Genomic DNA, 56,976 nt, shown 5'->3' with positions numbered 1-56,976 from the left:
TCAAGGCGTACATCATGAATTTGCTGCCGGGGCAGTACCTGCAGCCGTTCATCGACGCCGCGTTCCAAGAACAGGGCATCAATCCCGGCACTCTGAACGGGCAGAACACCTTCCCGGTGACCTGCGGAGACAACAGCGCACCGGGCGCCGTTCCCCCCGGCAGCACGACACCGCTGCCGAACCCGAGCAATTGCCCGGTCCAACCGGGTGAGCTACCAGTCGCGAACTCGACCCAAACACCCGCGGCGCCCGCTCTGCCGGCGCTGCCGCAGATCTCGATTCCCGGACTGCCCCCACTACCCGGATTGGGCGGATAGGACATGTCGACCATGTTGCACGCACTCCGAGGCTCACGCCGAGTCTGGATCTCCGCGCTCGTCGTGGTGGCCGTCGCCGTCGTCGCGGCCACCGGGTGGAGTTTCTACCGCACGAGTTCCACGACGACAGTGACGGCGTACTTCACGAACACCAACGGAATCTACGTCGGCGATCAGGTGAAGATCCTCGGAGTCGACGTCGGCAAGATCGATGCGATCGAACCCGACGGCGAACGGATGAAGGTCACCTTCCACTACGACTCGCAGTATCAGGTCCCGCAGGACGCCAAGGCCGCGATTCTCTCCCCGAGCCTGGTCACCTCACGGGCAATCCAGTTGACCCCCGCCTACACCGGAAGTCCCGCCCTCGCCGATCAGGACGAGATTCCGCTCGAGCGCACCGCGGTGCCGATCGAGTGGGACGACTTCCGCGCACAGCTCCAGCACCTGTCCGAGTCGCTCGGCCCCACCCAGGACAGCGCCAACGGCCCGCTCGGTCAGTTCGTCAACGATGCCGCGGATTCACTCGGCGGCAAGGGAACCGACATCAACACCACCCTGACCAAGCTCTCCGAGGCGATGTCGACACTGTCCGACGGTCGGGACGACGTGTTCGCCACCGTCCGCAATCTGCAGGTGTTCGTCTCGGCGCTCGCCGCGAGTGACCAGCAGATCGTCCAACTCAACCAGAATCTCGCGTCGGTCTCCGGCGTACTCACCAACTCCGATCAGGAACTCGCCACGTCGCTCGACAGCGTGGACGCCCTCGTCCACCGCATCGGCCAGTTCATCGGCGACAACAGGGAAGGGCTCGGCAAGTCCGTCGACGACCTCGCCGCGGTGACAACAATGCTGAACGAATCACGGCCCGACATCGAGCAACTTCTCCACGTCCTGCCGAACACACTGCAGAACTTCTACAACATCTACCAACCCGCGCAGGGGTCGATGACCGGTGCGTTGGCGGTGACACAGATGCAGAACCCCATCCAGTTCATCTGCGGCGCAATCCAGGCCGCGAGCCAGAAGGGCGCCGCGGAGTCCGCCAAACTCTGCGTCCAACACCTCGCCCCGGTCCTGAACCTGATCCAGATGAATTACCCGCCCGCAGGCGCCAATCCGATCACCAGCGTCCAGGTGCGCCCCGACCAAATCGACTACAGCCAGGACTCGCTGCGCGGGACGGTGCCGACGACCCCGCCGGTGCGCACCGTCGACGCCCGCGCCGGTATCCCGGGCCTACTCGGGCTGGCCGTACCCATCACTATTGGAGGCCGATGATGCTCAGGTACAGACCCCTACGACGGTCGATCGGTCTCACGTTGGCCGGGCTGTCGGCGGCACTGCTCACCAGCTGCGGCTGGGAAGGCGCCAACTCACTGCCGCTCCCCGGCACCGAAGGATCGGGAGACGGTTCGTACACCGTGACAATCGAGATGCCGAACGTGACATCGATCCAGCGCAACAGCCGGGTCCGGGTACACGACGTGACCGTCGGGAACGTCACCGACGTGCAATTGCAGGACTGGCACGCCCTGGTCACCGTGCGGCTCGACGGCGGTGTCGCGCTGCCGAAGAACGCGACCGCGAAGATCGGGCAGACCAGTCTGCTCGGCTCTCTCCACGTCGAGCTCGCCGAACCGCTCGACGAGGAACCGAGCGGGTCGCTCGGCGACGGTGACACGATTCCGCTCGATCACGCGGGGCAGTACCCCACCACCGAGCAAACCCTGGCGGCCGTGTCGGTGGTGCTCAACGGCGGCGGTCTGGGCCAGTTACAGGAGATCGACACCCAGCTCAACGCCGCCCTCGGCGGCCGCGAATCGGACGTGCGCACCTTCCTGACCCAACTCGACACGTTCACGAGCGCACTGAACACCCAGAAGGACGACATCCTGACGGCGTTGGAAGGACTCGATCGGCTCGCGCTCACCGCGAACGAGCAGACGCAGACCCTCGAGAGCGCTCTCGAACGGATACCGCCCGCGATCGAGACCCTCAACCGGCAGAAGGAGAACCTGACCGGGTCCGTGACCTCCGTCGGCAATTTCGCCGACGTCGCGAACCGGACGGTGACGGCGGGGTCGGAAGACATTCAGCAGAACCTGCGGGATCTCGCGCCGACCCTGCGCGAGTTGGCGAACGCCGGACCTGGCCTCGCCGGTTCACTGGGCATGCTTCCCACCTTCCCGTGGCCGCTGGCCGGTCTCCCCAAATACATCCAGGGCGACGCGGGTAACCTCTCCGCCACCCTCGACCTAACCCTTGGTCGCATCGATGCGAACTTCCTCCAGGGCACGCCGCTCGCCGGCACCCTCTACAACGCGGAAACCGCCCTGGGCCGCACCGTCGGCCGGATGCCGACCGCGGACAAGAACCCGTTGACCGCTCCGCTCGAGTCGGTCGTGATCCGAGGTGGACAGTGATACTCACCCGTTTCGTCCGCATCCAATTGACCATCTTCAGCATCCTCACCGTGGTCGCGCTGACGGTGATGGGTCTGCACTACATGCGCCTTCCCGCGATCGCCGGAATCGGCCAGTACACACTCACCGTCGACCTGCCCACGAGCGGTGGCCTGTACGGAACCGCCAACGTCACCTACCGCGGTGCCACGATCGGTACGGTCACCGATGTCGTACCGACGGCCTCGGGCGCCCGGGCCACCCTGCGAGTCGACAGCTCCACGAAGATTCCCGCCGACGCGCACGCCGAGGTGCACAGCCGATCGGCGATCGGCGAGCAGTACATCGATCTCGTCCCGGCCGGGATCGACGGCCCGTACCTGCAGGACGGCGATCTGATCCCCGTCGACCGTACCTCGGTTCCGCAGGACATCGCCCCGATGTTCGACACCGTCAACAAGGGCCTCGAGGCCATCCCCGAGGACAAGCTCGCCACCCTCATCGGCGAAAGCTACAACGCCTTCAACGGAACCGGAGAAGACATTCAACGACTGCTCGAGTCGTCGAGCGCCGTGGCAGCCACGGCGGCCGACACCGCCGATCCCACCGCCCGTCTCATCGAAGATGTAGCGCCGTTCCTCCGATCCCAGGTGGACAGCGGCCCGGCCCTGCAGGAATGGGTCCGCCATCTCCGCGAGGTCAGCGCACAAGCGGCCGGACGTGACGCGCAGGTGCGCAGCATCTTCCAGACCGCGCCGGCGGCATCGGCGGAGCTGACCGAGCTCTTCCGGCGACTGCGCCCGACGACCCCGATCCTGCTGGCCAATCTCACGAGCCTCGGCCAGGTCGCCGTCACCTACAACCGGTCGCTCGAGCAGGCGCTGGTACTGGTACCACCGAGCGTCGGACTGATGAAGACGATGACCGTCCCGAACGAGGACACGACCGGCGCAGCGTTGATGGACTTCAACCTCAACCTCAATACCTCCCCGCCGTGCACCACAGGATTCCTCCCGGCATCCGAGCGACGCGACGGATCGGCCGTAGACTCGCCGGTTCGGACCTCCGATGCGATCTACTGCGCGGTTCCGCAGGATGCCGACGTCGCCGCACGTGGGGCCCGGAACATGCCCTGCATGGACAAGCCGGGTAAACGGGCACCCACCGTCGAAATCTGCAAGAGCGACGAAGAATACGTGCCCAAGGGCACGAACCCCTGGGTGGGTAATCCCACCCCGACCACCGACAACCCCCTCGCCGCCGAGGGCAACGCCGCGTTCGACGCGATCGGTGTCCCACAACCTGCCGCCGTGCCGGCGTCGGTGGGAACTGCGAGTTACAACCCCTCCACCGGTGAATACCGGGGTGCAGACGGACAGGTCTATCGCCAATCCGACCTGGTGTCCGGCGGGGTGCCCACTCTCGAAAATCTGCTGACCCAAGGACGTTGATCATGGTGCGACGCGCGACTTCCCGACCCGCAGTCACCGCGGCAGACGCCGCGGCCCAGGCCTCTCGAGCCGCCGCCGAAGCGGAAACGGCGGCGCGCGAGGCCGAGGCGGCCCTCGCCCGGGCTCTCGCCGAGGACGAGTCCCAAGTCGCGGACGAGGGTTCAGCGGACGCCGAGGAATCCGTCCGGCGGGTCCGGAAGCGTCCACGGCGTGCCTTCGCCGGAGCCGTCGTCTCGGCCGTTGCCGTGGTCGCTCTCGCGTCGACGTCCGTTGGGCTGTCCCATTCCCACGCCGCCCGTGACGCCGCCGCCGACCATGACCTCGAACTTCTGCAGGGAACCCGGCAGGCGGTGATGAACCTCATCACCCCGAGCGCCGCCGACCCGGCGGGAAGCGCACAGCGCATTCTCGACGGTGCCACGGGGGAGTGGAGGACCGAATTCGAAAGCACCAAAACGGAGTTCATCGACACCATCGCGCAGTCCAAGACCGAATCGGCAGGGGAAATCCTCGGCGCCGGAATCGAACGCGCGAACGACGACGGCACGACCTCAGTAATGGTGGCCGCCGTGACCAAGGTGACCAACGCCGCGGGAGCCAAGGACGAACCCCGGACGTGGCGCCTGCGCGTGCAGGTCGGCAAGGACGGGGATCTCTACAAACTCGCGAAGATCGAGGTAGTGCCATGACCGTGGACCAGATGCTCGAACGAGACACCAGCACCTGCGAAGAAACATGTCCCCCCGAGGCGGTGCGGCCCCGATGGCGCTCGGCCCGGGCTGTGATGGTCCTCGCGACGATCACACTGGTACTCCTCGGCTACAGCGCGATCATGCACTTCGCCATCGGCGCTCAGGACCGCAGCCTCGAACAGGTGCGTTCCGGTGCCGCCGAGGAGATCGGAGAGCTGACCGCAATGATTCTCAGCTACTCACCCGACACCGTAGAGACCGACGTGGAGACGGCAAAATCACGCCTCACCGGGGACTTTTTGACCGAGTTCAGCGACCTCGGTGCCAACGAGGTGGTGCCGCGCGCCAAGCAGGACGCGATCGGCGCGCACTGGGACGTGATCGGTACGTCCCTGGTCACCGCAGAAGCCGACACCGCCACCGTGCTGGTGCTTCTGCACGGCACGGTGACGAGCGGTGCGACCCCCCACACCGAGGAACTGTCGAGCAGCGTGCGGGTACGCGCCGAACGGACCGGCCAATCCTGGTCGATCTCAGACCTCGAGCCGCTGTGAAGGCGCTAGATCATGAGAAGGAGTTGAGCAGAGATGGTATTCGGACGGCTCAGGCGACACACGGAACGACTAGGTGGCATCGAAGACCTGCAGGAGCAGGTGCAACGCGCACGAGCAGCGGCGGACAAGGCCGCAGCAGCGGCCCGAGCAGCCGCCGAAGACGCCGAGAACGAACGAGGCGACGACGACGCGAGTGAGCTGTTGGAGACCCTGCCGACGGGGCGCTGGTCGACCCGCTATCGGGCGGCGGTCGCCGCGGCGGCCGTCGCTTGCCTCGGCGCCGGCGCCCTTGCGGTACAGACCACTCTCGATCACCGGGCGACCCAGCGCAGCGTCACCGCCGACACGCGAGTCCTCGCCTTCACCGAGGAAGCAGTGGCGCGGTTGCTCTCGACCGATACCGAGAATGCCGAGGCATACGTCGAGCGCGTCCTCGCGGACTCGACCGGTGACTGGCGCAGTGAATTCGAACAACGGAAGTCGGCAACGATCGACACGATGCGGCAAGCCGGGAACCGGACCGCGGGCCGGACGCTCGAAGCGGGAATCGAAGGACGAGAGAACGAGACCACGACGGTTCTCGTCTCCGCGACGGCGCAGACCACTCCCGCGATGGCCGACCCCGCCGCCGCACCGCCGCCGCAGATTCAGCAATACCAGATCCGAGTAGGAGTCACGATGGTCGACGACCAGCCCAAGCTCTCGAGCGTCGGATTCGTCCAATGAGCATCGTAGTGGACGTCAAACAGGAAGACCTCGACGTAAGTAGCGACCCTTCACCGAACGCCGATGGCTCCTCGGCGGCCAGACGGATCGCGGCGGCGGCCGTCGACGTGCTCCCCGCACTCGTTGTCGGTGTCGCCGGTCTCGCGCTGGCGGCGGTGTCGAACTTCGCGGTCTGGGGGATCGCGGCCGCGGTGGTCGCGATCGGCGGCGCGCTTCTGTACGTCGGGTGGAACAGTGTGGTCCGTCGCCGTCACGCCGGATTCACCGCCGGGCGATCGGTCCTCGGAATCGGCGTGCACGGAACACTCAGCCGGGCGGAAGGTCTGGCGCTGTGTGCGGCGCCGGTCGTCGCGGTCGGTGCGCTCGTCGCCGTGCAGATCGGGATACAGCGGGCGGACGACGTGAGCATCTCGGACGCCCGTGCGGCGACGGCCCAATTGGCCTCGGACGGCGCCGCCGCGCTCCTCTCGTATACCCCCGAGACGGTGGACGAGGATCTCGACCGGGCCTCGGGACTGCTGACAGGTGACCTCCTGAACTCGTATCGGCAGCTCGCCGACGACGTCGTCGGTCCCACCGCGAAAGACAAGGGCGTCACGATGCAGGCAGTGCCGGTCGGTGCCTCGGTGGAGTCGGTGACCACCGATACCGCGCGTGTGCTCGTGTACGTGAACCAGACGACCACGATGGCCGAGACCCCTGAACCGTCACAGACCCAGAATGTCGTCCGCGTGACGCTGAGCCATATCGACGGCGCCTGGTTGATCTCCGGCTTCGACCCGCTCTTCTAACCCATCAACCCTCACTGCACAAAGGAGAACTCTCATGGTCCTCATCGATCTCGTCGATCCCGTTCAGAATCTCGTCACCGCGATCGCGTGGCTGCTGCTGCGCGGACATCTGCCGCCGGCCTGACCCCATGATCCGACGAATTGTCCATTCATATAGTACGAACACACTGTATAGTCAGGAATCATGACGACTTCAGCAGCCCCGTCGGCATCGCCGACCGCACCCGGCGTTGATGCGGCAACCCTCTGTGCCGCTTTCCAATACACCGTGTCGAAGGACCCGGAATCGGCGGCACTGCGCGCCCACGGCGACGCGACCGCGCTGACCCGTCGTGAATACGCCGACGCGGTGGAGGCGATCGCAGGCGGGCTCGCCGGACTCGGGGTCGGGCACGGCCACACCGTCGGCCTGATGGTGACGAACCGGCCGGAGTTCCACCTCGTCGACACCGCGGCACTGCACCTCGGGGCGATACCGTTCTCGATCTACAACACCTCGGCTCCGGATCAGATCGAATACCTTCTCGGGCACGCCGAGAATCGGGTCATGGTCTGCGAGCGCAAATTCTTGGATCAAATCCGTGCGGCCACGACACCGCATCTCGAACACATCGTGGTCATCGACCCCGCGGTGGAGGACACAGATGTGCTCTCGCTCGAGGACTTACGCACCAGAAGGCCCGAGGGCTTCGACTTCGAGGCCTCCTGGCGCGCCGTTCAACCCGACGACATCGCGACCCTGATCTACACGTCCGGGACCACCGGCCCACCCAAGGGTGTGGAGCTCACGCACGCGAATCTGACGTTCGTTCTCCGAACATGCCACGAGCGCTTTCCGTTTCCCGCTCAGGGGCAGTGCATCTCCTACCTGCCCACCGCGCACATGGCCGACCGCGTGTTCTCGCACTACCTCCAAATGGTCACCGGCTGGACCATTACCACCGTGCAGAACCCGGCGCAGCTGTTCGCTGCGGTCGCCGAGGTCCATCCCACCTGGTTCCTCGGGGTTCCACGTATCTGGGAGAAGCTGCGGTCGGCACTGCTCGCTCGATTCGCGTCGAATCCGCCCGAACGACGCGCCGCGATCGACGCCGCACTCGACGCCGGGTTGCGAAAGGTCCGAGCCGAACAGTCCGGAGAGCCGGTACCCGAAGACCTCGCTGCCACCTACGCACAAGCCGACTCGAGCGTGTTCGCGCCTCTGCGTGCACAACTCGGTCTCGACGACGTCGTTCTCCTCATGACCGGAGCCGCTCCCATTCCCTCCGTCGTTCACGAGTTCTTCCTCGCGATCGGACTGCCGTTGGCAGAGGGATTCGGCATGTCCGAGACCGGCGCCCTGGGTATGACCAACCTGCCGGGCGATATCCGGCTCGGCAGCGTCGGCAAAGCGATGCCCGGCACCGAGGCGCGTACCGCCGAGGACGGCGAACTCCTGCTCCGCGGGGCGCACGTCATGCGCGGATACCGGAAGGATCCGGTGAAGACCGCGGAGGCCATCGACGACGACGGCTGGCTGCACACCGGTGATATCGCCACGATCGACGACGAGGGCTTCGTCCGGATCGTGGATCGCAAGAAGGAGTTGATCATCAATGCGGCGGGCAAGAACATGTCGCCCGTCAACATCGAAAGCGCGCTGAAGGGCGCGTCTCCGCTCATCGGGCAGGCGTGCTGCGTCGGTGACGGGCGACCCTACAACGTCGCGCTGCTCGTGCTCGACCCCGACGCCGCAGCGGCATTCGCGTCCGAGCACGGTTTGCCCGACTCGTCGGCGCACGCAGTCGCGCAGGATCCCCGGGTGCAGGCAGCGATAGCGAAAGCCGTAGACGATGCGAACGGTCAACTGTCCCGGGTCGAGCAGATCAAACGGTACGAACTCCTTGACGAGGAGTGGTTGCCGGACGGAGCGGAGCTCACGCCGACGATGAAACTCAAGCGCCGTTCGATCGCGGGCAAGTACACCGATGTGATCGAGACCCTCTACCGCTGAGATTTGTTGCGACGTTGGTCCCCGCCGGAGTTCCTTCGTCGGCACCACGCAACCGTCAGGATGATCCGATGACACTGGGACCGATGGGAGCGAGAATGCAGCGCACCACTCGCGGCATGATGAGCCGGGAAGTCAGGGTCGGTGGGCATTGCACCCGCGTCTTGGAGAACGTGCTCGCGTCGTCGGAGGTGAGACGGTTGCCCCGCGCCGGGGAATCGCTCGTCGACGCACCTCTCATCGTGTTGTTGCACGGCTTCGGCGACAACGCCGACACCTGGCGCGCGGTGCTCGTCGAGCTCGGGCGCAGGGGGCGCCGGGCTGTCGCCCCGGACCTGCCCGGGTTCGGCGAGGCGTCGCCGCTGAACCGCGGCGCCATGCTTCCGCAGTACGACGCCTTCCTCACGGACCTCATCGCTGAGTTGGGCGGTTCCCGTCCGGTGGTGGTCGTGGGTAACTCGATGGGCGGCACCGTCGCCCTGCGAGCGGCCACCGGTCGCCCCGACGTCGCCGCGGTGGCGGCGCTCGCCCCGGCCGGGCTCGGCTTCCATCGCGTGCTGCACGTCGCGGACCGTACATTGGGTTCGCTGGTGCCGATGCTGCGCGTAGCGTATCGGATTCCCTACCCGCAGTTGGCCGTCCAGCTGGCGGTCGCCGCCTACTATCGGGCCCGGATCGCGCCCGGTGTGGTGAACGCATGGCGCTTCGGTGCCGGCGTGCACGGCATGAAGGACATCCGGCGCATGGGCGCCCTCGGGCTGGTCCTCATGCGAGAGGTCGAGGACGGCGCCTTGGACTTCGCAGATATGGCAGGTGAGGTGGTGCTCGTGTGGGGCACCGAGGACGAGGTGTGCGACGTGACCGCCGCTCAGGCTCTGCTGGACCACGTGCCTGGGGCACGGCTGGTCATGCTCGAAGGTGCGGGGCACGTCCCCCAGGTGCAGCAACCCGCGGTCGTCGCGGACGTGATCGCGGCGCTTGGCCAAACCGGAACGGGGAAGGAAGGTCACGTATGAGCACGAAGGACGAAAAGCTCGGGGAGGCCACGGGCGTCGGGGCACGAGTCGGGCATGTGGTTCGGACTGCGATGAACGTCGTCGAATACATCCGGTTCGGCGGCCTCGAGACCGGCGAGGAAGCGTCGCCCTACGATATCGCGGCCCGCACACCGGTGCTCACGCTGCGCCATTACTTCGCGCAGGAGACCGGCGAGACGGGGGAGCGCACCCCGATCCTGCTGGTGCCACCGCTTATGCTCAGCGCGGACGTGTGGGACGTGTCTCCCTCGGCGAGTGCCGTCGCGCACCTCCGTCGCAGCGGGCTCGACCCGTGGGTGGTCGATTTCGGCGATCCCGCACAGGAGCCGGGCGGCAAGGCGCGCAACGTCACCGACCACGTGCTCGCCGTGTCGGACGCCATCGCGCGTGTTGCCGCCTCTACCGGCCACCCCGTGCACATCGGTGGATACTCCCAGGGTGGGCTGTTCTGCTACCAGGCGGCCGCACTGCGCGAATGCCGTGATGTGGCAAGCATCTTCGCGCTCGGGAGCCCGATGGAGCCGTTGTCGCTGCCGGGCATCGATCTGCCCGAGGAGCTGATGCAGGCGCTTACCCGCGCCACCATCGACGTACTGAGCAGGACGGGTCTGCCGGGCTGGGCGTCGGCGAACCTGTTCAGCTGGACCAGCCCCGTCGCGACCGCCAAGGGGCGGTTGCAGTACCTGCTCGCGCTGCGCGACCGGGACGCCCTGCTCCCGCGGGAGCGGCAGCGTAAATTCCTCGCCGGCGACGGCTGGATCACCTTTCCCGGGCCCGCGATCGCCGAGGTCATGGAGTCGATGACCAACGAACGCTTCGTGCGCGGCGGCCTCGTCTTCGACGGTCGCACCGTGTCGCTCGCCGACATCACCTGCCCCGTACTTATCTTCACCGGGCAGCTCGACGAGTTCGCGCCGCCCCGCGCGGTGCGCGACGTGGTCCGGGGGATGCCGCGCGCGCAGGTGTGGGAGTTTTCCATGCCCACCGGGCATTTCGGTCTCGGCGTCGGCGGGCGTGCGAACCGGCAGACGTGGCCGACGGTGGCGCGTTGGGCAGAGTGGGTCGACGCCGGCGCCTCGTCCGCCGACGGTCCGCCCGAGGGCGTGCAGGACGCCCGCGAGGTCGGCGTCGAGGACCGCGCCGAGCAACCCCCGAGTGCGCTCCGGCAGTTCGTCAACGTGGCGACGGCCTCCGCGGTCGCGGCACCGGGTATCGCCAAGACCATCGTCGATCGGGTGGCCGGAACGATCGCCGAGGTCACCACCGGCACCGTTGAGCAGGTGCCGAGGTTGCTGCGGCTCGAGCGTGTCGGCGCCACGACGCAGGTCTCGTACGGGAAGCTGGTCGCCGAGGCCTGCGCGGACGACCCTGAGGCCGTGGCACTGCTGTACGGCGGGCACGCGTTCACCAGAGCTGACATCACCCGGGAGGTAGACGATCTCGTGCTGCGGTTGCTGGCGGTAGGGGTTCGCCGCGGCGAGCACGTAGGAGTGCTGTGCAACTCCGGCTCCGCCCTGCTGTCCACCGCCGCTGCGCTGAGCCGGATCGGCGCCGTCGTAGTTCTGCTGCGGCCCGGCGGGGACACTGCCACCGAGTTGCGGCTCGGGCGTGCGCGACGCGTGGTGGTTGATCAGGCTCATGCGGGCGAGATCGATGGCTCCGCGGTCACCGTCCACCTACTCGGCTCCGGGACCAACGGCGGCCCAAACCATCTGGGTACGATCGCGACGGAGGAGGTGCGCGTTCCCAGTTGGTACCGCCCGGACCCGGGCCGCGGCCGGGACCTCGCGTTCATCCTGTTCAGCGACGGCAGCGACGGAATCCGCCCGCTGCCCGTGACGAACCGGCGCTGGGCGCTGTCCGCCTATGGCGCCGCGTCGACGGCATCGCTTACCGCGGCGGACACCGTCTACTCAGCGAACCCGCTGTATCACCCGTCTGGGTTGTTGCTCGCGACCGCGGCCCCGGTCGCGTCGGGCGCACGGCTTGCGCTGACCGACACATTTGACCCGGACACGTTTTGGGCGGATGTACGCCGCTACGGCGCGACAGTGGTGCCCTACACGTGGAGCATGCTGTCGCTGCTGCTCGCCAGGCCTGTCGAGGCGGACGAGCGGCACCACCCGGTGCGCCTGTTCATCGGCTCCGGTATGCCGCCCGCGGTATGGCGCGGGGTGCTCGACCGGTTCAGGCCGGCTGTTGTCGTCGAGATGTTCGCCGCCGCGCGCACCGATGCCATCCTTGCGAATGTCAGTGGGCGCAAGGTGGGTTCGGTCGGACGTCCGCTGCCAGGTACGGCGGCGATCGAGCTGGCCGCTGTCCACCCCGTCACCGGCGCGTTGCTGCACGACTCCGACGGGTACGTTCTCAGAGCCCGTCGAGGGCTACCAGGCCGGCTGCTGGTTGCCGTCGACCGCGAGCAGCCTGCCTGGGAGGACGCGCCGATGCGGGGCGTATTCGGCCCCAAGGACGCTTGGATCGATACCGGCGAGCTGTTCGTCCGAGACGCGGATGGCGACCTGTGGCCGCGTGGCCGCCACGGGGAGGAGATTCGGACGCCGTCCGGAGTGGTGTGGCCACGTGAGGTCGAGCAGATCTTTTCGGGCGTATCCGGGGTCGACCAGGTCGTGTGCATCCCCGAGGGGGACGGCGCCGTCGCCCTCGTCACCGCGGGTGGTCCCGTGCCCTTCGACGAGGGTGACGCCCGCGATGCCCTGAGCCGCAGCGATACCGCCGGTCCGGCTATAGCGAATACTCCGGGACTGCGGCCCGCCACAGCGGACATCGCGGTGCGCGTCGTCGAAGCGATCCCGCTCACCCGCTGGTACCGGCCGGACCGCGCACTCCTCGCTGCGCAGAGTTCGTGAAAACCCAAGAGGGAACCGGTTAATAGTTCGACGGAAAACCAGCCTGGCGTTAGGCCCTGGCCAACGAGCAGCGGTTCGCTCCCAGTGCGTGACCGCTTCAGCCGCCGCATCCTAGCGAACCTTGGTCGCTAGGTGTACGAGAGTTTTCTCGAGTTTCAAGCTGCTGTGGGCAGCAGCCTGGTGTTATCGATGCACTGTTCGGTGTGAATAATTCTGGTGCAGTGCTTTACGGATTTCGGAGGGAGCCGGCTGTTGATCAGCGGCGAGCAGCGGGCGCAGCACCCGGTCGTGCACATTGGTGTAGTTGATGACCGGACTGCTCCGCGGTGCGAACTACTCCATGAACCAGGCCAGCTACACCTGGCCCGCGTCTGCGTGATGGGCGCTGGTTCTGGCATTGGGATCCGGCGTTCCTTCGCCAGGGCGACGAACCTACTCGTCAGGCGGATTCGATCGTGCGGTACGAACGCGCCCGGAAGGCGGCGGCGGCGGTCACGGTTCCCACGTTGCTCGGTGCGTGGCAAGGGGTCCCATGTGGTCAGAGAGGAAGGGCGCCACGGAGCTTCTCGAGCTGATCCCGACCGCCAAGCTGATTGACGTTGCCGGGGCCGGGCATATGGGCGCTGGTGACGACACGATGTCTTCAGTGGCGGGTTGAAGGGTTTTCTCGACGAGGACGTTGTCGCAGCGCGTCACTGAAGGCGCGAGACCCTCGAAGTAGCCGGCCATGGGCTCAACCGGCTCATCTCGGATCTACATTGTGCCGGTTGCATCGGCGAACCGGATTCGCTCCGGAATTGGTCGTTGTCCGACCGAATGCCTCCGGTCCCTTCCCGCTCGTGGCGTGTACCAGGTGCTCGACGTCAGCTCGAAGCCCTCGCGCGCCCTCTCGGTTATGGAATATCGAAATATTGTGTGAGGTAACGGTATTCAACAATCTCACTGAGGCGGTCAGCCGACGGTTCTGATCACCGCCCGCTCGGGGAAGGATGAGTACGTGGGCGACCGAACCGCAGCAGACCTCTTGGGCGGGCGCGCAGGACGTCGCCGACGTGGACGGGGGCGACGAAGTGCACGTCGAGGTGCACCGTTGCCGTGGTGGGGCGCCGCTGTGCGCGCGGGCGCTGATCCTCAGGACACGATCGGCGAACTTCATCACAAGCCCTCCTTGGACGACGCCCCGCCGGTTGCGGTGTTTGTCTTGGCAGACCACTGCCACCTCGGTGTATGTCCCGTCGGTGCGGGTGTAGAAGGGGCCGACCAGGGCGATGAAACCGTCGTCGATCACCTCGGTCCATCCGTCCGCGGTTGGCAGCGCCGCGGCACGGTACCCGGTGGTCACTTGATGGCGGTGGCGTTGGCAGGTGAGCCGACGCCACCGGTGAGGTTGAGGGGTTTGACGGTCAGCAGGCAGTCGTAACGGCCGTCGAGGGCGCAGTCCTCGCCGAGTTCGTCGAGTTTCCACAGCTCGCCGATGGGCAGACCGAGCAGGGCGATGAGTTCCTGGTGCATCATGCCGTGGTCGGTGTCGCCGCCGAACGGTGAATCAGCTACTGCGGGCAGGCGTTCGAGCGCGAAGGTGTCCCCACTCTCGAACGTGCCAAGGCGCTCTGCTGGGCCAGCGTGATGGCCAGCGGACAGGGTGATTTCCGGGCGGCAGCTGCGTTCGTGGAGGCGGGACACACCCTCGCCGCGCAGACCACCGACCCTTTGATGCGCGCGTTCGTGTCCTTCGCCGACGGACTGCTCGGCCTCTTCCGCGGTGATCTCGACCATGTGCGCTCCGACCTGGAATCCGCACTCGCAGAGTTCGGTGCACGCGGAGACCGGACGCTCGAGATAGCTACCCTGTCCTCGCTGGGGATGGTTTATGGACTGTCCGGGCTCACAGAGCAGGCAATCGAATATCATGAGCAGGTCCGGGCGATCACGAAAACTCATGGCGAGACGAATTACCAAATGTACTCGCTGTGGTCCTTGGGAATTGGCCGGTGGCAGCAGGGTGATTCAGATCGCGCGGCCCGGCTTCTCGAAGAATCGCTGGAGCTGTCCCGTCAGGTGCGCAGTCCCCGCGGCGCTGCCGCCTGCCTCGAGGCGCTGGCCTGGATCAGCGTCGACCAGCACGATGCACGTCGGGCTGCAATTCTGATGGGCGCCGCGGAGGGGCTGGCACAGGCGATCGGCAGCTCCGCACTCATTCACTCCAATCAGGTTGTTCACCACGAGGAGTGTGTCCGGAAGACCCGGGAGAAACTCGGGGACAACGCCTTCGAGGCTGCGCATCGCCGTGGTGAGCAGTTCGACATCGCCGCGGCCATCGCCTATGCCCTGCACGAGCAACCGCCGGCCGCCCCCACGTCCGACACCGATGCATCGGTGCGACTGACCAAGAGGGAACGGCAGGTCGCCGATCTCATCGGCGAAGGCCTGACGAACCAGGCCATCGCTCGTCGCCTCGTGATCTCACCGCGCACGGCACAAGGACACGTGGAGCACATCCTGGCCAAACTCGGTTTTACCTCCCGGACCCAGGTCGCGGCCTGGGTTGCGGAGCACACGCACGACTGAGAGAGTGTTTGAAAGTGTTCGATTCGGGCGTGGCGGACCGGCCGGCGGCGGCATGATCGTGGTTGCTCGCAGGAAACGTCGTAAGCCGACGCCGTATCCGTCTGATCTGACCGATGCCCAATGGAAGTTGATCGCACCGATGGTGCCTGCGGTGCTGCCGGGCGGTCGCCCGGCGATCCACGATCGACGGCGGATAGTGGAGGCGGTCCTCTACGTCAACCGCACCGGTTGCTCGTGGCGGCAGCTACCGCACGACTTCCCGCCCTGCAGACCGTTTTCGGGAACTTCCAGCGATGGAACGAGTCCGGGGTGACCGACCGCATCCACGACGCGCTGCGGGCGAAGTTCCGTGACCGTAGCGGCCGGGATCCGATGTCGTCGGCGGGGATGGTCGACGTGCAGGCGGTCAATGGCGCCGACACGGTCGGAACGTATACCCGCGGATGGGACGGCGGGAAACGGGTCAACGGCAGGACGCGACACGTGGTCACGGACGCGCTGGCCTGTTGGTGGTCGTGCTGGTGACCGCGGCGAGAGTGCAGACCGCGACGGCGGGCGCCGGGCGTTGTCCCGGGCGAAGACAGTGATGCCGTCGATGGTGTTGGTGTGGGCAGACGGCGGCTACGCCGTACGTCTCGTCGCGTGGGACGCGGAGCATTGCCGGATGACGCTCGATATCGTGCGGAAACCCAAGGGGAAGCAAGGATTCAGTGTGCTGCCCCACCGTTGGCTAATCGAACGGACGCTGGCGTGGATTGTGCGTTGCCGTCGACTTGGCCACGACTACGAATGTCTCCCGGAGCACTCGGAGGCGATGATCAAATGGGCAATGATCGGATTGATGAGCCGACGACCCGTCCCCGCACGCGCACGGCGCCTGGGGCAGTCGACCAGTCGACCCGCGCGGCGTGACACTTTCGCTACACCTTCTAAGACCAATCGAAAGTTGCTCGCAATTCCCTATCCCGGGATCGACGACGTGTGCAATCGTACGGGAGTTCGACGCGCTGTTCGACGGCCGGAAAGGGGTTCGAGCGGTCATCCATCAGCGATTCCCCGAGTTACGCCCGCCTTTCACGACCGGACTCAACTCGCGGGCCGACAACGTGATCGCCCATGCTCGTAGACGAAAGGAAGCGGCTCATGCATTGGATTCCTAGCGCCGGGAAGGCTGCGTAGGGTCTGATCCGCCGCCGGCCAAAATCGCCTCGTCCAGCACTGGTTGCACGTCGTCCGGGCTGATCCGGAACAGCCTCTCAGGTAGTGGCACCCGTCGAACATAGCCAGGTCGAAGATGGGATCGGCGCCGATGCAATACGCCGGACGTAGCGGTACATACAGAAAACGACAGATGTCGGTCAGCGGCTACTGTGACACAGCGTTGCCAGCGATGCCGCTCAGCCAGCGTTGCGAGGAGTATGGGTGAGTTCGGCGGAACCAGCGGTGCTGGTGGTGCTGTGCGGGTTGATGACAGTTCCGTGGCGGCCCGCCCGGCAGTTCGCTGCGCCGTTGGTGGGCGCGTTTGTGCCGATGGCGGCGTTGGTGGCGTGGTTCTTCATGTCGACGGAGTTGTTCTTCACCCCCGACTGAACGCGCTATTCGCGTTGGCTGAGGGCGTCGGTGATGCGGTCGTGGACCGGAGGTGTCGAGGTTCTGGCCGGCTGTGTAGGCGCGGGTGTGTTCGTCACTCCGAGCCGCAAAGGAGTTCGTGCCCGGACATGGCAACCATCGGCGGGGATGCAACGTATCGGCGGATTCGTGTCCGCACGGTCACTTCTTCAGGCATTGAAATGTCAGTTCGGGTGAGCTTCCTCATTACCGAGACGGACCTGCCGTTACTGTGTGCGGTCGACGATTGCCGATGAAGAAGGAGAGCACGATGGCGGTATCACCGAGGAATTCCGCAGGTTCGGCGAAGACGAAGACCAAGGAGATCCGTGAGTGGGCGATCGGAGAGGGTCGTGAAGTGTCGCCTCGCGGTCGGGTTTCGGCCGAGATCGAGCAAGCGTTCTATGACGCTCAGGCAAAAACGGCGCGAGCGAGGAAGGTAGCCGCGAAGAAATCGTCCGCGAAGAAGACGGCTGCTGCGAAGACAACAGCGCCGAAGACGACGGCCGCGGAGAAGATAGTCGCCGCGAAGGCGCCGGCGAAGAGTGCGGCGGCGGTCGGCAAGGCTCCGGCGAAGACGACGACCAAAGAGATTCGCGAGTGGGCGATCGGAGAGGGTCGTGAAGTGTCGTCCCGCGGTCGGGTTTCGGCCGAGATCGAGCGAGCCTTCCATGACGCTCAGGCAAAAGAGATTCAGGCAGAAGCGATGCCGGCGAAGAAGACGCCTGTGAAGAAAGTAGTTGCGGAAAAGGCTCCGGCGGAGACGTCGGTCGCGAAGAAGACGGACGGGAAGAAGACGGCCGCGAAGAAGGCACCGGCGGCGAAGAAGGTGGCTGCGACGAAGGCTCCGGCGAAGACAACAGCGCCGAAGACGACGGCCGCGGAGACGACGGTCGCGAAGAAGACGGACGGGAAGAAGACGGCCGCGAAGAAGGCACCGGCGGCGAAGAAGGTGGCTGCGACGAAGGCTCCGGCGAAGACAACAGCGCCGAAGACGACGGCCGCGGAGACGACGGCCGTGAAGAAGACGGCCGTGAAGAAGAAGGTCGCGAAGGAGAAGGTCGCGAGGAAAGCTCCTGCGAAGACGTCGGGCGCGAAGACGGCAGGGGTGAAGACGGCGGCCGTGGAGTCGGCTGCGGATGCGACGGCCGCGGAGACGATGGCCGTGGAGAAGAACGTCGTCAGGAAGGCCCCGGCGAAGACGTCGGTGGCGAAGGCGACGGTGGCGAAGGCTGCGGCCGCAGAGAAGATGGTCGCGAGGAAGGCGAAGGCGACGGTGGCGGAGTCGGCTGCGGAAGCGACGGCCGTGAAGAATGCTCCGGTGACGGGAGCGGCGGCGGGCACCGCTCCGGCGAAGGCGACGACCAAGGAGATTCGCGACTGGGCAATCGGGGAGGGTCGTAAAGTGTCGTTCCGTGGTCGGATCTCGGCCGCGATTGTGCGCGCATTCCATGACGCTGCGGCAAAGTTGCCGCTCCCGCTCGGTTGAAAGGGGTGGGGTCCGCTGATGAGCGTGACCGACCGACTGCTGTTGCCGCGGTATGCCGTCTCGGCCGGGCCGTCGCCGGCGCCGCCATGGAGGGTGATCCCATGTTCGGCACCGTGGAGGTCACCATCGAGGAGCTTGCTGAGTTGCTCGAACGCCAAGTCCCTCCCCGTGACCAGGATGCTGCGCCGCACTGACGGTGCCTCTCGTGTGTGTCGAGCGGCGCGCTCTGATGACGCCCGCTCAGGGCAAGATGAGGTTGTGGGCGATCGAACCGCAGCGGACCTCGGGTGTGGACTCGCCATGCTCGCCTCTACGCGGACGACTTCGTGCGTCGGGAGGGTGAGGACTTCCGCATCCCCGACGATCGGTTCTCGGTGAGCTGAGCAGTGTCGAACGATCTCGTGAGATCGCTGCGCCAAGAGAGGCAGGTAGGTGGACGTCCGGTGAAGGTGGCGCGTGTCGTTCCCGGTGGCATTCGCCCCTCGATCGGTCGTACGGCTGGTCATGCGGTGGGCGTCGATGGTGACGAGGTTGCGCGGTGGTTCGAGGTACGTATTGCCTGAACGGATCCCGGCGAGGCTGCACGGGTGATCCTGCGGGGCGTGGAACGGGGCAAGGCGCGGGTATTGGTTGGCCAGAATGCTCGGGTGGTTGATGTGGTGACCAGATTGCTCGGACGGGCGTATCAACGGTTGTTGCCGGCGGCGAAGCGTCACCAGAAATGAGGTGTCCACCCACAACCGCGGAGACTGTTCGCCTGTGAATCTGTTCGCGACGGGGAAGCGGACACGAGCCTGGCGGCTACCCGCGGCTGTATCTGGTCATCGCTTTCGCTCTCGTTGGAGCGACGAGGGGTGGCGCACAGTGCGTCCTCGTAGGGCGCCGAGGGTGGCGGCTCGCACGCACCGGGGAAGGCCCTGTGTCACCGAGTAAAGAAGCGTTCCATCAGTTGGCCCAGGGCGCCCTCGTCACAGGCGGGGGAGGATGTCCATCCACACGCGCAGTGGTGGGCGTCCGATGACGGGTACGTCGACGAATACGAGGGAGCGCTGCGGCGAGGTCCAGTCGCGCATGTCGAGTGTCGAGCAGCCGGGGGTCGGTTCGAAGCCGCTTGTGCACAGCACGCTCACCCCGGGTTCGAGTGGAGTCAGAACGCGGGTTCCCGGGAGGTCGGGGTTCCAGAAGCGGGGGTCCTGCGGGCCGAGCACGTCGTTGACGAATACGAGGGAGCCGCGAGGAAGCGGCGGGGTGGCGGGGTCGGCGCCGGCGGGGGCTGAGCCGATCAGAACCGTTGCAGTGGCCAGAGCGAGAGCGGCGCCGGTACGCCGTCCGGAGGGGATCGGCAGGGCCATGTCGGACTCCTTGATCGGGTCCGTGCGAGAGCGTGTCCTCACGTTAGCCGTTGTCCCACATCGAGTTGCCGCTTCGCGTGGCTGACCGGTCGACAGTGCTCCTGCGGCGGAGGGGCCCGGACCTGCACGCTGGATCTGGAAGAGTCGATGAGGCGCTGCGCGGGCTGGTATCGGGTTCACCTCACAGCTGTGCGGGTTGAGGCGGTGAGCGCGGCGGCCGGTCCGAGCGCCTGGGGATCGCCGGAGGTGTTCGTCGAGGAACACGATTCCCACGATCTGCTTATCGAGGTGTCAGCGGTGGCGCTGATGATCAGATCGTGGATGCGAGGGTCGCGTTGTAGTGCGCCAGGATCCGTTCGACGAGAACCAGACCCTCGGGGCTGTGGAGGTCCACGGAGGCACCGACGACGTCGAGAGCGGGATGAGTCGGGTTGGCCGGATCGGCGGTGAGCATCCAGGCGAACTGGTCCTCGTTGTGGCGGCACCGGTACACCAGTCCGTCGGCGGCGGGGGCCGCTGCGAAAAGGGCTCCGGCCCAGGTTCGGGTGTGCAGGTAGTCGGAGGGATCGGATTTGGTGAGCCAGGTGTCCTGGCCGACCGCGGACAGGTGCGGGCCGTGCAGGGCGATCACGGTGACGTCGGTGGTGACGGTGAGCCGGCTCAGCTCCCGGCCGGTGATCCGGGCGCGTGGCACCAATCGGGGGCTGCCGGTCACGGCGAGGTCCCGGCACAGGGTTTCCGCGACCGCCGCCTCGGGTGAGTCCCCGAGGTAGGTGTAGGCGTAGTCACCGGTGAGGCTGTCGAAGCGGGCGCCGCCGGGAACGGTGGGCTGCGGCGTCCGATTCACCAAGTGGGCCGCATACCTGGCGCTGTGGATCCGCCACAGTTCGGTTCCCCGGGACAGGGTGACCAGGACGGGTTTCCCGGACAGATCGGTCGGGGGTGGTGCCGCGGGCACCGCCTCAGTCCGCCAACAGGTCGCGGGCGATGGCCCGGACCTGATCGTCGTGCCCCTCGACGACGGCGAGGTCGGCGGGCGACTGCCCCTCCGGGAGCCACCCGGACGGGCTGAGCCACCACGAGCTGACACCCCACGGGTCGTGCTTCGCATCGAGGAGATGGTTGATCTCGGCGACGACAGGCCGCACCTTCGCGGTCGCCGCGTCGAATTGGAAGCTGGGGTAGAGGTAGCGGCCACCGATCTCGTATCCGACGATGTCGCCGCGTTCGCGTAACCGGCTGGCGGGGCTGCGCCGGTTGCTGTCGCGTGAACGCAGCACGTCGGCCACGTCGGCTGCCTCGAGGTGGGGGTGGTCGAAGATTGCCTGACGGGCCGCGGTCTCGATCCGGGCCCGCGCGATCGATGCCGTCACCGCGTGCGAGGGCACTGCCGCGGCGATGGAGGCGCTGAGCGTGGGGCCGGAGGCGACCAGCGAGAGCAGGGCCTCACGCACCGAGCTCATCGATTCCCGGCTGGCCACTTCCCGGGCGAGGAGGGTGAAGAACTCGCCGTCGGGGAGGGCGCGTAGCTCCGCACCGAGATCGTGGTCGATGCTCATGCCAACTCCTCCGTTGCGACAGTACTGACAATGTACTCTCTTGTCGTTTTTGTCGCATCGACGAGTTTAGTGGTCCAGCATCTCGGTGGCCGCCGACTGCGCCGTAACGGCAGCCACTGCGGCAGCCGTCCGTGCGCGGATTGAGTTCGTGCAGGTCGGGTCGCGTACCGGACCGGTCGGTGCTTATGCTCGATTTCGGGAGTTCCGCCGAGCGAAGAGGTACATCAACATGGCCCGAAACAGCGGCAACCGGCCGGTCGATGGCCCGGAGTTGAGGGTCGGTGTCCGGGTGCTGGTCCGCAGGACCGCCGAGGCCGATCTCACCGGTGAGATCGTCGAGGACTACTCGACAGTGACCGATCCCGGCGGTGGTGGGCACGAGTGGGCGCCGGTGCATCGGTGGGCGGTCGCGCTCGACGACGGGCGACTGGTCTTCGCCGACACCGAAGACCTGACCATCGATCCGGGCTCCTACCGCTCCGACCCGGACCCGGACCCGAACTCGGATTCGGCAGTGCGGGCACCTGGCAGGCACCGGGGAGAGTGACGGCGGCACACCGCCCGCGCAGCCCTCAGGCGGGTTCCGGTCCGCGAGATGTCGGGATGCGGGGTGCTCCTCGTGCTGTGTGAGCCCGGAGGCGTCCGAGGCACCCAGGGTTTCGGTGTCGATTAGGCGCAGTCTCGGCAGATCAGCTGCGCGGGGTCGGCGAGCCGGCTGCGGTGGTGGACGAGGAAGCAACTGGTGCAGGTGAATTCGTCCGCCTGCTTGGGGAGGACGCGGACGGTGAGTTCTTCGCCGGACAGGTCGGCGCCGGGCAGTTCGAACGATTCGGCGGTGTCGGTGTCCTCGACGTCGACGACGGGGGACTGGGTGTCTTTCCTACTGGCGGTGAGCTGTTCGAGGGAAGTATCCGTCGTGTCGTCGGATTCGGTGACTCTGGGAGCGTCGTAGTCGGTGGCCATGGCTGTTCGTACCTCATGCTCGGGGTGAATTCCTGGGTGTCGGCCCGTCAGATTAGAGGGCACGCTGGTGTGACATGCGCCCGGGGCCGAGGATTTCGTGGCCCGCCCGGTCCGCGGCTGAGCAGGTGTCCTTGTTGGGCAGGGCCCGATTCGTGAATACCAAAATTTGAATGGGTGAAGGAGTCAAGACTCCGGAGGAGCAGCGGCGCGGCCCACAGGCACCGCGGGAATGATCCCGCCGGTCGCTGCCTAGAACCGGGGTCTGGGTGTCCGAGGTCGGCGATCCGCTGCTGTTCGTCCGGGGTTGGGATGGTATTCGGTTGTGTGTCCGAGGACCCTTCGGGTATCGGTCGTCGGAGGGGCGGGTTCGGAGCGGACCCGGCCACCGATGACGGAGAGGTCACGGTGCGGCCGATCTGCGAGAGGGCGATCGCGTGGCATGAGCCTGTAAAGACCGCAGATTCCTATGACGGTGGTGATCATCAGTCCGGTTGTGGGCGAGAATGCGTCGCGGGTTCGGTTTCCCTTCGGAAGGTCCGCGTACCCGGTCTTGTACTCGTTCCCCGGATTCCGCAGTCGCGGACCGGGCAAGCGAGCGGGGTCGTCGGCGTCATCGAGTCCGCTCAGTGGCGAGAGGCGCTCCTCGGCGCACTACCCGTGCAGGTCCCGCGGGGCCGCCTTGATCGAAGCGGGTGTCCGGGGGTGTGCGGGGGTGGGGTTGTTGGTGAGGGCGCGGGCGACGAGCCGGGACCGTTTCTGGTTTCGGGGGAGGTCGTCGAGTTGGAATTTGGTGTAGAGGGCTTGCAGGTGTGTTTTGACGGTTTCGGTGCTCAGGTGCAGGGCGTCGGCGATGTGTTGGTTCGATGCCGGGATGGGGTGGTCGGTGCCGTGGTGGAAGGGTCGGCACAGTTCGGTGAGGACGGCGTGTTGGGCGGGGGTGAGGTCGAGGGGGCCGTCGGGGGTGTCGCCGATGTTGGTGATGCCGCAGTCGGTTGCGGGTTCCCCGTGGTAGGTGAGGGTGGTGGCGCCGATCCGGATGATGTCTCCTGGGTGCAGGGTGTGGCGTCCGCGTATCCGTTTTCCGTTGACGAAGGTGCCGTTGCGGGAGAGGCTTTCGTCGATGACCGTCCAGTAGTCGCCGATGCGTTCGAGGGTGGCGTGGAGGCGGGAGATGTCCGGGTCGGTCCGTAGAGACAGGTCGGCATCGGCGGCGCGGCCGACGGTGATGGGGGAGCGGTCTGGGATCAGCGGTATCTGGTGGGTGTATTGGTGGTCGGTGTAGGTCAGGGTCGGGTCTGTCACTGGGGGGTGAACCTTGCGTAGGGGCTGGTCGTGGCGGGCGGTCGTGGTCGCGGTGTCGTGGTGTCGTGGGTGCTTGCGGGGGTGGGGTGTTCCGGTGCTTCCATTGTGGTGGGCTGGGGCTGTTCGCGTTAGCCACCCTGGGGATGGCTGTGGCCACCCCCAGGGTGGGTGCGCCTATTGCGTGTGTGATTCGGGTTCGGTCAGGTGAAGACGAAGGACAGGCACCAGGCGGTGGAGAGGGCGCCGAGGCGGCGGGTCCTGCAAGGAGTGCGGTGTGGTCAGTTCCGGCCGGGTCATCGGGGTCGTCCTGGGGGTGTGTGCGGTGGGTGTGGATGTGCGTGCGATGTCCACATTGGGTCACGCCGATCTTCGGCCGCATCCCCTTCGGGGTGGGTGTGCGCTCACCCCCATGGTCCGTCCGAATGCGCTGCGGTAAAACGCCTTTCCAGGCATCCGCGGGGTGGGGCGATGTTCACCCCTGAAGGGGATGAGACGCACCCATGACGCCAGGCATCGTTGACGGCATCGAAAGCACCACCCCCACTGACACATCGGAGAACCACACCATGTCGAACACCACCACGTCCACCACGTCCACCGCGTCCGCCAGGTCCGGCAAGTCCACTGTTCGCGCTCTTCTCGTCGGCGCCGCCGCGGTGCCGATGCTGATCTTCGGGGCGGGTGCCGCGTCCGCCGCCCCGTTCCCGTTCGATGTGCCGATCAATATCGGTTTCGAGAACAACCAACAGGGCGGCAACGGTGGCAACGGCACCGGCGGCAATGCCGGTAACGGGAACAACAACGCCGGTGGCAACGGAACCGGTGGTGCGGGCGGCAACGTCGGCGGCGGGATCAACGTCGGTTTCGAGAACAACCAGCAGGGCGGCAACGGTGGCAACGGTACCGGTGGTAATGCCGGTAACGGGAACGGCAATACCGGTGGCAACGGTACCGGTGGTGCCGGCGGCGGCGTCGGTACCAGGTAACGCGTCATGTCGAGGAGGTCCACGATCGGTGTGATCGGTGTGATCGGTGCGTGTGCCGCGGCGGCGGTCCTCGCCTGCGGGGTGGGGTCCGCCGCCGGCGCGGACGGCCCGATTCCGGGCCGGAGCGCGGCGGCCGGGGTTGCTGTTCCGGACACCGCGGGCGGCGCGGATTGTCAGCCGGGTGCGCCCGGGAGCGGCACCCGGGGTGGGGACGGTGGTGACTGTGTCGGCGGCTCCGCCGGTGACGGTGTCGGCAACCGCGGCGGCATCGGCACGGGCGGCGCCGGCGGCAACGCCGGATAACCGCGCCGGGGGGGTAACCGACGGGAGGGGCGAACTGAAGGGTGACCCTGTGGAGTGGATACACCCCGACAGTGGACGTGAAGGTGCAGGAGGGGATGTCGAGTGGGACGTCAGTCGCTGTATTCGGAGAAGTTCCGGAGGGATGGTGTCGCGTTGTACCGGGCAGCCGACGGTAACCGCACCTACGCGGCCCGGTCAAAATCCCGACGATGGGCTTCCTGGCAACGGGTTGATGGTGTCGCTGTCCCACGTGAGCTCCCGATCGGGGGTCGCGGGGAGTGCTTCAAGTTCAGGGACGGAGAGGACGGCCTCGACGCATTCCGTTGACGCACCGAGGTAGGTCGTCATGAGGTCGATGTCGGTTGCCACGCACCATGCGTGATCGTCGGGCCACCATAGGTGCGCGCTCATCCCCAGCATGCCGCCGCCGAATTGAGTGTCGGCGAGATCGATGTCTCCAGAAAACAGGACCATGTGCTCTCGGCTGGGCATCGGCAGGCGCGGATAGTGTTCGGGAGCGGTGATGCGGCCGGATCCTTCCCAGTGGGCAAACCAGCAGGTATCGGGTGTCTGGGTGAAGCGTCGGAGTACACCGACCAAGGCGCGTGCGGTCCGAGGCGGCAGTGATCCTTGCTCCGGCGCCTCCTGCCACACTCCCGGTTGTTCAGGGGTGCGCCAGCTTCCCACGAGGGATCCCCACTCCATTGCGGGATGCGCTGTGGTGCCGTTGGCGGCAGCGACGTCGGCCCAGCGGATCGGATCGCCGTCAATGGTCATTGCAGGATGAAAGATTCGGGCGTACGAGGCGAACACCGGAGGCACCAGGGACGCGATTGCGTGTTCGTTGAACCGGTGCACGTGCTTGACGATCCACATCCCGGGCTCGATATCGGCTGCCATCCGCAGGCCGCGCTCTTGCCAGTCCTGATCGTCAGTCGGTTCGGGGTGTGGTGCCATGGGTCCATGGCACCACAGGCGTCAGGGCTCTGTACCGCCATTGATTGGACACAGTGACGTGCCGAACGCACCGGTGCTTAGCTCACCCCAGCGGGACCCCTCGTGGCGGTGGCATTGCCCCTCGCCCGGACACACGGGGTTCGGCGAAGGCTCTGTGGCCGAGGGCTTGGTTGTGGGCTGGCTCCTAGCTGTGCCACCACCACCCGGACGGGCGGTCCGCGAACCTTTCGTCATCGCCGAGTGCAAGGGTATGGCAGCATTGGCTAAGTCCGATGCCCCGTTGCCTGAAGCGGCCCTTACTTTCCTCCGCAAACCCAACCCGGCTGTCATGGCGACGGTTACCTCCAACGGCCGCCCTGTATCGGTGGCGACGTGGTACCTCCGAGAGGATGACGGGCTTCTCATGCTATGCATGAACGCCGACCGGGCCCGTCTGAAGCACCTTCAGAACAACGGCCACGTATCGCTGACGGTCCTTGCGGCGGACGATTTTGGCACCCATGTATCGATTCAAGGACACGTCGTTTCCATCAGGCCTGATGAGGGACTTGGCGACATCGATCGGCTCTCACGGCACTTCCTCGGCAAGGACTACCCTGCTAGGGAGAGACCGCTCGTGACGGTTCACGTCGAGATCGATCGATGGTTTGGTTGGTCTGGCGGTCGCCCCCTCGAGTACTAGGTCTCTGGGGGCGGCGATACGGTTCGTCGCCGACGTACCATGCGTCGCTAGCGACGAAGTCGTCGCCGTCCTGAACTCCCTCCCCAGGTAGGCGTTACCACTCGAAGAACACTCGACGACCAGGATCCAAGCCCATGCGAGTCTTCGTCGAGGGCGTAGTCGCGTGGATCCAGCAACCACCGGGCGTCCCGGGTGAGTCGATGACGCCCAAGCCCTCGTCATGGTTCCAGCTACGAACGGTTCCGATCGTCGGAGACATAAGTCGATACTGCATCATCACCACGGACGTATATGTGCCAATCTTCTACTCCGGTGACGGAGTAGATCCCGTTGATGCATCCGCAACCGGTGTCGTCCAATTGGTTTCGTCACCAGTTACCAAATACAACCCATCCAACCGCCTAGGAACCACTGCGTTGCCCGTTCTCGGCAGTCGTATGTTGGGCACCTACGTCAGTGTCATGGTCGCGGCTGGTGCTCAGGATCCGATGTGACCGCATGGACTGACTCAACCGCGGTCGTCGCCCGAGTTAGGCGACAAGCTCAGCCTGTCTTCAATCTGGGTGATGCCGACTGGGTGTGAGATGTTCTGCGCGCGTAGCTACTTGGGGATTCGCCGGTGTACCTGCTGAAGGCGGTGCTGAAAGCGCTGGCCGAGCCGTAGCCGACTCGACGGCCTACCTCGTCTATTCCTAGGTCTTCATGCCTGAGGAGATCGCGGGCCACCGCCATCCGCCATGCCATCAAGTACTCCATGGGAGGCATCCCGACATGTCGGGTGAACCTGTCGAAGAACGCTGATCGCGACAACGTCGCGACTTTGCTCAATTGCGCTACCGTCCATGGCTTGTCGACGTGCTGGTGCATCTGGTGGACGGCTGGGGCGAGCTTGCGGTCCGCCAGGCCGCGGAGCAGCCCGGGCGGTGTCTGTTGGGTGACCGACGTCCGAAGTGCTTCGACGAGGAGTGCTTCGACGAGACGGGACAGCACCAGCTCGCGCCCCGGTCTGTCGTGCAGGGCTTCATCGGCCACCAGGGAGACCAACGGCTCGAAGCGTTCGACTCCACGCACGTGCACGACCGACGGGAGCAAAGAACTCAAGAGGGCCGCGTCCGGCGAGTCGAACACGAAACTGCCCCCCAAAATACGGACCTCGGGCGCCTGGCCGTCCGAGTAGTCCACATCCATGTCGTCGCCGGTCATCTCGCGTGGGTCTATCAGGACGGGCTCCACGTCGTGAAAACCCGTGAGGTCGAACGCCGGAGTTGTTGGCAGCAACACAAAATCGCCTTGCTCGAGGACGATCTCCGGCTCGTTTGCCACCGCCAGCCGGCAGCTGCCCTCCAGCACGACGGAGAACCCGGGCTGGCCGAATGCGGTGTACCGGACGCCCCACGCGCCGGCTCCCGAGATGCGCTTGGAGAACACCCCGTGCGGCCGGAGCATCTGCACTACCTCGGAGAGAGGATCGACCATGAGGATCTCCTGTCGAAGTGCGGCTTCATCGCGTCAACGCGAAACCGGACTATCAGTAAAATACTATGGACACATGACTATAGATGGTCCTGTTCGATGGGTCTAGTTTCGTAGACATGAAAACAATTCTGATCACCGGCGCCTCTTCCGGATACGGCCTCGAGACCGCTCGCTACTTTTACTCGCACGGGTGGAATGTCATCGCCACGATGCGCACACCTCGCGAGGGCATCCTTCCCGCATCCGACCGCGTCACCGTCCTGCAGCTCGACGTGACGGACGCCGACAGCATCGCGGCCGCGTTCGCCGAGGCGGGCCCCATCGACGTCCTGGTCAACAACGCAGGAATTGGATCGATCGGTGTCGTCGAGGCCACTCCGGTGGAGAAGGCCCGCGAGTTGTTCGAGACGAACACCTTCGCCGTCATGGCCACAACCAAGGCGGTTATCCCCCAGTTCCGCCATCGGCGCTCAGGTGTTGTGGTCAACGTCAGCTCCAGCGTCGTCCTGGGCGCCATGCCGCTCACGGCGATGTACAAGGCGAGCAAAATGGCCGTCGAGGGCTTTACAGCGTCGCTGGCACTCGAGCTCGCGGCGTTCGATGTCCAAGCCAAGCTCGTCCAGCCCGGCTACTGCCCCACGACCCAGTTCACGGCAAACGGCGGCGACATCGGCGAATTTCTCCCCACAACGTACGCCGGATTCGCCACTCCAATCCTGGAGGCCTTCAGCGTGCAGGGCAACGTCACCACGCCTATCGACGTGGCCGAGGCGGTCTGGCGTGCGGTACACGACACCACAGGCACCCTGCGCTTCCCGGCCGGCCCGGACGCCGTCGCGCTGGCCCAGGCACGCTGACCGACCACGAGTAGTGGGCCGGGGCCGGCCATGGACCACCGGTCCGGCCCCACCCACCCTCTTCAACGCAAACACGACGCGATCTGCCCGGAGTGTGAAAAGGGTTGGTGTAGCGGTACTGTCGCTCACCCGGCCTCGATCTGAGCCGTTCGTCGAGCAGGTTGCGCAGCTTGCGCTGATCGGAGAAATACGATTTCCAGAACCAGGCGGCCGGCACGTCAAGCAGTTGCAGCCGTCTGACGCCGGGCGGCGGCATGAGCGCCGACGATAATCGGCCCGGTCGATCGACCCGCGGGCACGATCGGTCAGGTTCTCGACGTCCTCACGGTTCGGGGTCCAGCCCACGTGCCACGCACTCGCCGACGACTGCACGACCGCGCGTTGAGCCTTGTCGAGCGACCATGAACGATCCATTGTCTTGGTCAGTGTGCAGCGACCCAGACCAGCGTGGTCGCCCAAGGTCAGTCCGCGGCATATGTGTGGCCCGGGCGTAAGAGGTCCGGGGTGACTGTCCATTCCGCTGCCGTGAGCCATCGTCGAACAGGTTCGGTCAGGTGGCCGTTCTTCGCTTGTTCGGCAACGTCCTGTCGCCACATGTGATGAACGGATAAGTGCTCCAGGGTGTTCCGAAGAGGCAAAAACTCTCCGAACCTGGGCAAGGGTTGCCGCTGCCACCGCGATTCAACCTCGGGGGTCAGCCCGGGCCGAGAGGGCGAGGAAACAGCACCCGCGCCGCGGTGCGTCCGACGGTGAGCAACCCGTGAAGCGGTGCCAGTGCTGACGAAAGGGCGATCGACCACACGGTTGTGGTCCCGGACGGTGGGAGCGGCGTGTCGGCGAATCGGTCCGTCAGCCACTCGAGCATGGCGGGCGCGGAGATCACCATCAGTGACAGGTGCTCACTCAATCGGTCCCGCACATAGGTGACGTGGGCGCCGCCCTCGACATACCGCTCGACCTGCCCGTCGACGTCCTCGATGTGGATGATCTGGTCGTGGACCGGGTGTACCAGCACGGAACCCGGCGCGGAAGCAGCGAAACCGGCGGGGGACATAGAAGGGATCCTCGCTGGGCAACGCCGGTCGGCTTCATCCAGCCGGGTCCGGAACAGCCGGTTCCGAAAGGGGGCTTTCGGCGTTCACACTGATCTACGCGATCCTTTCCTAGACGGAACACCCATAGAGGCGGATGCGCGGTCGGTTACCTGATACGACGAGTGACGGAATTCCACGGTGTCGCCAGGACCTGCACAGTGACCCCGGTCACTGAATCCCGCCAGTGACAGTTCGCGACCATCACGCGCCGATCTGGGCGGCTGCGAATGCCGCGCCCTGCGTTGTCCGTCCGTTGATGGCGTACGTCAAATGCGCGAAGCTGTTGAATCCGCCGATCTGGCATACCGGATCGCCGAAGTTGCAGTAACTCGTTGCGTGGGGTCCGTAGGTGCCACTGGCGGTCTCGATCGTCCGGCCCTGTAGTCCAAGTGGGTTACCGAATACGACGACAGCCTTGATGCGTTCGGCGACCGCGGCGGGCAGTACTGCACCGGTGGCGCTGCTCGGCGTGCGTAACCCGATGGCGTTGGAGATCACCGTCGCACCCTGCGAGTATCCGCCGAGCACGAACTGTGTTGCGGGACACGTGGCGGCGACCGAGGTGACATGGCTGACGAGGTCCCGGGACCCGGGGCCGGCGCTGTATTGGCTGAAGTCCGCCGCATAGTCCACCGCGTAGGTGCTGATCGAACGCCCCGACAGCTGGGAGGTGAGGCTGTTGACGAATGGACCGCCGGTAATTCCGAGGCCTGGTAGCTCACCCGTTCCACGGGCGAATGACACATCGACGTCTGAGCATGGTGCAGCAGACGCTACCGCGCCGGGAACCACGGCAGCGCTGCCTGCAATCGAGAGCGCAGCGACGGTGTAAGCCAGGAAACGATTCATCAAGAGGAAACCCTTAAGTCGGCCAGTTCGGGTCTATCCGGTGGCAGTGGACGATCGAACACATGTGGGTTGCAGAGGATTAGGGACGCAGAGCTTCGGAGCACCACGGGTCTGCTGAGGTCATACCTGGTGGCCCGGGAATCTGCCCCGCGAATAAGTGCCTCATCGCGGGGTCGACAGTGGAGTGTGTTCAGTACGGGCAGGTGGCGCGGTACTCGTTGACGGCCCCGCCGGCCTGTGGTGCAGGGCAGAGAAATTGGCTGCATCGCAGGTCGTCAGCCCCGCAGTGAGTGTGGAGGGCTCGGCGACTGTGCCAGGGGTTGAAAGGGTCGGCAGTCGCAGGGACTGGCAGGCCCTCGATACCCGCAGCCGTGGGGGCAGGGCCCCGTTCGTAGGGATTGGTATCTGCGTGAGCTGGGGCAGCACCGAGAGTCGTCGTGAGAACGACAGCCGCTGCGGCGCCGATGACGAATCTCCTGAACTTCTCTGCCGAGCGCATCAGTGACAGCCTTTTCTCGGGGAAGGGATACGTAGCGTGCGTTGCCTTCTCGCGCGGTCGGAGGCTTCCGATCGACGTCTGCTCATGGGCTCCCCGTGGCACGCCCGAAACCGTACAGTAGCTCTACCAAGTGGTCAATGCAAACGGTGCGGGCTGTAGTCTCCGGTGGTGGAACCACATGAAGACGGCCGCCGACAGCGGTACGCGCATCGCCGAGACGAATTACTCGCGGCGGCGACCGAACACGTGCTCGAGAATGGTTTGTCGAATCTGTCCCTGCGCAAGGTGGCGACGACCGTCGGCGTCAGCCATGCGACGCTCGTCCACCACTTCGCCACCAAGGAAGGTCTGATTTCGGCGATAGTGGACCGAGTTCTGACCCGCGCCTACTCCTCACCCGACTTACGGTCCGAGGAGGGGTTAAGTCCGCTTCAGGCGCTGTGGGTACGTGCGGTTGCCCCCGCCGGTCAACGCTCGATCCGCCTGTTCCTTGCGATAACCGGGGAAGCCATGCACAACAATCCCGACCTCGCGGCGGCCGTCGATCGCTCGATACGGCAGCGGAACGCTCTGCTCGAACACGGACTGATCGCCGCGGGATGCCCAGTCGAACAAGCTCTCCCACTCGCAACATACCTCCTCGGCACCATGCGCGGTCTCATGGTCGACCTCCTCGTCACCGGTGATGGGCAGCGCGTCGACGCCGCGTTCGAGTTCCTGCTCCGCGGCATGGACGACATACGGGCGAGATGGTTACAGGACGCCAGCGCAGAGGCTCGGCATGACCCGCCAGCGCGTACAGCAGATGATCGCCGCCCACGAGCTGCCCGCAATCAAGATCGGCAGCACCTGGGCGATCCGCGAAGCTCACGTCGCACAGGTGGCGGCGAAGAGCACCACCACCGCACGGGCGAAGGCGGTCAAGAAGACTGAGTCCGCCCGACGTGGGACAGTGGCAAGCGTGCGGCCACGGCACGGAAGGCGCCGGCCACCGCAACCGCGAGGAAGCGCCAGTTGTCGTGAGGTGTCGCTGACCTGGAAATCCTGGCGTCCAGGGCGCCACCCCAGAAGTCACAACAGAGAGGCAAGACCTTTGCACACCAATGATGTTTCGGTGCCCGCCGTGCAGTACACCTGGACCGCCCAACGCGGAGACGTGAGCCGGTTCTCCCGGCTCGCCCTGTGGCGATTTCTCCGTCGCCCGAGAATTGTGCTCTTTTTCGCCGTGATGGTGGTGGCAATGGCGGTGGCCCTGTGGGGTGGTGAAGCTGAACTGACCGGATTCTTTGCAGGGATTGTTATCGCGTTGCCACTGGCTGTATTCGTTGTGGTCTTGCGTGCGCAACGGACAATGGTGGGGCCGGGAGCGCGGTGGGCCAGCGGCATCAACTCCTTCGGAATGCTCTTGGAAGACCCTGTCGCCCAGATAGTCATCGGGCACGGCTCGATCGCCAAGATCGAGGTCGACCATGGGTTGGTGTATCTCTACGTTCGTGGCGGCATGGGACGTGCGGCGTGCATCCCCGAGGCGTTGTGCCCGCCCGAGGTACGCGCCTACCTGCTGTCGATGACTGCTGCCCCTTCGCGCAGCGCACGAGAAGCAAATTCCGCGCACGAATAGAGGAAAAGTTACGGATGGCCGCCGCCGGAGGCGCCGAACGCCCTTCTGACGGCGATGGGCTCGGATCGGCGTACTGACCCGCGAACGGGATTCTTCGTCGTGGGGGCCATCGCTGGGGCAGCGGAACCATGCTTGGTCGCCGGCTCTACCCGATCGAGGATTCGGTGGCAGGGCGTGCAGGGGGTTAACTCGTTCAGCACAGAAAAAAGACATCCCAGGAGCTTGGGTGTCAAGCAGCGGCCTTCTCGATGTGATGCGACCACGTGGTGGATCGGACATCGACTGCACGCCGACGCCGGACTCGACATCGATCCCCGGAACAGTTCCACGCCTACCCTGCGCACGACACGGAGTCGGTCGGCTAGCGTTCGGGCCCGGTGGCCACTGGACGGTCGGGGTCGTTCGACCACTGCGACCACGACCCCGGATACAGCGCCGCATCTACACCGGCGAGGGCCAGTGCCGCGATCTGATGGGCGGCGTTCACCCCGGAACCGCAGTAGACGCCCACAGGTGCGCCTTGTTCCGCTCCCACTGCGGCGAATCGATTCCGCAGTACGTCGGCCGATGCGAATCGTCCGTCGGCAGTCAGATTCTGGGCGGTGGGAGCACTGATCGCGCCGGGGATGTGACCGGCTCTCGGGTCGACGGGTTCGGTCTCGCCGGTGTAGCGTTCGGCCGCCCGGGCGTCGAGCAGCACGCCGTCGACGGCGAGTGCGGCGGCCTCGTCGGCGGTCAATGTCGGGAGATGTCCCGCCTCGAGAACCACGTCACCGGGTGCGTCCGGGTGTTCATCTCCGGAGCGGGTTGGATTGCCGGACTCCGTCCATGCGCGGAGACCGCCGTCGAGCAACGCGACCTCGGTGAGACCGGCCCATCGGAGCAGCCACCACGCGCGGGCCGCCGCGAGGTTGCCCGTGTCGTCGTACGCCACGACGGCACTCCCGGCGCAGATACCCCAACGGCGCGCCGCGTCCTGAAGCGCGCCGACCGAGGGGAGTGGGTGGCGACCGTCTGCCGGCGTCGCGGGGCCGGCGAGTTCACTGTCGAGGTCGACGAACACGGCACCGGGCACGTGCGCCTCGAGATAGTGCCGACGGCCTTCGGTGTCACCGAGTGCCCATCGAACGTCGAGGAGCACCGGCGGTGCGTCACCGGTCAACGCCTTCTTCAGTTCGTCCACGGTCACCACGGGTCGCATCACATGTGTCCTTCCGGTCGGTCCACCGATGTCCGGACCACTGTGACACGTCACCGAGCGGTGTACGAGAGCAGAAGCGGCTGGCATCCTCGGACGAATGACGAGACGACGGTGGGCGGCCCTCATCCTGGTCGTTCTCTTCGGGGTCGGCGCCTGCGACACGGGGACGTCCGAACGAACCGAAACGCCGACGGCCCGGGTGCAGGCCACCGCGGACGGGCTGATGCTCGACGGCTCCCCGTGGTGGCCGGCCGGTCTCAACGCGTATCAACTGGCGACCGATTGGTCGGTCAATCGTGGGTGCGGCGCCGAGGTCGACACCGACTCGTTCTTCGCGAGCTTGCCCGACGCCTCGCTCACCCGGTTCAACGCCTTCCAATGGCTCGCGATCGACAAGAAGACCGGTGCACTCGACTTCACCGGAATCGACGCCGTGTTCCGGGCCGCCGAGGCCCACCGACAACTGCTGATTCCGGTCCTGGCCGCCCAGGACGGCGCGTGCGGTGACGAAATTTTCAAGACCAGCAACTGGTATGCCGGCGACTGGAAGACCGTCGCGCCGGGCTCGGTGCTGAGTTATCAGGACTGGGTGACGACGGCTGTCGGCCGTTGGCGGGACTCGCCGTCGCTGGCGATGTGGGAATTGATCGGTGAGCCGGAACCACTGCTGCCTGACCGCGCCTGTGCTCCACAGGCGGCGAGCTTGTTGCGCGCGTTCGTCGACGAGGTCGGCGGCAGTGTCCGCGCGCTCGACGCCGAGCACCCGATCACCCTCGGGACGATCGGCGGTGGCCAATGTGGCACGGCGGGGGAAGATTACGCGTATGTCGGGGCCTCGGACGCACTCGATGTCCTGCAATACCACGACTACGGCGCCGACGGAGTACCGCTGCCGGGCGACCGCTACAACGGCCTGGCGGTGCATCTTCAGCAGGCACGCGGTCTCGGCAAGCCACTTCTCGTTGCGGAGATCGGTCAGAGCGCGGGGGCCGGTTGCGGTTCCGTGGGGGATCGAGCGCGCGATGTCGCGAACAAGCTGGACGGGCAGCGCGAGGCCGGTACTGCCGGAGCGCTGTTGTGGGCGTTCGTCCCCGACCCCCGCCCCGCCGAATGCACCTACGACATCGGTCCCGACGACCCGCTCCGGCGGGTGCTCCGCGAGCGCAACGGCATCCGCTGACGCGACTACAGCACCCGGTACAGCCGCCACGTCGGCTGGTCTTGCCCGTCGTTGGGCACCTCGAGTTCGAGGGTCGCGATGTCTGCGCCGGTCTCGTACAGCGTCGGGTAGCGACGGTTGACGGCATCCGATTCGCCGCGACCGCTGTTGGGTACCGCCAGGAGGAATTGCACGCCATGCTCGGCGGGACGGTTCAGCACCGAGGTGAAGTCCTGATCGGATGGGATCACGAAGGTGCGGGGACGTTCGGTGGCGGTGTAGACCGCGAAGCCGTAGACCGTATCCATCAGGACCGAGCCCTCGGGCAGCGCCAGAGCATCGAGGTATCGGGCCAGTTCACGCTCGGTGCTGAAGGAGGCCAAAATGCGCCGTTCCGTCTCGCGGCGGTCCGAGGTGTCGGTGCTCGACGGGAACACGACGGACCGTAGCGCGTACTGCTGACTCGACAGCGTGGGTGAGAGCATCGACGCCCCGGTGACTGCGGGCGTGAGGACGACGAGTGCTGCGGCGAGGGCGGCCGGAACGGTTGGGGCGCCGGCGAACCGGGCGCGGGCGAAACCGGATGGGCCGCGGCGTCGTTCGACCAGCGGGTCCCCGGCGGGTACCAGTTGCAGCGCGAGCACGGCCATCAGCGGCAACGCGCACAGGTAGAAGCGGAGGAAGGGGAAGGTCATACCGCGTGCGTAGCTGTAGGTGGCGAAGCCGAGGACGGACGCCAGGACCACCACCGCCGCCAGCGTTTCGAGATCGCGGCGACGCCACGCCAGGGCGGCCGCGATCGGGACGAGCAGCGGGAGGGCGGGCCCGAGCACGAGACTCTCGGCGGCCGAGAAGAGCACCGCGTACACGGTGTCGGTGGAGCCGCCACCGCTCTGAGCAAGGATGCTCGCGTTGCCGTAGGTGGACGAGAACTGCTGCAACGCCTGGCCGGTGATCAACCAGCTGACGGTGGCCCAGACGAAGAAGGCCATGGCGGTGGGCAACCCGACGAGAACGGCGTCGAGAAGGGCGGGCCGCACCTGTGCACGGCGGTTGCGCCACCCGCGGCGCAGCACGGTGACGGCGAAGACGAAAACGGTGACGGCCAGCCCGGCGGCCAAGGCGTCGTAACGTGCGAGGTAAGCGAGGCCCAGTGCGAATCCCGCGGCAAGAAGATCGTGGATGTCGTCGGTGGTGCACCAGCGAATGAGCCGCCGCGTGGCCCAGCACATCATGGCCAGGAACGATGCCTCGCTCATCCCGTTGCCCCCGTAGAAGACGATCATGGGGTTGAGCGCGAACACGGCGGTGACGGTCCACATCAGCCAGACCGGGCAGCCGCGGTCCGCACCGATCTTGTAGATCTGCACCACCGCGCCGGCCATGAACGGCGCCGACATCAGCACCCCTGTTACCGCCCACGAGGTGAGGCCCGGCCACCAGTGGCTCAGCAGGACGGCGGGTAACTGCGCGAGTGCGGTGAGTGGAGTGAACACGAACCCGATGGCCGCCAGATGCGGGTCGCGGCTGAACCACACGCTGCGCGCGGCCGACACCCGGCTGAGCGCATCACCGAGGACGAAACCCTGCCCCACGGTGAAATACAGGCCGACAACGAGATAGAGCGCGGTACACCCCCAGAACAACCAGCGCGTCGGCCTCAAGAAGCGTCCCCCGCCCCGGGACCCGTCGATCCGGATGTGTTCGGCGCACTGAGACCATGGAACGTCTTCTCCCAGTACGACGGGTTGCGCACCAACTGGTAGGCGCCCTTGAGAGCGGCGACGCTCATCATCACCCAGTACAGCGGTGTGGTGAGTGCGGCCACGAGTAACGCCGAGTTGTGTGTCTCGCGGCAGGCGATCAGATTCATGTACAGCACGGCCGCATTGCCGAAGACGAGCGAGATCAGCGCCGGAAAATACACGTAGGCGGGGAAGATCTGCTGAATCATGGACGGCTGCCCCAGGATCCACGCGAGACTGGTCAACCAGAACACCATGTTGAGGCAGGCGATGAGCGGAGTGCCGGCCATGAGGGTGGTGAACCGGAAGAACCCGACCGGGCCGAGTCCGCGCCACAACCCGATCGGACGGCGCATGTGAACCAGCCAGGTCTGCAGATACCCCTTGTACCAGCGGGACCGCTGCCGCACCCAGTTGATGGGGTCGCTGTTGGCCTCTTCGAGAGTGGTGGAGTCCAGTACGGCGGTGCGATAGCCCGATTCGGCGATGCGCACACCGAGGTCGGCGTCCTCGGTGACGTTGAACGGGTCCCAGGAGCCGATCTCGTCGAGCACGCTGCGACGCAGATGATTCGACGTCCCACCGAGCGGAATGGGGGCGTTGCTGCGCATCAGTCCGGGAAGGATGAACCCGAACCACAGGGCGTAGTCCGCGGTGAACCAGGCGGTGAGCAGGTTCTGGGTTCCGTTGTGGAACGCCAGTTTGGCCTGCACGCAGGCGGTGTCGTCAGGCAGTCGGTCGAAGGCGACGACCACTCTCCGCAGTTGCAGAGGATCGGGGTGGTCCTCGGCGTCGAAGATCGTGATGATCTCGCCGGTGGAGAAGTGCAGCCCGTAGTTGCACGCCTTCGGTTTGGTTCGCGGGTCGGCCGGCGGCACGAGGAGGATCGTGACCACATCGCCGACGCGTGCTGCTCTGGCCGCTTCGATGGTGACGTCGTCGTCCTCCTCGAGCAGCAACAGAACCTGGAGTTTGTCGCGAGGATATTTCAGCGCGGCCATCGCTCCGATGAGGTCGGCCACCACTTCCGGTTCGTCGTACGCCGGCACCAGAATCGTGTAGGGCGGCAGTTGCTCGTCCGGGACGGCGAGCGCTTCGTCGTCGTTGACGGTGACGATGGTGCTGCCGTCGAGCCCGCGGCTGAACAGCAGCAGGCGATCGATCATCGTCCCCACATAGCCGAGGGTGCACAGCAGCGTGAGAACGATCAGCGTGGGTGTCAGAAAGAATGTGGCAGAAAGGATCGTCAGGGCCGCTAGCGCCAGCAGCGTGTTGCGCTGCCACGGGTAGAACGCCACCGATGCCGACGAGAGCGGATGCTTCTCCCGCAGTCCATTCACGGCATCGTGCAGGGCCGCCGCCCGAAACTCGGCGTCGGAGTGAACGTTGTCGTCCAGGGCGTACGCATTTTCCCGGGTCACCATTGCTGCTCCCTCACGATTTCCCCCGCCAAGGTGACCAGCATGTCGCGGTCCTTGTATTCCGGCTCGGTGTCGGACACGGCGTTCTGTCCGCGGAGCAGCACGGCCAGCGTATTGGCACCGTTGGTGGCCATGGACGGCGCCGGTTCGGGGAACTGCGCGTCGGGCTCGTGGTTGTCGACGCTGACGAGAGTGATGCGCTGGGTCAGCTCCGGGCTCCGCACCCACACGAAATTGAGGTTGCTCCAGGTGAGCAGGAGGTCGTCGTCGACGATGGTGTACATCTCCGCCACGACACCCCGCCCGATGTCGATCGCGACCTTGGGGCTGACCCGCGCGTTTTCGAGTTCGTACATGGTCTGGCTCGGATACACCTCCAGTGTGCTGGGCCTGCGGACCGAGAGCACGTCGACCTGGACGGTGCGGTTGCGATTCTGGGTATCCCACGCGGGGTTCGGCTCGGTGGTGCGGATGGTCTGGCGGGTGAGTTTCGAAGTGACACCGAAGTATCGACGGGGCCACGAATATTCGGTCACCGCGCGTTGCTCCCATCCGCCGGGAACGAGAATTCGCGCGGCGGCGGCCGGCGGTGGGCCGGGGGAGACGGGGGTGAGGTTCTGGTCCGGAAGCGGGGGGATGAACATCACGAGCGCCACTGCGAAGACGGCGACCGTCGTCAACCCGCTCGTCGGTGTCGTGGGACGCCGCACCGGCCGGTCGAGCGGTGTCATCGGGCCACCGCGCCGCGTGTACACGTAGAACGCGATCCCGACGAGAATGGCACTGCCCAAGGCCGGACCGAGCTGGACGAGGAACAGCGGTGCGGTCGGGAAGCGCTGCACCGTGAAGTAGAGGGCGATCGTGCCGAGGAGAACGGAGGCGGCGAAGCCGGCGACCGCCCGCCGGTTGCTGCGGTTGACGGCGATGGCCGCGGCCCCGGAAGCGAGAACCACCATGATGATCCCGAACGCGAATCGATTGCCTCCGAGCAGGACCCCGAGCGTGCGGTAGGGAAGGGGAAACAGCCCGATCCCCAGTAACCACACAGGCCAGAAGCGGCTGACCGACCGCAGTCCGAACACCAGGACCGCGGCACTGAACAGGAACACCCACGCCGCCACCACGTCGAGGTGCATCAATTGGTAGTTCTCCGCGTACCGGGGCATCAGCAGCATGCGAATGCCCAGCGACACGAGCAGGCCGATGCCGCCCACGATCTTGTCGGTCTGACGGTCGTGGATCGGCAACTCGTTGTTCCGTCGTAACGAAATTCCGATGGCCGCGGTGATGCACAGGAAGGGCACGACGAAGACATAACCGATGGCCGTGCCCTCGGCCGCGCTGAACCAGACGTCTTGCCAGGTCTTCCAGAATCCGAGGACCGTGGCCGCGCCGATCAGGATCCAGCGGACGCCCAGACGCCAGGATGCGTCGAACGCGGGATGTCGAGTAACCATGGGAGTCGTCACCGCGGGGCCGTGCGCGAGCGGCGAGACCGCAGGAGCGCCACCACGGCCACCACGACGCCCGCCAGGAAGAGCGCCCCGCCTACCGCAAGTACCCACACCAGGGCCGCGGATATCCCCGACGAGGTGGAACTGCTGCCGCTCTCCGGCACGGACAGTTCGACGGGGTCCCGGTCGGCGGCCGTGAACAGGACGTCGCCATCGAGGCCGGCCCACCGGTCGGGTGAGCTACGCAGCCACTCGAGCGTGCGGTCGAGTTCCCCCGGCACACCCGTGGAGCCGGCGACGACCAGTTGCCGTTTCCCGTCGAACGATGTTTGCAGCGACGCGAAGTCGATGGGTGCCCCCAGGGTGACCGCCGCGGATTCGTCGGTCGACGGGTCCGTGAGCTCGAGCGTGGTGTCTTCGGTGCGTTCGAGTGGTAGCCGCACACTGTCGGGCAGAGCGCCGTCGGCCGCGATGAGAATGGCGGGCTTAGCGGACTCGATCGCCTCGTCCAGGGACACCCAGCGGGGGTCGAGTTGGATGGTGGTCAACGACTGCAGTCCTGTGACGACGGCTACCGCGCGGGCAGTGTCGTCGAACCCACCGACCGTGCCGGCGACGTCGACGCCCGGCAGCAATGACTGCGGCAGAGCTTGGAAGCCTGTCGGGTTCGGCGCTTTCGACGGTTCGCTGGTGACCTCGCTGTCGGGGTCGATGGTGAGGGTGACGGGTTGCTCTGTGCCGCAGTGGTTGGTGGCACCGGTGGTGTCCAGGGCGACGGTGAGGGTGGTGACCCGGCGCAGGGCGTCGTCGGGGACGTCGATCCAGCGATCGATGACTCCACTGGGTTCGGCCGCCCAGCTGTCGAGCGTGTACTCGCCTGCCGCCACAGAGAGGAGCCCGCTTCGGTCCTCGGGTAGTGGGGTGTAGGAGCCTTGCAGGTTGACCCGCAATGACCCCGACGCCCGGCCGAGTCGGCTCTGATCCACGCCCACGGCCACCTCTGCCCGCCCGCTGGAGGTGGCGACGAGGTTCGTTTGGCCGAGATTCCGCAAGGTGGTGGAGGTGGGAGCAAGTATCGGCGGACGGTCCATCGACCCGGCGATGGCGCGGGCGTCGACGGCCACCGCAGCGACCTTGCTGGTGACCAGTCGAACCTGGTCCTGCAGGGTGGCGTCGTCTCCGTTGAGGCGTAAGGCCGAACCGCCTCCGGGGAGGGGAACCAATTCTGTTGCGGGCTCGCCGCTTTCCCGGATGATCACCGATCGCTCGAACGGGCCGCCGGAGGCAGGCAGCAATGGCAGGCCATCCGGTAGTTTTCGGACGTCGACGCGTACTGGTTGGGCACCGTAGTAGGCGACGACCGCCCCGGCGAGGTCGAGTGCGGCGGCGCTCTCGGTCTCGGTGGGGTCGCCCGGGATGTAGAGGACGAGCTGCTGCAGAACCGGCGGCAGGAAGTCGGCCACCACGGCCGGATCCGTGGGTGCGCCGCTGTATCGGACCGTGACGTCCCGCAGGGTGAGGCCGCGGCTCGACCAGGCCTCGGGGCAGAAGTTGTCGATCGGGATGAGCGTGCTGCGCAGGGTGACCGCCACGGCCTGATCCGTGACCTCGGCGCCGGTGAGCGGCACGGATACCGGCGCGGTGGCAGCGGGAGCACCGGGAAGGTCCACCCGGGCCAGCGACCGGTCTGCCGATTCGACGTCGATCCAGGCACGTCCCACGTTGCCCGGAAGATCGGCCACCGCCTCGAGTGATGTGGGGGTGAGACCCTGAGGGACGGGCACCGTGACGGTGACCGCGTCCTGATTGCCCTGGAACGGAACGGCGTCACCGAAACCCAGTGCACGGGAACCGAGAGTGACCGACTCCGCGGGTGCGGGCTGGTCCAGCGGGTCCTGCGCGTGCGCAACCGGCATCGGCAGGAGGACGAGTCCGCACGCGCCCAGTACAGCAACGAGTCGGGCAACACGCGGTCGTGCGGACACTGCGACGGGCATCGGCGACTCTTTCGGTGCAGGATGAATCAGTAGGTAGGGCATTCGGTACAAATGGGACGTCCGTGCAGGACGCTACCCTGTGACCTCTTACCCCGGCCTGCCGAACCTGAATCACCACCTCGCCGAACGTCGTTCCACCGGGGCGGAGTGTGAGCTTCCGAGGGCCGTTACCCGCGATGAACGGGCGCACGACCGTACGGTTGCCGGACGGCGGGGCTGCTCGGTGCCGCGGGGATCGGTTTGGTGACCGGGGATGCGTCCAACGTGAATGTGCTTCCGTGGTGCGCCAACTGGAGGGGTTCGCCGGAGATCAGCCGATACGTCGCCACCAGCGGGCGGACATCGACGTGTATTGCGCTGCCGCGCACGGTCATGCGGAACGACAATCGCGTCAACTGCGGCGGGATCCGGGGTGCGAACGTCACGTCACCGTCGTGGTCCCGCATGCCGCCGAATCCGGCGACACAGGCCGTCCAGGTACCCGCCAGTGAGGCGATGTGAAGTCCGTTCTCCACGTTGGCATGGAGGTCGTGGAGATCGGTGAGCGCGGCCTCGGCCAGGTAGTCGTAGGCGAGTTGCAGGTGCCCGACCTCCGCGGCCATGACTGCCTGGACGCACGCCGACAGGGACGAGTCGCGGACCGTGAGCGCCTCGTAGTAGGCGAAATTGGCGATCTTCTGCTCGGGGGTGAAGGCATCACCCCGCAAATACATCGCCAGTACCAGGTCTGCCTGTTTGACCACCTGTTTGCGGTACAGGTCGAAGTACGGGTAGTTCAGGAGCAGGGGATAGTGCTCGGGCGGGGTGCCTTCGAAGTCCCATTCGTCGTGGTGGGTGAAGCCTTCGGACTGCTGATGCACGCCCAGTGCGGCGTCGTACGGAATGCGCATGTGCTCGGCCGAGTCCCGCCACCGTGCCGCTTCCTCGTCGTCGACGCCCAACTCGCGCGCCTTTGCGGGTCGCCGCTCGCACGCGGTGGCCGCGTCGCGCAGATTCTTTTGCGCCATGAGGTTGGTGAACACGTTGTTGTCGGCGATGGCCGTGTATTCGTCGGGTCCTGTGACACCGTCGATGCGGAATTCGCCGCGTGAATTGTGGTGGCCCAGAGTGGCCCACAACCGCGCGGTCTCGACGAGCAGCTCGAGCCCGCATTCCTCCTCGAACTCGGCGTCGTGGGTGGCGGCCAGATACCGCGACGTCGCCACCGCCACATCGGCGCCGACATGGAACGCGGCGGTTCCGGCGGGCCAGTACCCGGAACACTCGTCGCCGGTGATCGACCGCCACGGAAAGACGGCACCGCCCTGGCCGAGTTGCAGGGCCCGCCGCTTCGCCTTGTCCAGGGTGGAATGTCGCCAGCGCAGGGCGTCGCGGGCCGAGTCGGGCACGGTGTAGGTGAGCAGCGGCAGCACGAAGGTCTCGGTGTCCCAGAAGGCGTGCCCGTCATAGCCGGGGCCGGTCAGGCCCTTCGCGGGAATGGCGCGCGACTCACCGCGCGCACCGGCCTGCAGCACGTGGAAGAGGGCGAAACGCACCGCCTGCTGGAGTTCCGCGTCACCGTCGATCTCCACGTCCGCGGTTTCCCAGAAGTCGTCGAGGTATTCGCGTTGGCGGCGCAGCAGCTCGTCCCACCCGGTTTCGAGTGCACCGGCCAGGGCGCCCTCGACCTGCCCGCGCAATGCTGGTGTGGACCTTCGGGCAGACCATCCGTAGGCCAGATACTTGGTGACCCGTAGTCGCTGTCCGCTCGGCACATCGGCGGCAACGGTGAGGCGGGCGAGGTCTTCTTCGGTCTCGATGCCGCAGCGGGCATTTGCCGGGAGGTCGATCTCGTGGTCCATGCCTGCGGCCATGCGCAGACCCGAGCTCCGCGTGTGGTGGGCGAGTACCGCTCGGAAGTCGTGGGCGGCGGCGAAATCGGACACCAGCGGGTTGTCCAGGGCTGCGGCGACTCTCGGGTCGTCCGTCCGCGCCGGGATCGGCTCGTTCGCCAGGAGGTCCGATTGCAGGACGAGTTCGATGTCCCCGTCGAGTGGTTCCACCTCGTAGTGGATGGCGGCAACCGCACGGGAGGTGAACGACACCAGCCGCTCCGAATGGATGCGCACCCGTCGGCCGGTCGGGGAGGTCCATTCGGTGGTGCGGCGCAGTGTGCCGGACCGGAAGTCGAGCACTCGCTCGTGGTGTGTGGCACTGCCGTACCGCATGTCCAGTGGTTCGTCCTGCACCAGCAACCGGATGATGCTGCCGTCGGTGACATTGACTACCGTCTGGCCGTCCTCGGGATAGCCGTAGCCCGCCTCGGCGTAGGGCAGCGGGCGTTGCTCGTAGAAACCGTTCAGGTAGGTGCCGGGCAGGCCTCGTGGTTCACCCTCCTCGAAGGTGCCCCGAATACCGATGTGTCCGTTGGAGAGAGCGAAAGTCGACTCGGTGGCGTGGAGTGCCTGCAGGTCCAGTCCGCGCCAGCGAAGCTGCCACGGCGATATCTCGTAGCCCTTGTCGTCTGCCATGCTCACCTTTCCAGCAGTTCGGCCAGGTCGTTGACCACCACGTCGGCGCCGTGCTCGCGGAGGGCTTCGGCTTGATCGTTGCGGTTCACGCCGACAACGAATCCGAATTCACCGGCGCGTCCCGCTTCCACCCCGGACAGGGCGTCCTCGAACACGGCCGCCTGATCGGGATGCACGTTGAGGGCGCGCGCTGCGGCGAGGAAGGAATCCGGTGCAGGCTTGCCGCGGAGTTCCTGATCGCGGATCACCACGCCGTCAATGCGCACGTGCACATATCGGCTGAGATCGGCGGCGTCGAGGACTTGCTTCCCGTTCGCCGACGACGTGACCACCGCGATCTTCAAGCCGGCGTCGTACGCGGACTTGATGTATCGCACCGAACCGGGGTACGGGCTCACACCCTCCTCGTCGATCACCCGCAGAAGGCGGACGTTCTTGGTGTTGCCGACACCGTTCACCGTCTCGGCGCCCGGCGGATCGTCGGGGAGTCCCTCCGGCAGCGTGATCGCGCGGGAGGCGAGGAAGGTGCGCACCCCGTCGGCGCGGGGCCGGCCGTCGACATAGTCGTAGTAGTCCTGGTCGGTGAACGGCCGGAAATTCGGGCCCTCGCGATGCTTCAAAAACTCGTCGAACGTGCGTTTCCAGGCTTTGCGGTGCAGCACCGCCGTGCCGGTGAGCACACCGTCGAGATCGAACAAACAGGCCGAGATCGCATCAGGCAGTCCCATCACCTTCTCGACGGTACCGCCGTCGTCGATGGTTTCGCCGAGGCGCGCGCGAGTGTCGGCGGATCGGAAACGGGTCGGTCTCGATTTCGACCAAAACCGGACAAACCATACCGTTCGGACTGTAGGTTCCGCCGTGACCGGTAAATAGATGTGCAAACGAAGGAGCTGTCCTTGAAACGCTTGGTGGTAACCGCGGCAAGTTGCGCACTCCTCACCCTGTCGGCGTGCGGATCCGACACCGAACCGACACCGACCTCCGAAACCTCCAGCTCCACCACCAAGGCCACGACGACCTCGGCCACCTCGACGACGAAGACCTCGGAGTCGGTCCCGCCCGAAGTCCCGCCCGGGTCGAGCGACGGGGGCGGCGGTGCGCCGGGCGCAGGGTCGGGCGGCGGTGGCGGGCAAGCCCCTGCCGCCGGTCAGCCGGCGCCCGTGAATCCACCACCCGCAGTCGTGGTGCCGCCGCCGGCGCCCGTGATCCCGCCTCCGCCCGTCGTGCCTCCGCCCGTGATCCCGCCTCCGCCCGCGGAAGGTGAGGATCCGCCGCCGGTCGAGGGTGAGGACCCGCCGGTGGAGGGTGAAGACCCGCCGGTGGAGGGTGAAGACCCGCCCGCGGAGGGCGAGGATCCGCCTCCTGCCGAGGGTGAGGATCCGCCAGCCTAGGGCGGTAACTGAGACGCCTCTTGGACGACGCACCCTTCCAACGGATACGCATGAATCATGCCGTGTCCGCGGGAAGGGTCATCTCCACCGACGGTCTTGCTCGCCATGGCTGCTCCTGCCATGCGCTGGGCTGTCGTAACGAAACACTTTTTCGCAGTCGATACTCGTCGGGTTCTCAGTTCAGTAACCGGCCAGCGCACACGTCTCCGGGTCGATCCAGCCTTCTTCGCAACCGTATTGCATTTGGATCTCGCCGCTGGTCGGCGCTTCACCGCAAGCGGTGCCACATCGTTCGTAGCCACTGACTACACCGTCGCCGTTGCGGTCCTGGCTGGGGTCGTAGGGGTAACCTGACTCGCCGCCTGATGGTGCAGGCACCGGCTGGTGACACGCCGGGTCGGTGGTGGAGTAGCTGCCGTCCGTGTAGACAGCAGTCCCGCCGTAGTCGCAGTACCGCAGCTCCCGACCGGGAGGCGAGGTATCGCAGCTCGGTTCGTATCCGGTGGTGCCGTCCGAGTACAGGGCCGTGCCGTACTGGTACAGCGTGGGGTCGCCGCATTCGAAAGTGATCGGCTCGGATGTGACCTCTGGTTCCGGAGCGAGGGCCGGGGCCGGCTCTTCGACCACGGGTGGTGGAGGCGCGCTGGTCGTAGTGGGGAGTGCCGTGGTGGTGGGTGGCGTCCCAGTGGAGGTGACATTCGGGACGCTGGTGCCCCTGCCGGCGCAGCCGCTAACCGCGAAAATACCCAGGAGCAGCACCGTCACCAGGGCACGGATTGGGGACATGAGGTCGATCTCCGATCAGCAGTATGCCTGGAATATCGCTGACCGCACCGCGGTCGTTTCACGGTCGATGTACAGGCCGGAAGACGCGGGGAGGCCGCAGTTTCTGTGGTCGTTGATTCTTGTCGACCCGGTGACATGAGGCCGCCTACTTTCGCGCTCACCTCGGGTCGGCCGATCGGGGGACGACGAGTTCCACCCGAATGGCGCCCGATCGGTGGACAGACGCCGACCGGCAACGGCGGGAGAGTTGTTCCATGCGCTAGCGCGCATCGGATCACTCATCCTCGTGGACAGGAACAACCGTCATGGCACCCATTTCCGATATCCGGGCGGCGCGATGCCGTCGATCGCGGCGCGTGCTGTTCGTCGGTAACCCAACTCGACATTCGGACGTGTCCCAGTGGGCGATGGTCCGGCAGTGGGTCGTTCTTCAGGGGCTCGAACCGATCCGGTCTTTCGGTGACGACGTGCTCTGCGTGATCGTGACCGAGGATGTGCTCGACGGCCGGTGCTCGTCGGCGGAGTCGCTCGTCGTGCGGCAGGCCCGGGACAGCGCTGTGCCCTGCATCAGCGTCCACGACACCACCACGATCTGGCACACGACGGCCCGGGTGCGAGCCCGTATGTCGCTCTCGAACGGGACGCCGCCGGAAGGTGCGTGAAACTGGGTGTATTTCCTGTTCACAGCGGTTTTGGAAACTTTCGGTGCGGGCACTCCCACGGTGGGGAACCGTTTCGTTCTTGGAGGTGAATGAGTCATGTCGACGACATCCGGAATGTCGATCGAAAGACACCCCGACATTGCTGCATTGCGCGATCGCTACGACAGAGTCGCGGAAAGGCCCGTCACGCAGGTGGCCGAGGGTCTGATGTTCATCGCGGCGCTGTATGTAGCGGCGTCGCCGTGGATCGTGGGCTTCGGCGATCAGATGGGGCTGGCGATGTGCAACCTGATCGCGGGCATCGCTGTTGCACTGCTCGCGGTCGGATTCACATCGGCGTACGGCCGCACCCACGGGATGACCTTCGTCGCGCCGCTGCTGGGTCTGTGGATGATCGTCAGCCCGTGGCTGGTGGCCGACGTCACCACGACCACAGGCATGATCTGGTCGAACGTGCTCGGCGGCGCCATCGTGTGCCTGCTCGGCCTCGGTGTCACAGCGATGGGGATGCGCGAAGACCGCGGAGACCGCATGAAGTAACTGGTCGACTACGTACGAAAGGAAATTCAGAGACAGCGCCCGCCCATCAACGGCGGGCGCTGTAGCCTGTGGGCGGGCTTTCTCAGAGCCGCCGGCGGAGGAGGCTTCGCGGCGGCAGTGGGGGGATTCTCAGCGGTTGAGGAACGCGTCGTGGTCCGCGTGCGCGCGTTTGATGAGCTCCAGCAGCGCGGTCTCCTCGCGCACCATCTTCTTGAACTTGGGGTCGAGGCTCTTGAGCTGCTGCTCCTCCTTGACCAGCTTGTTGTAGATCCGTTCGCGCTCCTCGGCATCGGCCGTGTAGTCGAGATCGACGTAGTTCGCTGCATGGCGGCGGGCGCCCGCGATCGCCGACTGGGCCCTGCCCTTCTGACTCGACAGGGAGGCGATCACGGTGATCACCAGGACCCCGATGATCACACCGAGGGACACCATTGTGCTCACTTCCACCACGTCGACGGGCTCGCCGTCGTTGACGAACGGCAGGTTGTTCTCGTGCAGCGCGTGCAGGATCAGCTTGACGCCGATGAAGCCCAGGATCGCCGCCAGCCCGAACGAGAGGTAGATGAGACGGTCGAGCAGCCCGTCGAGCAGAAAGTACAGCTGCCGAAGACCCATCAGGGAGAACACGGTGGCCGTGAAGACGATATAGACGTTCTGGGTGAGGCCGAAGATCGCTGGGATGGAGTCGAGGGCGAACAAGATGTCGGTGCCACCGATGGCGACCATCACCAACAGCATCGGCGTCATGGCCCGCTTGCCGTTCTCGATGGTGAACAGCTTGTCGCCGTCGTAGTGCTCGGTGGTGTGCATGAACTTCTTCGCGATCCGAATGATGAAGTTGTCGGCCGAGTGGGACTCCTCGGACTCGGGGCGCAGCATGTTGCCGGCGGTGATGAGCAGGATGAGCCCGAAGAAGTAGAACACCCAAGCGAACGAGTTGATCAGCGCGGCGCCGAGGAAGATGAATGCGGTGCGCGCGAAAATCGAAAACACGATGCCGAACAACAGCACCTTCTGCTGGTCTTCTCGTGGCACCCGGAAGCTGGACATGATGATGAGGAAGACGAAGAGGTTGTCGACGGAGAGCGCCTTCTCCGTCACGTAACCGGCGAAGTACTCCGACCCCATGGTGGTGCCACCGAAGATCAGGACGACCACACCGAAAAGGAGCGCGAGGCCCACGTAGATCGACGACCATATCGCCGCTTCCCGAAGGGTCGGAACGTGGGCGTGGCGGACGTGGAAGAAGTAGTCGAACGCGAGCAGAGCGACGATCACGACGATCGTCAGGCCCCAGGCGAGCGGAGTTACATGCATCGTCTCTGCCTTCCAGCCGGAAACGCGGTTGCTGCTCGTCAGCCTAACCGCGGCGGGACGAGATAGTCCTCCGCCCGGCGGAACTCACACAGAGCGACTGGTCGAACCAGCCTTGCCCACCGGAAGAATATTACTGCTCATACCGGCCGACGGAAGTTAGCTGACTGATTGAGCATTCTCACCGAGATTGTTGCCGGGCGCACAGTGGATTTCATCCACACTATCCGAGCACGTAAGGTCATTCTGTCGGCGATTTCCAGCGATTACACTCGCTTGGTCTGACACACGGGACCGAGCTCCGCTATCCGATGCAATGGGTGGGTCGATTCGGCGGATTCTTCAGTCGCCTACTTTGGAATGAGCCCGTTCCGCCCGTCTAAAGAAGTGTCGGGCCGGATTCCCGACCGCAACTGCACCTCTCGGTACTGGCCGAAGCACGATTGCACCCGCGCCGATTACAGCATTGTCTCCGATTGTGATCCTTCCGAGTATCTGCGCGCCGCTTCCGACCACAACGTCGTTGCCAATAGTCGGTGCACCATCTGGCCGTGTGGTGCTTCCAGAGATGCCGATCGTCACACCCTGTTTGAAGGCGACGTGGCGCCCGATCACTGCGTCTTTGTGGACAACCAGGCCAACACAGTGCTGAAGTTGCAGGCCAGGCCCAGGAGCGGGAAGAGACCAAGGTAAATCGATTCCGAGAAGCCAGCTGACTATCAGCTTGTACGCGACTCCCACGGGCAGGGCTGCAAGGCGTGGATGGGCGCCGGCGCCGCGAGCAGCCTGTGCGAATCGGAAAGCTGTGACGACGAAGATACCTCGTCCGTCGCCGCGGTTGACGTGCCAGTCTTCACGGAGTGTTGCACGAATACTCATCGCACAATAATGCGGCATCAGACGCTGTTGCACCGGTTGCATCCAGCTAGTACTTAGGTACGTCCCTCCCAGACTCCCTTTTCCTCCCTAGCCCCGAATGTAAGCGGGCATGCACGCTGCAATACCTTGGTCAACCTTCCAACCGCGGGCATACTCGAAGAGTGTGGTGGTGGATTTTAGGGGCTGCGGTGCTGCTGTGGGTGGTTTTGTCGGTACCGCTCGCGATTGTGCTCGGCCGAGCGGCCCGGCTAAAGGATGTGCGGGAGCAACCGGCCCCCTTGAGCGATGACCACCGAAACGATCCGCCAGACCAGACGGTGGCATGACCCCCTTGCTTCTCGAGAGCCGGGCCAGTCAAGCTGGAAACAACCCGTCGTTGGGGTTCCTAAGCCCCTTCGTGGCGCTTATGGGCAAGCGGGCCGTCGACGGCCTGGTCGCTGCGCGCTCGCGCGCGAGCGGTGAGCTCCCAGATGCGGCTGGTCTCATGGACGCCGACACAGGGAATGCCGGCCTCTTGCGCACGTTGCATCATTGCGGAATCCTTCGCAGACCCGACACCTTCGATGACGTCGACCGTCGCGATTACACAGAGCACGTTACCGTTGAGATCCCGCATCGGTGTCAAACCGTGGGCCGTAACCCACTGCCGTAGCGTGGCCCACTGGGTAACTTCGAGATAACTTGTCGGGTTACCGACGAACAGAACTAAACGGGATCGTCGGGCCCGTGCCACCTCTATCCGGGAAACAGTAGTCATGGTGAGGTTCCTTTCGACGAGCAAGCTCCACGGCGCAGCAAAGGGCTGGGTATGCCGCCAACACATACGTCGTCGTTGACGGCGCGCGTTAACCGGAATCAAGCCCCATGCTGGAGTGCTCGGCTTGTCGTCGAATCAACCGACGGCCACCAGGCCACTCGATCGTCTCGGGGTAACTCACGCTCATCCTTCAGTCGCGCCGCCGAACCGAGCAGAACGGCAAGCGGTATCGCCCCGAATCCCCATATCACGACTATTCCTATGACCCACCACATGCCGTCCAGTATGCCGGTAAACATACGTCCGGTCTGTTTTTTTGCCAAAACGAGACTTACTACCTAGTTAGGTCTCATTTTGTTACAAACCGCAAACGAAAGATGATCTCTGCAGGCCGGTGGCACGATCAACGTCGTGACCGAAAATCGTCCTGACAGAACTGCTCCGAAGCGCACCCGACTACAGCGGGTACGGATCGCGTGGCGGAAGAACCTCGACTCCAGCGAGCAGTCCGCCGTGGTGGCTTGGACCGCGTTCACCCTGACATTCGGTGGGGTACGTGCGTTGACCCATTGGATCAAGGACGGGCATGGGCCAAGCAGTGGCGGGATTGCACTCGGTGGCCGCCACTTTCACCATTACAATCTCGGGATCTGCGCACTAGCGGGTGTGGGGGCCGTCGCGGTACGCGGCTCCGAGAAGCAGCGGCGGCATCCGACCGTCCCCCTGTCGTACGGCGCCGGACTCGCGCTCATTGTCGACGAACTGGCGTTGCTACTCGACCTGGAAGACGTGTACTGGGCCAAGGAGGGACGTACCAGTGTCGACGCGGCAGTGATCATCATCGGGTTTGGCGGACTGATGACGGCAGGACTGGAGTTCTGGCCCGCCGCCCAGCGCGCGATGGCAAGGCCCTAACCCGTGTGTCACCCCAAAACCCGAACTGGGACCCACTCTGTGAGTCCCAGTTCAGAAAGATGCCGACTTATGCGCCGCTGGATCCAGCTTCTGACCCGAAGGTGAGGAACTGTGCGAGGAAGGTAACCAGTTCCGTGAGGCTGCCGAAAGCTGAAGACATGTTTGCTCCTGTCGAGGCGTTTAGGGGGAACTCTCGATCTGCACCCTGTCGGGCACTCGTTCTTTCTACACGACCAGCCGAAGTTCGCAACCGCATCGGCCAAGTGCCGCAGTAGAACACGTGGCATTCGACCCAGACCCCGAAATCCTCCCGCACCAAATTGGGATCGACTCACGAGCCGATGAGCGGAGAAACTGCCGAAAAGAAAACCAGACCCGCTTTCTACGGCCTCAATCGTGCTTCGGTGGCGGATACTGGGCCATTAACCGATCCTTCGGTATGTTCTTGCGCTTCACGATCTGCGGGATTGACGCAGCACGTCAATGCCCGAGGCGAGACCTAACAGCACGGCGCTGTCGCCTCCGAACCTCACGGAGGTGACTCGCACTTGAGCAGATGCAGTTGCGCTCCAGGCGAGAGAAACTTGAGGGGCCGACAGCGTGCCAGGCGATTTGACTACTATCCGCCAATCGAACCAGGGACGAAGATTGCTCCTGTCGGATAAAACTTGACGATGGTATGGAAGCGCCTCCGGTATCGCCTGTCCGGCGAACGGTGTCAAGGCGTTGATCCGGGGAGGGGCGCCGGAAAACCGTGGTGCGGGCGAGTATTACGTCGATTACGTGTATGAAACACACACCCCGACGGGACTACATGCCGATTCGAATACCGGCAGGACTCTCGTCAAGACTCCTGGCCGAACCGGATGACATTGTCGTCAAGGGTATTTAGTCCCTTACCGGCCAGTATGTTGAGCATCAGAGATCTGAAAGTTCCCGTATATCTTGTGAGTTGCCTCACAGCGAACCGCCCTGCAGAGCCGCTCCATCTGTGGGTCAGCCCGAAAAACCGCACTTGAACACACTTTTTGTAACAGAGGTCCGCTGCGCTGCGGCGTCTAAGGTTCACCTGCTTGGCACGTAATAAACCGCCGCCAATGCGATCATTTACACGGCAGCAAGCGGGGGACGGTTCTCTACTCCGTCAGACATCACAGCCAGACTGGCTGCCGACGCAAAAATTGGCTCTAGGTGGAGGGCGTGTGATGGTTACTGCATTCAATGTGCCACTGAGCCCGGCGCTTGGTTTCAAGCGTCCGACGGTCGGTCCGGATGCAGGGACGGGGGGTCGCCGGGACTGGCAGGCGGCATATATTCGGCGACTGAGAGTTTCGGACACCCTAATCGTAATCGCGGCCGTGTTGCTCGCGCAGTGGGTTCGCTTCGGAGACCGCGAAGTACTCGCAGCATCGAACTCGATTCCTGACCTGAGCTACTCGCTAATCTCGACAGCGCTGATAGTAATGTGGCTTGGCACACTGGTAGTTTTTCGAACGCGCACGATTCGCGTTATTGGCAGTGGTCCCGAAGAATACCGACGGATCCTGGCCTCGACAATCCGCCTGTTCGGGTTGATTGCCATCGTGTCGTTGTTACTCAGAGTCGATTTGGCGCGGCTCTATCTTGGTATAGCCTTTCCGGTTGGACTGGCGGCGCTAATCGCCAGCCGATGGTGCTGGCGCCGAGTGATTGCCCGTAAACGCGCAAGGGGGGAGTTCCAAACCTCCGTATTGGTGGTCGGTGGTGAGCGGGCAGTGAAGAGCCTCGCCGAATCATTCGCGCGTGGGACCGCAGACGGGTACCGAGTCGTGGGTGTATGCACACCGGGTCGAGGAAGCGAGTGTGGGCAAACGATCGCGGTCGCCGGGCGCGAGATTCCGGTTCTCGGTGATGAGCGCCATGTCTTAAGTGCACTATCGTTCTGCGGTGCAGACACTGTAGCTGTTACAGCCACCGAGCACCTGGGCCACGATGGGATGCGGGCGCTTGCCTGGGCATTGGAACCACATCATGTGGACCTCGTTGTTGCACCCGGGATGGTAGACGTTGCAGGTCCGCGCCTATCGATGCGGCCGGTTGCCGGTCTCCCGCTGATTCATGTAGAGAAGCCTCAGTACCACGGTGCCCAGAGGTTCATGAAGACCGGTTTTGACTTCGTGTTCGCGACCGTGGCTCTCTTGGCTATCAGTCCGTTAATGCTCGCGGTGGCGGTCGCTATCAAGCTGACTAGTAAAGGCCCGGTCTTCTATAAGTCGGAGCGAATGGGTTTGGAGGGAAAACCATTCGCGATGTTGAAATTCCGAAGCATGGTGGTCAACGCCGACCAGCAGTTGAGTACCTTGATGCAGGCTAACGATGGTGCCGGCGTCCTTTTCAAGATGCGCGAGGATCCCCGTGTGACTAAGGTCGGTCGAATTATGCGGAAGTTCAGCATTGACGAACTACCGCAGTTCATCAACGTTCTTCGTCGGGAAATGAGTGTAGTGGGCCCTCGCCCACCGCTCCGCCGGGAGGTGGAGACGTACGACGGAACTGTCCGGCGCCGCCTCTTGGTGAAACCGGGGATCACGGGGCTGTGGCAAGTTAGCGGTCGATCGGATTTGTCCTGGGAAGAAACTGTACGGCTTGACCTTTCATATGTAGAGAACTGGTCTATGACAGGTGACGTGCTAATCATTGGCAAGACGTTGAAGGCGGTGGTGGCTAGTGACGGAGCCTACTAGCGTGCCCGCGGCTAGAAGAAGCGTTCCGAACTACAAGACTTCTGTTGATGGCCAGTCGATCTCGGCGAATCACGATAAGGACATGGTCTTGAGAATCCTCTACTGCCAGCCAAGCGTCGAGCTATATGGGGCGGACCGCATGGCGGCGGTTACCGTACAAGGCTTCGAGAGCAGCGGTCACGAAGTATCCGTCGTCGTCCCGAGAGAGGGCCCTCTGGAGGAGCGGTTCGCCCGTCAAGGCATTTCCACTATCATTGCGGCCATACCGACGCTTCGCAAAGATGGTCTGACACCGAGAGGTTTCCTCAGTCTGGTTCGCTCGTCGGCGGGCGGACTTTCCCGCGCCCTCCAAGTAATACGGAGCGCCGATCCCGATATTGTCTACGTTAATACCCTAACCCAGCCAATATGGCTCGTAGCTGCCAAATTACTTGGGAGACCTGCGGTCTGCCATGTCCGCGAGTCTGAGCCAGGGCAGTCGAGGTTGGTGCGTGCGGGTTTGATCGCTCCCTTGAGGCTCGCTGACCTTGTTGTGGCGAATAGTAATGCGACTCGAGCGTTTATCGAATCGAGCCAGATATTCACATCGACGGATGTTCGCGTAATTCATAACGGCAAGGACTGGTCCCCGTACTTTAAGTCGCGTCCGACTCGACCCAGCGAAAAAATTCAACTTCTAGTCGTAGGTCGTCTGAGTCCTCGGAAAGGGCAGGACGTTGCCATCCGCGCGCTCGGGGTCCTGCGACACCGCGGAATAGATGCACGCCTATCTATCGTCGGTGATGTATTTCCAGGCTATGAGTGGTATGAGGAGGAATTACACAGCCGGGCGGAAGAACTCGGTGTGTCGGAGTTCGTAGTCTACGCGGGCTTCAGGGACGACATCGTAGGTGACCTCGCTGCAGCCGACATTGTGATCGTGCCGTCCCGACAGGAGCCCTTCGGCACGGTGGCGGCAGAGGCATTGGCGGCGATGCGCCCGGTAATCGTAAGTGCAGTTGATGGGCTCACGGAAATTATCGACCATATGTCGACGGGACTGGTGGTCCCCGCCGAGGATGAGGACGCACTCGCAGATGCGGTGATTGCTCTTGTAAAGGACGTCGATCTAGCTCTGTCGCTATCCGAGTGCGGATACGAGTTCGTCCTAAAAGAATTTTCGATCGAGAAGTATCACGAGCGAATTGAGGAAGTCGTTAAGTGTCTCCCAGCGCGCAGGCCGGTGCGGTCATGACTGTACGGGCAAGCGTGGTTAGCATGACTGACCCATTCGCATCCAATCATGGCGGCACGATCCGAACTCGTGCGCTCATTCGAATTCTGCAGGCCGCGAACTTTGAAGTCCGGGTTATTTCGCCAATTAAAGCCGCTGGTGAGGCCAAATCTGCGCAACTCGGCTCTCCCGCTCTCGGTGAAGCTGAAAGGCGTTATGCGCGATTCGGGCCGCTCGCAAATAGCGTGGCCAATTTGAAAAGGACCTATCTTCCGATGCCTACGCGACTCGGCGCCTCCTCGCAGTACTTGAGGTCCGAGGTCGTCGCTGCGGGATCCTCGCTAATACTGGTTAGCGTGATACCTCATGTTCAATATGCCAACCTGCTCGATAATTTTGTCTGGCAGGACTTTATGGATCTATGGGGGGAGTTCGGTCGACGTGAAGCCCAATCGCGGAGCGGGTTCGCTCGACTGACCGCCGGTAGCCAGGCAAAACTTATCCAGAGAAGAGAACGGGCAGCTGCAAAGTCCGCAGATCTAGTAACCGTGACAGGGTGGAGAGATTGGGAAATCCTCAGCAGTGAGGTCGATGCGATATGGCTCCCCACGCCTCTGCCGGACTCTGACTTCTGCTATGTCGAGAAGCGAGAGTCCGCAGACAAAACAGCCGGTTTCATCGGAAACTTCGAGTACTGGCCGAACCGCGATGCGTTAGACGTCCTCCTGACTCATTGGTTGCCTGAACTGCGCAGACTGGGCTGGAAGGTGGTCGTGGCCGGCCGAGGACTCGAGAAAACTGGTTCCCCACCGGACGGTGTCGAGTATTTGGGCGAAGTGGCCCATACTGACGAGTTCTACGGACGGATCGCCGTCTCGCTGGCGCCTATTCGACTAGGCGGCGGCATGAAGGTCAAAGTCCTTGAATCCTTATCGAAGGGAGTGCCCGTAATTGGGACAAAGTTCGCGTTGGAGGGGTTCTCGCCTGAGGTGCAGCAGATGTGCATCACTGCGGAGATGACGGGTTCTAATCTGGCGAGTATTTCGGAACTCACCTCAGTAGACCCGTATGCCAGCTCACTGGATCCGTACCGGCTTTCGTATGCGATCCGGACTATGGGGGACGCGCTGCGTCAACATGATGCGGACGTGTCGCTATGACGGAGCCACGTAAGTATATTGACCAGAAAATGATGAAATCGGCGCAGCGACTTCTGGAAGCGTCCGGACGACGTTATCCCATATCCGACCAACTGCCGGCGGAATACTTGTTTTCTGAAATTCTCCTCCGCGCAACCCAGGCTGTTCGAGG

54 protein-coding genes and 4 pseudogenes (2 of these 58 only partly in view) are annotated in these 56,976 nt (G+C 64.9%); 35 read left to right on the top strand and 23 right to left on the bottom strand.

What is annotated here, in order from left to right:
• The 12 genes and pseudogenes from R4P95_RS16665 to R4P95_RS16610 all read left to right on the top strand — a co-directional run.
• Nucleotides 1–317, top strand: the final stretch of a protein-coding gene (locus R4P95_RS16665; RefSeq protein WP_317745900.1) for an MCE family protein. 907 nt of this gene lie to the left of the window's left edge; only the last 317 of its 1,224 coding nucleotides appear in the window; its start codon lies off the left edge, out of view; its stop codon occupies nt 315–317.
• Between the two features lie 3 nt (nt 318–320).
• Complete coding sequence (locus R4P95_RS16660; RefSeq protein WP_317745901.1) at nt 321–1,598, top strand: MCE family protein; 1,278 nt, start codon at nt 321–323, stop codon at nt 1,596–1,598.
• Nucleotides 1,595–2,743, top strand: coding sequence for an MCE family protein (locus tag R4P95_RS16655; protein WP_317745902.1), 1,149 nt, complete (start codon nt 1,595–1,597; stop codon nt 2,741–2,743). Before R4P95_RS16660 ends, R4P95_RS16655 begins: the two co-directional genes overlap by 4 nt.
• Entirely contained in the window at nt 2,740–4,173 is a 1,434-nt protein-coding gene (locus R4P95_RS16650; RefSeq protein WP_317745903.1) for an MlaD family protein, read from the top strand. The genes R4P95_RS16655 and R4P95_RS16650 overlap by 4 nt, the downstream gene beginning before the upstream one ends.
• Before the next feature lie 2 nt (nt 4,174–4,175).
• Nucleotides 4,176–4,862, top strand: a complete 687-nt coding sequence (locus tag R4P95_RS16645; RefSeq protein WP_317745904.1) for a hypothetical protein — start codon at nt 4,176–4,178, stop codon at nt 4,860–4,862.
• Nucleotides 4,859–5,419, top strand: coding sequence for a hypothetical protein (locus R4P95_RS16640; RefSeq protein ID WP_213576636.1), 561 nt, complete (start codon nt 4,859–4,861; stop codon nt 5,417–5,419). The genes R4P95_RS16645 and R4P95_RS16640 overlap by 4 nt, the downstream gene beginning before the upstream one ends.
• Nucleotides 5,420–5,452: 33 nt before the next feature.
• Nucleotides 5,453–6,145: a hypothetical protein gene (locus R4P95_RS16635; RefSeq protein WP_317745905.1), complete on the top strand. Its 693-nt coding sequence runs from the start codon at nt 5,453–5,455 to the stop codon at nt 6,143–6,145.
• A complete protein-coding gene (locus R4P95_RS16630; protein WP_317745906.1) occupies nt 6,142–6,936 on the top strand; it encodes a hypothetical protein in 795 nt (264 codons plus the stop codon). The genes R4P95_RS16635 and R4P95_RS16630 overlap by 4 nt, the downstream gene beginning before the upstream one ends.
• A gap of 184 nt (nt 6,937–7,120) precedes the next feature.
• Nucleotides 7,121–8,929, top strand: a complete 1,809-nt coding sequence (locus R4P95_RS16625; protein ID WP_317745907.1) for a long-chain fatty acid--CoA ligase — start codon at nt 7,121–7,123, stop codon at nt 8,927–8,929.
• A 68-nt stretch (nt 8,930–8,997) separates the two neighbouring features.
• The gene (locus R4P95_RS16620; protein ID WP_213576640.1) at nt 8,998–9,942 is read left to right on the top strand and encodes an alpha/beta fold hydrolase; all 945 of its coding nucleotides are present in this window, start codon (nt 8,998–9,000) and stop codon (nt 9,940–9,942) included.
• A complete protein-coding gene (locus tag R4P95_RS16615; RefSeq protein WP_317745908.1) occupies nt 9,939–12,830 on the top strand; it encodes an AMP-binding protein in 2,892 nt (963 codons plus the stop codon). Before R4P95_RS16620 ends, R4P95_RS16615 begins: the two co-directional genes overlap by 4 nt.
• Before the next feature lie 368 nt (nt 12,831–13,198).
• Nucleotides 13,199–13,529: pseudogene (locus R4P95_RS16610) on the top strand (alpha/beta fold hydrolase); the annotation flags it as partial.
• Between the two features lie 639 nt (nt 13,530–14,168).
• Here R4P95_RS16610 and R4P95_RS16605 read toward each other — a convergent pair.
• Nucleotides 14,169–14,345, bottom strand: a complete 177-nt coding sequence (locus R4P95_RS16605; RefSeq protein WP_317745909.1) for a hypothetical protein — start codon at nt 14,343–14,345, stop codon at nt 14,169–14,171.
• A 57-nt stretch (nt 14,346–14,402) separates the two neighbouring features.
• On the opposite strand from R4P95_RS16605, the pseudogene R4P95_RS16600 reads away from it, so the two are divergent.
• From R4P95_RS16600 to R4P95_RS16585, 6 genes and pseudogenes are all read left to right on the top strand, one after another.
• A pseudogene (locus tag R4P95_RS16600) lies at nt 14,403–15,398 on the top strand (LuxR C-terminal-related transcriptional regulator); the annotation flags it as partial.
• 52 nt (nt 15,399–15,450) lie between these two features.
• The gene (locus R4P95_RS33595) at nt 15,451–15,711 is read left to right on the top strand and encodes a transposase (protein ID WP_397517730.1); all 261 of its coding nucleotides are present in this window, start codon (nt 15,451–15,453) and stop codon (nt 15,709–15,711) included.
• On the top strand, nt 15,633–15,923 hold the full coding sequence (locus R4P95_RS16595) for a hypothetical protein (protein ID WP_317745910.1): 291 nt from the start codon (nt 15,633–15,635) through the stop codon (nt 15,921–15,923). The genes R4P95_RS33595 and R4P95_RS16595 overlap by 79 nt, the downstream gene beginning before the upstream one ends.
• Nucleotides 15,808–16,524 carry a transposase gene (locus tag R4P95_RS33590; RefSeq protein WP_397517718.1) on the top strand — a complete coding sequence of 239 codons (717 nt, stop codon included), beginning with the start codon at nt 15,808–15,810 and terminating at the stop codon, nt 16,522–16,524. Before R4P95_RS16595 ends, R4P95_RS33590 begins: the two co-directional genes overlap by 116 nt.
• Before the next feature lie 296 nt (nt 16,525–16,820).
• A complete protein-coding gene (locus R4P95_RS16590; protein WP_213576652.1) occupies nt 16,821–16,988 on the top strand; it encodes a hypothetical protein in 168 nt (55 codons plus the stop codon).
• Nucleotides 16,989–17,238: 250 nt separating this feature from the next.
• Nucleotides 17,239–17,406: pseudogene (locus R4P95_RS16585) on the top strand (histone-like nucleoid-structuring protein Lsr2); the annotation flags it as partial.
• A gap of 11 nt (nt 17,407–17,417) precedes the next feature.
• Here R4P95_RS16585 and R4P95_RS33585 read toward each other — a convergent pair.
• Nucleotides 17,418–17,594 (bottom strand): hypothetical protein, encoded by a 177-nt coding sequence (locus R4P95_RS33585; protein WP_349307020.1) that lies wholly within the window; start codon nt 17,592–17,594, stop codon nt 17,418–17,420.
• Between R4P95_RS33585 and R4P95_RS33580 the strand changes: the two genes are divergently transcribed.
• Entirely contained in the window at nt 17,524–18,495 is a 972-nt protein-coding gene (locus R4P95_RS33580; protein ID WP_397517790.1) for a histone-like nucleoid-structuring protein Lsr2, read from the top strand. The genes R4P95_RS33585 and R4P95_RS33580 overlap by 71 nt on opposite strands.
• A 968-nt stretch (nt 18,496–19,463) precedes the next feature.
• Here R4P95_RS33580 and R4P95_RS16570 read toward each other — a convergent pair.
• The 3 genes from R4P95_RS16570 to R4P95_RS16560 form a co-directional block, all read right to left on the bottom strand.
• Complete coding sequence (locus R4P95_RS16570; RefSeq protein ID WP_317745912.1) at nt 19,464–19,847, bottom strand: hypothetical protein; 384 nt, start codon at nt 19,845–19,847, stop codon at nt 19,464–19,466.
• Nucleotides 19,848–20,157: 310 nt separating this feature from the next.
• On the bottom strand, nt 20,158–20,805 hold the full coding sequence (locus tag R4P95_RS16565; protein ID WP_317745913.1) for an RES family NAD+ phosphorylase: 648 nt from the start codon (nt 20,803–20,805) through the stop codon (nt 20,158–20,160).
• A 4-nt stretch (nt 20,806–20,809) separates the two neighbouring features.
• Complete coding sequence (locus tag R4P95_RS16560; RefSeq protein ID WP_213576656.1) at nt 20,810–21,406, bottom strand: hypothetical protein; 597 nt, start codon at nt 21,404–21,406, stop codon at nt 20,810–20,812.
• 229 nt (nt 21,407–21,635) lie between these two features.
• Here R4P95_RS16560 and R4P95_RS16555 point away from each other — a divergent pair, with 229 nt between their 5' ends.
• Nucleotides 21,636–21,953, top strand: a complete 318-nt coding sequence (locus R4P95_RS16555; protein WP_213576657.1) for a hypothetical protein — start codon at nt 21,636–21,638, stop codon at nt 21,951–21,953.
• A 122-nt stretch (nt 21,954–22,075) separates the two neighbouring features.
• Here R4P95_RS16555 and R4P95_RS16550 read toward each other — a convergent pair whose 3' ends face one another.
• Both R4P95_RS16550 and R4P95_RS16545 read right to left on the bottom strand, forming a co-directional pair.
• Nucleotides 22,076–22,369 carry a DUF4193 domain-containing protein gene (locus tag R4P95_RS16550; protein WP_213576658.1) on the bottom strand — a complete coding sequence of 98 codons (294 nt, stop codon included), beginning with the start codon at nt 22,367–22,369 and terminating at the stop codon, nt 22,076–22,078.
• A gap of 651 nt (nt 22,370–23,020) precedes the next feature.
• A complete protein-coding gene (locus tag R4P95_RS16545; RefSeq protein ID WP_213576659.1) occupies nt 23,021–23,671 on the bottom strand; it encodes an FHA domain-containing protein in 651 nt (216 codons plus the stop codon).
• A gap of 500 nt (nt 23,672–24,171) precedes the next feature.
• Between R4P95_RS16545 and R4P95_RS16540 the strand changes: the two genes are divergently transcribed.
• Nucleotides 24,172–24,657 (top strand): hypothetical protein, encoded by a 486-nt coding sequence (locus R4P95_RS16540; RefSeq protein WP_317745914.1) that lies wholly within the window; start codon nt 24,172–24,174, stop codon nt 24,655–24,657.
• Nucleotides 24,658–24,663: 6 nt separating this feature from the next.
• The gene (locus R4P95_RS16535) at nt 24,664–24,960 is read left to right on the top strand and encodes a hypothetical protein (protein ID WP_317745915.1); all 297 of its coding nucleotides are present in this window, start codon (nt 24,664–24,666) and stop codon (nt 24,958–24,960) included.
• Nucleotides 24,961–25,155: 195 nt separating this feature from the next.
• On the opposite strand, the gene R4P95_RS16530 is transcribed toward R4P95_RS16535, so the two are convergent.
• Nucleotides 25,156–25,917: a hypothetical protein gene (locus R4P95_RS16530; protein ID WP_317745916.1), complete on the bottom strand. Its 762-nt coding sequence runs from the start codon at nt 25,915–25,917 to the stop codon at nt 25,156–25,158.
• A 154-nt stretch (nt 25,918–26,071) separates the two neighbouring features.
• On the opposite strand from R4P95_RS16530, the gene R4P95_RS16525 reads away from it, so the two are divergent.
• Nucleotides 26,072–26,599, top strand: a complete 528-nt coding sequence (locus tag R4P95_RS16525; RefSeq protein ID WP_317745917.1) for a pyridoxamine 5'-phosphate oxidase family protein — start codon at nt 26,072–26,074, stop codon at nt 26,597–26,599.
• Nucleotides 26,600–27,142: 543 nt separating this feature from the next.
• Here the strand turns inward: R4P95_RS16525 and R4P95_RS16520 are convergent.
• A complete protein-coding gene (locus R4P95_RS16520; protein ID WP_317745918.1) occupies nt 27,143–28,075 on the bottom strand; it encodes an AraC family transcriptional regulator in 933 nt (310 codons plus the stop codon).
• Nucleotides 28,076–28,191: 116 nt separating this feature from the next.
• Here R4P95_RS16520 and R4P95_RS16515 point away from each other — a divergent pair, with 116 nt between their 5' ends.
• Nucleotides 28,192–28,932: an SDR family oxidoreductase gene (locus tag R4P95_RS16515; protein WP_317745919.1), complete on the top strand. Its 741-nt coding sequence runs from the start codon at nt 28,192–28,194 to the stop codon at nt 28,930–28,932.
• A gap of 270 nt (nt 28,933–29,202) precedes the next feature.
• Here the strand turns inward: R4P95_RS16515 and R4P95_RS16510 are convergent.
• The 3 genes and pseudogenes from R4P95_RS16510 to R4P95_RS16500 form a co-directional block, all read right to left on the bottom strand.
• Nucleotides 29,203–29,346, bottom strand: a pseudogene (locus tag R4P95_RS16510) (hypothetical protein); the annotation flags it as partial.
• A 280-nt stretch (nt 29,347–29,626) separates the two neighbouring features.
• Nucleotides 29,627–29,986, bottom strand: coding sequence for a lipase family protein (locus R4P95_RS16505; RefSeq protein ID WP_317745920.1), 360 nt, complete (start codon nt 29,984–29,986; stop codon nt 29,627–29,629).
• A gap of 241 nt (nt 29,987–30,227) precedes the next feature.
• Nucleotides 30,228–30,875, bottom strand: coding sequence for a cutinase family protein (locus R4P95_RS16500; RefSeq protein WP_317745921.1), 648 nt, complete (start codon nt 30,873–30,875; stop codon nt 30,228–30,230).
• A gap of 667 nt (nt 30,876–31,542) precedes the next feature.
• On the opposite strand from R4P95_RS16500, the gene R4P95_RS16495 reads away from it, so the two are divergent.
• Nucleotides 31,543–32,307: a TetR/AcrR family transcriptional regulator gene (locus R4P95_RS16495; protein ID WP_317745922.1), complete on the top strand. Its 765-nt coding sequence runs from the start codon at nt 31,543–31,545 to the stop codon at nt 32,305–32,307.
• 181 nt (nt 32,308–32,488) lie between these two features.
• Nucleotides 32,489–32,995: a hypothetical protein gene (locus R4P95_RS16490; protein WP_317745923.1), complete on the top strand. Its 507-nt coding sequence runs from the start codon at nt 32,489–32,491 to the stop codon at nt 32,993–32,995.
• 361 nt (nt 32,996–33,356) lie between these two features.
• Here the strand turns inward: R4P95_RS16490 and R4P95_RS16485 are convergent, their stop codons facing one another.
• Nucleotides 33,357–34,187: a sulfurtransferase gene (locus tag R4P95_RS16485; protein ID WP_317746103.1), complete on the bottom strand. Its 831-nt coding sequence runs from the start codon at nt 34,185–34,187 to the stop codon at nt 33,357–33,359.
• A 106-nt stretch (nt 34,188–34,293) separates the two neighbouring features.
• On the opposite strand from R4P95_RS16485, the gene R4P95_RS16480 reads away from it, so the two are divergent.
• The gene (locus tag R4P95_RS16480) at nt 34,294–35,376 is read left to right on the top strand and encodes a beta-mannosidase (protein ID WP_317745924.1); all 1,083 of its coding nucleotides are present in this window, start codon (nt 34,294–34,296) and stop codon (nt 35,374–35,376) included.
• 5 nt (nt 35,377–35,381) lie between these two features.
• Here R4P95_RS16480 and R4P95_RS16475 read toward each other — a convergent pair whose 3' ends face one another.
• The 6 genes from R4P95_RS16475 to R4P95_RS16450 all read right to left on the bottom strand — a co-directional run bounded on the left by R4P95_RS16475 (nt 35,382) and on the right by R4P95_RS16450 (nt 45,210).
• Nucleotides 35,382–37,019 (bottom strand): ABC transporter, encoded by a 1,638-nt coding sequence (locus tag R4P95_RS16475; RefSeq protein WP_317745925.1) that lies wholly within the window; start codon nt 37,017–37,019, stop codon nt 35,382–35,384.
• Nucleotides 37,016–38,524, bottom strand: a complete 1,509-nt coding sequence (locus R4P95_RS16470) for a glycosyltransferase (protein ID WP_317745926.1) — start codon at nt 38,522–38,524, stop codon at nt 37,016–37,018. Before R4P95_RS16470 ends, R4P95_RS16475 begins: the two co-directional genes overlap by 4 nt.
• Complete coding sequence (locus R4P95_RS16465) at nt 38,518–39,978, bottom strand: hypothetical protein (RefSeq protein WP_317745927.1); 1,461 nt, start codon at nt 39,976–39,978, stop codon at nt 38,518–38,520. The genes R4P95_RS16470 and R4P95_RS16465 overlap by 7 nt, the downstream gene beginning before the upstream one ends.
• Nucleotides 39,979–39,986: 8 nt before the next feature.
• Nucleotides 39,987–41,972, bottom strand: a complete 1,986-nt coding sequence (locus R4P95_RS16460; protein WP_317745928.1) for a hypothetical protein — start codon at nt 41,970–41,972, stop codon at nt 39,987–39,989.
• A gap of 167 nt (nt 41,973–42,139) precedes the next feature.
• Complete coding sequence (locus R4P95_RS16455; protein WP_317745929.1) at nt 42,140–44,482, bottom strand: glycoside hydrolase family 65 protein; 2,343 nt, start codon at nt 44,480–44,482, stop codon at nt 42,140–42,142.
• A 2-nt stretch (nt 44,483–44,484) separates the two neighbouring features.
• A complete protein-coding gene (locus tag R4P95_RS16450) occupies nt 44,485–45,210 on the bottom strand; it encodes an HAD family hydrolase (protein WP_213576687.1) in 726 nt (241 codons plus the stop codon).
• Nucleotides 45,211–45,381: 171 nt separating this feature from the next.
• On the opposite strand from R4P95_RS16450, the gene R4P95_RS16445 reads away from it, so the two are divergent.
• Nucleotides 45,382–45,876 carry a chromosome condensation regulator RCC1 gene (locus tag R4P95_RS16445; RefSeq protein ID WP_317745930.1) on the top strand — a complete coding sequence of 165 codons (495 nt, stop codon included), beginning with the start codon at nt 45,382–45,384 and terminating at the stop codon, nt 45,874–45,876.
• A 180-nt stretch (nt 45,877–46,056) separates the two neighbouring features.
• On the opposite strand, the gene R4P95_RS16440 is transcribed toward R4P95_RS16445, so the two are convergent.
• A complete protein-coding gene (locus tag R4P95_RS16440; RefSeq protein WP_317745931.1) occupies nt 46,057–46,662 on the bottom strand; it encodes a hypothetical protein in 606 nt (201 codons plus the stop codon).
• Nucleotides 46,663–46,967: 305 nt separating this feature from the next.
• Here R4P95_RS16440 and R4P95_RS16435 point away from each other — a divergent pair, with 305 nt between their 5' ends.
• The gene (locus tag R4P95_RS16435) at nt 46,968–47,324 is read left to right on the top strand and encodes a hypothetical protein (protein WP_317745932.1); all 357 of its coding nucleotides are present in this window, start codon (nt 46,968–46,970) and stop codon (nt 47,322–47,324) included.
• A gap of 96 nt (nt 47,325–47,420) precedes the next feature.
• Nucleotides 47,421–47,864 (top strand): SPW repeat protein, encoded by a 444-nt coding sequence (locus R4P95_RS16430; RefSeq protein ID WP_317745933.1) that lies wholly within the window; start codon nt 47,421–47,423, stop codon nt 47,862–47,864.
• A 129-nt stretch (nt 47,865–47,993) separates the two neighbouring features.
• Here the strand turns inward: R4P95_RS16430 and R4P95_RS16425 are convergent, their stop codons facing one another.
• From R4P95_RS16425 to R4P95_RS16415, 3 genes are all read right to left on the bottom strand, one after another.
• Entirely contained in the window at nt 47,994–49,181 is a 1,188-nt protein-coding gene (locus R4P95_RS16425) for a TerC family protein (RefSeq protein ID WP_159924696.1), read from the bottom strand.
• Between the two features lie 339 nt (nt 49,182–49,520).
• A complete protein-coding gene (locus tag R4P95_RS16420) occupies nt 49,521–50,057 on the bottom strand; it encodes a serine acetyltransferase (RefSeq protein ID WP_317753855.1) in 537 nt (178 codons plus the stop codon).
• A 385-nt stretch (nt 50,058–50,442) separates the two neighbouring features.
• Nucleotides 50,443–50,814: a hypothetical protein gene (locus R4P95_RS16415; RefSeq protein WP_317745935.1), complete on the bottom strand. Its 372-nt coding sequence runs from the start codon at nt 50,812–50,814 to the stop codon at nt 50,443–50,445.
• Nucleotides 50,815–51,225: 411 nt separating this feature from the next.
• On the opposite strand from R4P95_RS16415, the gene R4P95_RS16410 reads away from it, so the two are divergent.
• The 5 genes from R4P95_RS16410 to R4P95_RS16390 all read left to right on the top strand — a co-directional run.
• Nucleotides 51,226–51,729, top strand: a complete 504-nt coding sequence (locus R4P95_RS16410; RefSeq protein WP_317745936.1) for a hypothetical protein — start codon at nt 51,226–51,228, stop codon at nt 51,727–51,729.
• A 1,205-nt stretch (nt 51,730–52,934) separates the two neighbouring features.
• On the top strand, nt 52,935–54,452 hold the full coding sequence (locus R4P95_RS16405) for a sugar transferase (protein WP_317745937.1): 1,518 nt from the start codon (nt 52,935–52,937) through the stop codon (nt 54,450–54,452).
• A 1-nt stretch (nt 54,453) separates the two neighbouring features.
• On the top strand, nt 54,454–55,686 hold the full coding sequence (locus R4P95_RS16400; protein WP_317745938.1) for a glycosyltransferase family 4 protein: 1,233 nt from the start codon (nt 54,454–54,456) through the stop codon (nt 55,684–55,686).
• 23 nt (nt 55,687–55,709) lie between these two features.
• Nucleotides 55,710–56,825, top strand: coding sequence for a glycosyltransferase family 4 protein (locus R4P95_RS16395; RefSeq protein WP_317745939.1), 1,116 nt, complete (start codon nt 55,710–55,712; stop codon nt 56,823–56,825).
• On the top strand, nt 56,822–56,976 hold the 5' end (the start) of the coding sequence (locus R4P95_RS16390; RefSeq protein ID WP_317745940.1) for an acyltransferase. It continues 550 nt past the right edge of the window; the window shows 155 of its 705 coding nt (coding positions 1–155); its start codon is at nt 56,822–56,824; the stop codon falls past the right edge of the window. The genes R4P95_RS16395 and R4P95_RS16390 overlap by 4 nt, the downstream gene beginning before the upstream one ends.

Source organism: Rhodococcus sp. IEGM 27 (assembly GCF_033142305.1).
Classification (GTDB): domain Bacteria; phylum Actinomycetota; class Actinomycetes; order Mycobacteriales; family Mycobacteriaceae; genus Rhodococcus_F; species Rhodococcus_F oxybenzonivorans.
Note: the sequence above shows the minus strand (reverse complement) of the source record. Positions and strands in the feature narration are given on the sequence as shown.

Coding starts and splice junctions, on each gene's coding strand:
- R4P95_RS16570 (WP_317745912.1), bottom strand. CDS start 19,847: ATGGCCCTGCCGATCCCCTCCGGACGGCGTACCGGCGCCGCTCTCGCT.
- R4P95_RS16430 (WP_317745933.1), top strand. CDS start 47,421: ATGTCGACGACATCCGGAATGTCGATCGAAAGACACCCCGACATTGCT.
- R4P95_RS16405 (WP_317745937.1), top strand. CDS start 52,935: ATGGTTACTGCATTCAATGTGCCACTGAGCCCGGCGCTTGGTTTCAAG.
- R4P95_RS16450 (WP_213576687.1), bottom strand. CDS start 45,210: ATGGGACTGCCTGATGCGATCTCGGCCTGTTTGTTCGATCTCGACGGT.
- R4P95_RS16535 (WP_317745915.1), top strand. CDS start 24,664: ATGTCGAGGAGGTCCACGATCGGTGTGATCGGTGTGATCGGTGCGTGT.
- R4P95_RS16645 (WP_317745904.1), top strand. CDS start 4,176: ATGGTGCGACGCGCGACTTCCCGACCCGCAGTCACCGCGGCAGACGCC.
- R4P95_RS16415 (WP_317745935.1), bottom strand. CDS start 50,814: ATGACTACTGTTTCCCGGATAGAGGTGGCACGGGCCCGACGATCCCGT.
- R4P95_RS16655 (WP_317745902.1), top strand. CDS start 1,595: ATGATGCTCAGGTACAGACCCCTACGACGGTCGATCGGTCTCACGTTG.
- R4P95_RS16625 (WP_317745907.1), top strand. CDS start 7,121: ATGACGACTTCAGCAGCCCCGTCGGCATCGCCGACCGCACCCGGCGTT.
- R4P95_RS16530 (WP_317745916.1), bottom strand. CDS start 25,917: ATGGCACCACACCCCGAACCGACTGACGATCAGGACTGGCAAGAGCGC.
- R4P95_RS33590 (WP_397517718.1), top strand. CDS start 15,808: ATGGCGCCGACACGGTCGGAACGTATACCCGCGGATGGGACGGCGGGA.
- R4P95_RS16550 (WP_213576658.1), bottom strand. CDS start 22,369: ATGGCCACCGACTACGACGCTCCCAGAGTCACCGAATCCGACGACACG.
- R4P95_RS16515 (WP_317745919.1), top strand. CDS start 28,192: ATGAAAACAATTCTGATCACCGGCGCCTCTTCCGGATACGGCCTCGAG.
- R4P95_RS16660 (WP_317745901.1), top strand. CDS start 321: ATGTCGACCATGTTGCACGCACTCCGAGGCTCACGCCGAGTCTGGATC.
- R4P95_RS16540 (WP_317745914.1), top strand. CDS start 24,172: ATGACGCCAGGCATCGTTGACGGCATCGAAAGCACCACCCCCACTGAC.
- R4P95_RS16455 (WP_317745929.1), bottom strand. CDS start 44,482: ATGGCAGACGACAAGGGCTACGAGATATCGCCGTGGCAGCTTCGCTGG.
- R4P95_RS16435 (WP_317745932.1), top strand. CDS start 46,968: ATGGCACCCATTTCCGATATCCGGGCGGCGCGATGCCGTCGATCGCGG.
- R4P95_RS16620 (WP_213576640.1), top strand. CDS start 8,998: ATGACACTGGGACCGATGGGAGCGAGAATGCAGCGCACCACTCGCGGC.
- R4P95_RS16425 (WP_159924696.1), bottom strand. CDS start 49,181: ATGCATGTAACTCCGCTCGCCTGGGGCCTGACGATCGTCGTGATCGTC.
- R4P95_RS16635 (WP_317745905.1), top strand. CDS start 5,453: ATGGTATTCGGACGGCTCAGGCGACACACGGAACGACTAGGTGGCATC.
- R4P95_RS16560 (WP_213576656.1), bottom strand. CDS start 21,406: ATGAGCATCGACCACGATCTCGGTGCGGAGCTACGCGCCCTCCCCGAC.
- R4P95_RS16630 (WP_317745906.1), top strand. CDS start 6,142: ATGAGCATCGTAGTGGACGTCAAACAGGAAGACCTCGACGTAAGTAGC.
- R4P95_RS16395 (WP_317745939.1), top strand. CDS start 55,710: ATGACTGACCCATTCGCATCCAATCATGGCGGCACGATCCGAACTCGT.
- R4P95_RS16640 (WP_213576636.1), top strand. CDS start 4,859: ATGACCGTGGACCAGATGCTCGAACGAGACACCAGCACCTGCGAAGAA.
- R4P95_RS16465 (WP_317745927.1), bottom strand. CDS start 39,978: ATGGTTACTCGACATCCCGCGTTCGACGCATCCTGGCGTCTGGGCGTC.
- R4P95_RS16555 (WP_213576657.1), top strand. CDS start 21,636: ATGGCCCGAAACAGCGGCAACCGGCCGGTCGATGGCCCGGAGTTGAGG.
- R4P95_RS16520 (WP_317745918.1), bottom strand. CDS start 28,075: ATGGTCGATCCTCTCTCCGAGGTAGTGCAGATGCTCCGGCCGCACGGG.
- R4P95_RS16615 (WP_317745908.1), top strand. CDS start 9,939: ATGAGCACGAAGGACGAAAAGCTCGGGGAGGCCACGGGCGTCGGGGCA.
- R4P95_RS16440 (WP_317745931.1), bottom strand. CDS start 46,662: ATGTCCCCAATCCGTGCCCTGGTGACGGTGCTGCTCCTGGGTATTTTC.
- R4P95_RS16500 (WP_317745921.1), bottom strand. CDS start 30,875: ATGAATCGTTTCCTGGCTTACACCGTCGCTGCGCTCTCGATTGCAGGC.
- R4P95_RS16470 (WP_317745926.1), bottom strand. CDS start 38,524: ATGGTGACCCGGGAAAATGCGTACGCCCTGGACGACAACGTTCACTCC.
- R4P95_RS16420 (WP_317753855.1), bottom strand. CDS start 50,057: ATGAGTATTCGTGCAACACTCCGTGAAGACTGGCACGTCAACCGCGGC.
- R4P95_RS16480 (WP_317745924.1), top strand. CDS start 34,294: ATGACGAGACGACGGTGGGCGGCCCTCATCCTGGTCGTTCTCTTCGGG.
- R4P95_RS33595 (WP_397517730.1), top strand. CDS start 15,451: ATGATCGTGGTTGCTCGCAGGAAACGTCGTAAGCCGACGCCGTATCCG.
- R4P95_RS16505 (WP_317745920.1), bottom strand. CDS start 29,986: ATGTCCCCCGCCGGTTTCGCTGCTTCCGCGCCGGGTTCCGTGCTGGTA.
- R4P95_RS16460 (WP_317745928.1), bottom strand. CDS start 41,972: ATGCCCGTCGCAGTGTCCGCACGACCGCGTGTTGCCCGACTCGTTGCT.
- R4P95_RS16605 (WP_317745909.1), bottom strand. CDS start 14,345: ATGATGCACCAGGAACTCATCGCCCTGCTCGGTCTGCCCATCGGCGAG.